General features: G+C 64.2%; 50 protein-coding genes and 1 riboswitch (2 of these 51 running past the window's edge). Of the genes, 15 read left to right on the forward strand and 35 right to left on the reverse strand.

Annotated features, from left to right (window positions below; translation table 11 throughout):
• Positions 1-362 carry the 5' portion of a MarR family winged helix-turn-helix transcriptional regulator gene (locus LNV23_RS21105; RefSeq protein ID WP_263564797.1) on the reverse strand. The gene continues 145 nt to the left of window position 1, outside the view, so the window shows 362 of its 507 coding nt (coding positions 1-362); the start codon lies at positions 360-362; the stop codon falls past the left edge of the window.
• Positions 363-472: 110 nt separating this feature from the next.
• Here LNV23_RS21105 and LNV23_RS21110 point away from each other — a divergent pair, with 110 nt between their 5' ends.
• Positions 473-829, forward strand: coding sequence for a DUF1304 domain-containing protein (locus LNV23_RS21110; protein ID WP_263564858.1), 357 nt, complete (start codon positions 473-475; stop codon positions 827-829).
• Between the two features lie 96 nt (positions 830-925).
• Here LNV23_RS21110 and LNV23_RS21115 read toward each other — a convergent pair whose 3' ends face one another.
• The 9 genes from LNV23_RS21115 to queF all read right to left on the reverse strand — a co-directional run bounded on the left by LNV23_RS21115 (position 926) and on the right by queF (position 11,296).
• Positions 926-2,917, reverse strand: coding sequence for an ABC-F family ATP-binding cassette domain-containing protein (locus LNV23_RS21115; protein WP_263564798.1), 1,992 nt, complete (start codon positions 2,915-2,917; stop codon positions 926-928).
• A complete protein-coding gene (prmB, locus tag LNV23_RS21120) occupies positions 2,914-3,831 on the reverse strand; it encodes a 50S ribosomal protein L3 N(5)-glutamine methyltransferase (RefSeq protein WP_263564799.1) in 918 nt (305 codons plus the stop codon). The genes LNV23_RS21115 and prmB overlap by 4 nt, the downstream gene beginning before the upstream one ends.
• Before the next feature lie 74 nt (positions 3,832-3,905).
• Complete coding sequence (locus LNV23_RS21125) at positions 3,906-5,603, reverse strand: aspartyl protease family protein (protein WP_263564800.1); 1,698 nt, start codon at positions 5,601-5,603, stop codon at positions 3,906-3,908.
• 217 nt (positions 5,604-5,820) lie between these two features.
• Complete coding sequence (gene dapE, locus LNV23_RS21130) at positions 5,821-6,969, reverse strand: succinyl-diaminopimelate desuccinylase (RefSeq protein WP_263564801.1); 1,149 nt, start codon at positions 6,967-6,969, stop codon at positions 5,821-5,823.
• A 63-nt stretch (positions 6,970-7,032) separates the two neighbouring features.
• A complete protein-coding gene (locus tag LNV23_RS21135) occupies positions 7,033-8,187 on the reverse strand; it encodes a PilT/PilU family type 4a pilus ATPase (protein WP_263564802.1) in 1,155 nt (384 codons plus the stop codon).
• Between the two features lie 76 nt (positions 8,188-8,263).
• On the reverse strand, positions 8,264-9,088 hold the full coding sequence (gene dapD / locus LNV23_RS21140; protein WP_263564803.1) for a 2,3,4,5-tetrahydropyridine-2,6-dicarboxylate N-succinyltransferase: 825 nt from the start codon (positions 9,086-9,088) through the stop codon (positions 8,264-8,266).
• A 29-nt stretch (positions 9,089-9,117) separates the two neighbouring features.
• Complete coding sequence (gene dapC, locus LNV23_RS21145) at positions 9,118-10,374, reverse strand: succinyldiaminopimelate transaminase (RefSeq protein WP_263564804.1); 1,257 nt, start codon at positions 10,372-10,374, stop codon at positions 9,118-9,120.
• A 26-nt stretch (positions 10,375-10,400) separates the two neighbouring features.
• A complete protein-coding gene (locus tag LNV23_RS21150; protein ID WP_263564805.1) occupies positions 10,401-10,826 on the reverse strand; it encodes an SET domain-containing protein in 426 nt (141 codons plus the stop codon).
• A gap of 38 nt (positions 10,827-10,864) precedes the next feature.
• Entirely contained in the window at positions 10,865-11,296 is a 432-nt protein-coding gene (gene queF, locus LNV23_RS21155; RefSeq protein WP_263520195.1) for a preQ(1) synthase, read from the reverse strand.
• Between the two features lie 353 nt (positions 11,297-11,649).
• Here queF and smc point away from each other — a divergent pair, with 353 nt between their 5' ends.
• The 4 genes from smc to paeA all read left to right on the forward strand — a co-directional run bounded on the left by smc (position 11,650) and on the right by paeA (position 20,425).
• Complete coding sequence (smc, locus tag LNV23_RS21160; RefSeq protein WP_263564806.1) at positions 11,650-15,162, forward strand: chromosome segregation protein SMC; 3,513 nt, start codon at positions 11,650-11,652, stop codon at positions 15,160-15,162.
• 2 nt (positions 15,163-15,164) lie between these two features.
• A complete protein-coding gene (locus LNV23_RS21165; RefSeq protein WP_263564807.1) occupies positions 15,165-16,214 on the forward strand; it encodes a cell division protein ZipA C-terminal FtsZ-binding domain-containing protein in 1,050 nt (349 codons plus the stop codon).
• Between the two features lie 61 nt (positions 16,215-16,275).
• Entirely contained in the window at positions 16,276-19,080 is a 2,805-nt protein-coding gene (locus tag LNV23_RS21170) for a putative bifunctional diguanylate cyclase/phosphodiesterase (RefSeq protein ID WP_263564808.1), read from the forward strand.
• A 31-nt stretch (positions 19,081-19,111) separates the two neighbouring features.
• A complete protein-coding gene (gene paeA, locus LNV23_RS21175) occupies positions 19,112-20,425 on the forward strand; it encodes a polyamine export protein PaeA (RefSeq protein WP_263564809.1) in 1,314 nt (437 codons plus the stop codon).
• A gap of 15 nt (positions 20,426-20,440) precedes the next feature.
• Here the strand turns inward: paeA and LNV23_RS21180 are convergent, their stop codons facing one another.
• Positions 20,441-21,232: an SDR family NAD(P)-dependent oxidoreductase gene (locus LNV23_RS21180; protein WP_263564810.1), complete on the reverse strand. Its 792-nt coding sequence runs from the start codon at positions 21,230-21,232 to the stop codon at positions 20,441-20,443.
• A 170-nt stretch (positions 21,233-21,402) separates the two neighbouring features.
• Here LNV23_RS21180 and LNV23_RS21185 point away from each other — a divergent pair, with 170 nt between their 5' ends.
• The gene (locus LNV23_RS21185; RefSeq protein ID WP_263564811.1) at positions 21,403-22,368 is read left to right on the forward strand and encodes a LysR family transcriptional regulator; all 966 of its coding nucleotides are present in this window, start codon (positions 21,403-21,405) and stop codon (positions 22,366-22,368) included.
• A complete protein-coding gene (gene ligA, locus LNV23_RS21190) occupies positions 22,365-24,461 on the forward strand; it encodes an NAD-dependent DNA ligase LigA (RefSeq protein ID WP_263564812.1) in 2,097 nt (698 codons plus the stop codon). Before LNV23_RS21185 ends, ligA begins: the two co-directional genes overlap by 4 nt.
• On the opposite strand, the gene LNV23_RS21195 is transcribed toward ligA, so the two are convergent.
• From LNV23_RS21195 to LNV23_RS21205, 3 genes are all read right to left on the reverse strand, one after another.
• The gene (locus tag LNV23_RS21195) at positions 24,450-26,642 is read right to left on the reverse strand and encodes a putative bifunctional diguanylate cyclase/phosphodiesterase (RefSeq protein ID WP_263564813.1); all 2,193 of its coding nucleotides are present in this window, start codon (positions 26,640-26,642) and stop codon (positions 24,450-24,452) included. The genes ligA and LNV23_RS21195 overlap by 12 nt on opposite strands.
• Before the next feature lie 129 nt (positions 26,643-26,771).
• Positions 26,772-28,091 carry a 3-deoxy-D-manno-octulosonic acid transferase gene (locus LNV23_RS21200; RefSeq protein ID WP_263564814.1) on the reverse strand — a complete coding sequence of 440 codons (1,320 nt, stop codon included), beginning with the start codon at positions 28,089-28,091 and terminating at the stop codon, positions 26,772-26,774.
• A 3-nt stretch (positions 28,092-28,094) separates the two neighbouring features.
• Positions 28,095-29,483 carry a phosphomannomutase/phosphoglucomutase gene (locus LNV23_RS21205; RefSeq protein WP_263564815.1) on the reverse strand — a complete coding sequence of 463 codons (1,389 nt, stop codon included), beginning with the start codon at positions 29,481-29,483 and terminating at the stop codon, positions 28,095-28,097.
• A gap of 172 nt (positions 29,484-29,655) precedes the next feature.
• Between LNV23_RS21205 and LNV23_RS21210 the strand changes: the two genes are divergently transcribed.
• The 3 genes from LNV23_RS21210 to LNV23_RS21220 are packed head-to-tail and all read left to right on the forward strand — an operon-like array spanning position 29,656 to position 32,510.
• The gene (locus LNV23_RS21210; protein ID WP_263564816.1) at positions 29,656-30,801 is read left to right on the forward strand and encodes a sensor histidine kinase; all 1,146 of its coding nucleotides are present in this window, start codon (positions 29,656-29,658) and stop codon (positions 30,799-30,801) included.
• Positions 30,802-30,805: 4 nt separating this feature from the next.
• A complete protein-coding gene (locus tag LNV23_RS21215) occupies positions 30,806-31,615 on the forward strand; it encodes a LytR/AlgR family response regulator transcription factor (RefSeq protein ID WP_263564817.1) in 810 nt (269 codons plus the stop codon).
• Between the two features lie 10 nt (positions 31,616-31,625).
• Positions 31,626-32,510, forward strand: coding sequence for a DMT family transporter (locus LNV23_RS21220; RefSeq protein WP_263564818.1), 885 nt, complete (start codon positions 31,626-31,628; stop codon positions 32,508-32,510).
• 48 nt (positions 32,511-32,558) lie between these two features.
• Here LNV23_RS21220 and LNV23_RS21225 read toward each other — a convergent pair whose 3' ends face one another.
• Positions 32,559-33,743: a sigma-54-dependent Fis family transcriptional regulator gene (locus LNV23_RS21225; protein ID WP_263564819.1), complete on the reverse strand. Its 1,185-nt coding sequence runs from the start codon at positions 33,741-33,743 to the stop codon at positions 32,559-32,561.
• Between the two features lie 178 nt (positions 33,744-33,921).
• Complete coding sequence (locus tag LNV23_RS21230) at positions 33,922-36,474, reverse strand: GspE/PulE family protein (protein WP_263564820.1); 2,553 nt, start codon at positions 36,472-36,474, stop codon at positions 33,922-33,924.
• A 255-nt stretch (positions 36,475-36,729) separates the two neighbouring features.
• Between LNV23_RS21230 and pcp the strand changes: the two genes are divergently transcribed.
• The 5 genes from pcp to LNV23_RS21255 all read left to right on the forward strand — a co-directional run bounded on the left by pcp (position 36,730) and on the right by LNV23_RS21255 (position 40,109).
• On the forward strand, positions 36,730-37,392 hold the full coding sequence (pcp, locus tag LNV23_RS21235; RefSeq protein WP_263564821.1) for a pyroglutamyl-peptidase I: 663 nt from the start codon (positions 36,730-36,732) through the stop codon (positions 37,390-37,392).
• Positions 37,393-37,530: 138 nt separating this feature from the next.
• Positions 37,531-37,809 carry a BufA1 family periplasmic bufferin-type metallophore gene (locus LNV23_RS21240; RefSeq protein WP_263564822.1) on the forward strand — a complete coding sequence of 93 codons (279 nt, stop codon included), beginning with the start codon at positions 37,531-37,533 and terminating at the stop codon, positions 37,807-37,809.
• Positions 37,810-37,829: 20 nt separating this feature from the next.
• Positions 37,830-38,705 carry an MbnB/TglH/ChrH family RiPP precursor modification enzyme gene (locus tag LNV23_RS21245; protein WP_263564823.1) on the forward strand — a complete coding sequence of 292 codons (876 nt, stop codon included), beginning with the start codon at positions 37,830-37,832 and terminating at the stop codon, positions 38,703-38,705.
• Positions 38,702-39,502 (forward strand): HvfC/BufC N-terminal domain-containing protein, encoded by an 801-nt coding sequence (locus LNV23_RS21250; RefSeq protein ID WP_263564824.1) that lies wholly within the window; start codon positions 38,702-38,704, stop codon positions 39,500-39,502. Before LNV23_RS21245 ends, LNV23_RS21250 begins: the two co-directional genes overlap by 4 nt.
• A gap of 79 nt (positions 39,503-39,581) precedes the next feature.
• Positions 39,582-40,109, forward strand: coding sequence for a DoxX family protein (locus LNV23_RS21255; RefSeq protein ID WP_263564825.1), 528 nt, complete (start codon positions 39,582-39,584; stop codon positions 40,107-40,109).
• 4 nt (positions 40,110-40,113) lie between these two features.
• Here the strand turns inward: LNV23_RS21255 and tolA are convergent, their stop codons facing one another.
• From tolA to LNV23_RS21350, 19 genes are all read right to left on the reverse strand, one after another.
• Positions 40,114-41,058, reverse strand: a complete 945-nt coding sequence (gene tolA, locus LNV23_RS21260) for a cell envelope integrity protein TolA (RefSeq protein ID WP_263564826.1) — start codon at positions 41,056-41,058, stop codon at positions 40,114-40,116.
• Between the two features lie 7 nt (positions 41,059-41,065).
• Positions 41,066-41,515 (reverse strand): protein TolR, encoded by a 450-nt coding sequence (gene tolR, locus LNV23_RS21265; RefSeq protein WP_263564827.1) that lies wholly within the window; start codon positions 41,513-41,515, stop codon positions 41,066-41,068.
• A 19-nt stretch (positions 41,516-41,534) separates the two neighbouring features.
• Entirely contained in the window at positions 41,535-42,233 is a 699-nt protein-coding gene (gene tolQ, locus LNV23_RS21270; protein WP_263564828.1) for a protein TolQ, read from the reverse strand.
• Entirely contained in the window at positions 42,230-42,712 is a 483-nt protein-coding gene (locus LNV23_RS21275; RefSeq protein ID WP_263564829.1) for a YbgC/FadM family acyl-CoA thioesterase, read from the reverse strand. Before LNV23_RS21275 ends, tolQ begins: the two co-directional genes overlap by 4 nt.
• Complete coding sequence (locus LNV23_RS21280) at positions 42,709-43,920, reverse strand: pyridoxal phosphate-dependent aminotransferase (protein WP_263564830.1); 1,212 nt, start codon at positions 43,918-43,920, stop codon at positions 42,709-42,711. The genes LNV23_RS21275 and LNV23_RS21280 overlap by 4 nt, the downstream gene beginning before the upstream one ends.
• Positions 43,917-44,453, reverse strand: a complete 537-nt coding sequence (nusB, locus tag LNV23_RS21285; protein WP_411910611.1) for a transcription antitermination factor NusB — start codon at positions 44,451-44,453, stop codon at positions 43,917-43,919. Before nusB ends, LNV23_RS21280 begins: the two co-directional genes overlap by 4 nt.
• Positions 44,450-44,923, reverse strand: coding sequence for a 6,7-dimethyl-8-ribityllumazine synthase (gene ribH / locus LNV23_RS21290; protein WP_263564831.1), 474 nt, complete (start codon positions 44,921-44,923; stop codon positions 44,450-44,452). Before ribH ends, nusB begins: the two co-directional genes overlap by 4 nt.
• Before the next feature lie 14 nt (positions 44,924-44,937).
• A complete protein-coding gene (gene ribBA, locus LNV23_RS21295; protein ID WP_263564832.1) occupies positions 44,938-46,038 on the reverse strand; it encodes a bifunctional 3,4-dihydroxy-2-butanone-4-phosphate synthase/GTP cyclohydrolase II in 1,101 nt (366 codons plus the stop codon).
• Between the two features lie 48 nt (positions 46,039-46,086).
• The gene (gene ribD, locus LNV23_RS21300) at positions 46,087-47,226 is read right to left on the reverse strand and encodes a bifunctional diaminohydroxyphosphoribosylaminopyrimidine deaminase/5-amino-6-(5-phosphoribosylamino)uracil reductase RibD (RefSeq protein WP_263564833.1); all 1,140 of its coding nucleotides are present in this window, start codon (positions 47,224-47,226) and stop codon (positions 46,087-46,089) included.
• 15 nt (positions 47,227-47,241) lie between these two features.
• Complete coding sequence (locus LNV23_RS21305) at positions 47,242-48,234, reverse strand: recombination-associated protein RdgC (protein WP_263564834.1); 993 nt, start codon at positions 48,232-48,234, stop codon at positions 47,242-47,244.
• Between the two features lie 100 nt (positions 48,235-48,334).
• Positions 48,335-49,513, reverse strand: a complete 1,179-nt coding sequence (locus LNV23_RS21310) for a type IV pilus modification PilV family protein (protein ID WP_263564835.1) — start codon at positions 49,511-49,513, stop codon at positions 48,335-48,337.
• 73 nt (positions 49,514-49,586) lie between these two features.
• The gene (locus tag LNV23_RS21315) at positions 49,587-50,897 is read right to left on the reverse strand and encodes a pilus assembly PilX family protein (RefSeq protein WP_263564836.1); all 1,311 of its coding nucleotides are present in this window, start codon (positions 50,895-50,897) and stop codon (positions 49,587-49,589) included.
• Entirely contained in the window at positions 50,894-51,622 is a 729-nt protein-coding gene (locus tag LNV23_RS21320) for a PilW family protein (protein ID WP_263564837.1), read from the reverse strand. The genes LNV23_RS21315 and LNV23_RS21320 overlap by 4 nt, the downstream gene beginning before the upstream one ends.
• Positions 51,616-52,200 (reverse strand): prepilin-type N-terminal cleavage/methylation domain-containing protein, encoded by a 585-nt coding sequence (locus LNV23_RS21325; protein ID WP_263564838.1) that lies wholly within the window; start codon positions 52,198-52,200, stop codon positions 51,616-51,618. The genes LNV23_RS21320 and LNV23_RS21325 overlap by 7 nt, the downstream gene beginning before the upstream one ends.
• Positions 52,197-52,688, reverse strand: coding sequence for a type IV pilin protein (locus LNV23_RS21330; protein ID WP_263564839.1), 492 nt, complete (start codon positions 52,686-52,688; stop codon positions 52,197-52,199). Before LNV23_RS21330 ends, LNV23_RS21325 begins: the two co-directional genes overlap by 4 nt.
• Positions 52,689-52,804: 116 nt before the next feature.
• The gene (locus LNV23_RS21335) at positions 52,805-53,347 is read right to left on the reverse strand and encodes a GspH/FimT family pseudopilin (RefSeq protein WP_263564840.1); all 543 of its coding nucleotides are present in this window, start codon (positions 53,345-53,347) and stop codon (positions 52,805-52,807) included.
• A gap of 122 nt (positions 53,348-53,469) precedes the next feature.
• Positions 53,470-53,913 carry a transcriptional regulator NrdR gene (gene nrdR / locus LNV23_RS21340; protein ID WP_263564841.1) on the reverse strand — a complete coding sequence of 148 codons (444 nt, stop codon included), beginning with the start codon at positions 53,911-53,913 and terminating at the stop codon, positions 53,470-53,472.
• A gap of 24 nt (positions 53,914-53,937) precedes the next feature.
• Positions 53,938-55,188 carry a serine hydroxymethyltransferase gene (glyA, locus tag LNV23_RS21345; protein WP_263564842.1) on the reverse strand — a complete coding sequence of 417 codons (1,251 nt, stop codon included), beginning with the start codon at positions 55,186-55,188 and terminating at the stop codon, positions 53,938-53,940.
• 68 nt (positions 55,189-55,256) lie between these two features.
• Positions 55,257-55,395: riboswitch (ZMP/ZTP riboswitch) on the reverse strand.
• A gap of 48 nt (positions 55,396-55,443) precedes the next feature.
• Positions 55,444-56,130, reverse strand: the 3' portion of a protein-coding gene (locus LNV23_RS21350; RefSeq protein ID WP_263564843.1) for a lytic transglycosylase domain-containing protein. The gene runs 165 nt beyond the window's last position; only the last 687 of its 852 coding nucleotides appear in the window; the start codon falls outside the window, past its right edge — the gene reads right to left on this strand; it ends in the stop codon at positions 55,444-55,446.

The following is a 56,130-nucleotide window of genomic DNA, read 5'->3' on the forward strand; positions in this document are numbered from 1 at the left end:
AGGCTGAGGCCGGTCGGTGTCAGCACGATGTCGACGCGACGTTCATCTTGAGCCGCCCGTTGGCGTTTCAGCAGACTCGCGGCTTCCATGCGTTTGAGCAGGGGTGTAAGCGTCCCGGAATCGAGCGACAGGCGCTCGCCCAGGGTGGAAACGCTGATGCCGTCTTGTTCCCAAAGTACCAACATCACCAGGTATTGCGGATAGGTCAGGCCCAGTGGTTCCAGCAGGGGCTTGTAGAGCTTGGTCATGGCCAGCGAGCTGGCGTAAAGCGCGAAGCACAGTTGCCGGTCCAGGCGGAGCCAGTCCACGGGCTTGTCGGCTGATTGCGGTACATCGCTGTTGTGCTTGGTCTTGCTTGGCATGGGTAATAATGTAGTTCGCAATTTAATTGCGCGCAATTTATGTGGGTATTCGCGGCAGCCCTTCGGCGCCGCAGGTCTGAGCTGACGATGAAAGAGAGCACGACATGTCAATGAGCCTTTTGGCCAATGTGTTGGTGGCCCTGGTGGCCGCCTTGCACCTGTACTTCCTGGTGCTGGAGATGTTTTTCTGGACCAAGCCTTTGGGCCGGCGGGTGTTCCGTCTGACGCCCGAGTTTGCCGAGGCAAGCAAGACCTTGGCGGCCAATCAAGGTCTGTACAACGGATTCCTGAGCGCGGGCTTGGTTTGGGGTCTGCTGCAGGGCTCCGACGGTGTGCCCACGCAGTTGTTCTTCCTGGCCTGCGTGGTGGTTGCGGGTGTGTACGGCGCGGCCACAGTAGGCAAGAAGATCCTGTTCGTGCAGGCCGTTCCCGCGGCGGCTGCTGCTGCCTTGGTCATGCTAGCCTGAGCGCCAGAGATGGCAAGAAAAAAGGGCCCGAAGTTCTCGGGCCCTTTTTGCGTCAAGTCGTGCCTGACAGCAGCGCTTTGTTTCGCGTTGTGAGGATCAAGCTGCCGCGTGAATCGCGTCCACCTGGGCACTCAGTTCCAACCATCGAAGCTCGGCGCTTTCAAGCTCATCGTGAATGCCTTTGAGGCGCTTGCCCGCTTCGACGATTTGACTCGGCGTGGCCGAGCCCGCCGCCAACTGCGCCTCCAGGGCCGTGCGCTCGTCGGCGAGTTTGTTCAATTTGGCGTCGATGGCGTCCATCTCTTTGCGCAAGGGCCGGGTCTGGTCGGCTAGCTTCTGCCTCGCCTGGCCACTGAGCTTGCGGTCTTCGCGCGCGGCCGGGGCAGGGGCTGGTGTGACCACGGCCGCCACGGGCGCAGGTGCTGGCGCCACCGTGGATTTGCCGGCCTTGGCCATGGCTTTGGCAGCTTCCTTGGCCGCCTTGGCAGCTTCCTTGGACTGGTCGAGCAGCCAGCGCTGGTAATCGTCCAGGTCGCCGTCGAACGGTGATACCGCGCCCTTGGTGACCAGCCAGAATTCATCGCAGACCTCGCGCAGCAGGGCCCGGTCGTGGCTGACCAGCATGACGGTGCCTTCAAACTCGTTGAGCGCCATGGACAGCGCCTCACGGGTGTTCAGGTCCAGGTGGTTGGTAGGCTCGTCCAGCAGCAGAAGATTGGGGCGCTGCCAGACCAGCATGGCCAGTACCAGGCGTGCTTTCTCGCCGCCCGAGAGGCTGCCCACTTGCTGGTTGACCATGTCGCCGACAAAGCGGAACTGGCCCAGGAAGTCGCGCAGCTCTTGTTCGCGCGCCTGCGGGCTCACTTCCTTGGCCAGGCGCACCATGTGAGAGAGCGGGCCTTCCTCGGGCCGCAGCACGTCCATTTCCTGCTGGGCAAAGTAGCCGATGGTCAGGCCCTTGCCCTCGGTGATCTTGCCGCCCATGGCGCGCTGCATGCGGGCCACGGTCTTGACCACGGTGGACTTGCCCTGGCCGTTGGCGCCCAGGATGCCGATGCGCTGGCCGGCCAGCACCGAGCGGTCGATGCCGCGTACGATGATGTTCTCGACGCCGTCCACTTCGTAGCCGCAAGCCACGTCATCGAACATGAGCATGGGGTTGGGCAGGCTGACCGGCTCCTTGAACTCGAAGTTGAAGTCAGCCGAGGCCAGCACCGGTGCGAGGCGCTCCATGCGCTCCAGCGCCTTGACCCGGCTTTGCGCCTGCTTGGCCTTGCTGGCCTTGGCTTTGAAGCGGTCGATGAACTTCTGCAAGTGGGCGATGCGGTCCTGCTGCTTGCCAAACGCGGCTTGTTGCTGCTCCATGCGTTCGGCGCGCATCGACTCGAAGGCGGTGTAATTTCCGCCATAGCGGTGCAGCTTGGCTTCGTCCAGATGCAAGGTGACTTTGGTGATGGCGTCCAGGAACTCACGATCATGGCTGATGATGATCAGGGTGCCGTCGTAGCGCTGCAGCCAAGCCTCCAGCCAGACCAGGGCGTCCAAGTCCAAGTGGTTGGTCGGCTCGTCCAGCAGCATCAGCTCGGCCGGGCACATCAGGGCGCGGGCCAGTTGCAAGCGCATGCGCCAGCCGCCCGAAAAGCTGTTCACCGGGGCATCCACCTGCTCGCCCTTGAAACCCAGACCCATCAACAGGGCTTGCGCGCGCGGCTTGGCATCGAAGGCGCCGGCGTCCATCAGCAGGGCGTGAGCGTCGGCCATGGCGTGACCGTCTTCGGCAGCTTCCGCGTCGGCCAGGGCCTTGCGTGCTGCCATCAGGCGGACATCGCCTTCGAGCACGAACTCGGTGGCCGGCATGTCGGTCTCCGGCATGTTTTGCGCTACTTCGCCCACGGCCCATTGGCGCGGGATGTCCACTTCGCCTTTGTCGCTTTGCAGGCGGTCAGTCAGCAGGGCAAAGAGGCTGGACTTGCCGGCGCCGTTGCGCCCCACCAGGCCGACTTTCTCGCCCGGCTGCAGGAGAACGCTGGCGTCATCGAGCACGACCTTGGTGCCGCGTCGCAGCGTGATATTGCGCAGCGTGATCATGATGTGGTCAGGCCCTGGTTGTCGTTGTTGTTCTTGTTGGCGTTCATATTCAGTGATTCTTCAGTGATCAGCAGCACCTGGTCGGCTCCCGAGGAGGTTTCCATCCAGGCGGTTTCCAACTCGGGGAAGGCCGCTTCGAAAAACGGCCGCTCATTGCCGATCTCCAGCAAGAGCACGCCATGGGGTTTGAGCACAGCCGGCGCGTCGGCCAGCAGCCGGCGTATGAAGTCCATGCCATCGATGCCGCCGGCCAGGGCCAACTCGGGCTCGGCGCGGTACTCGGCTGGCAGGGTCGACATGGCCTGGCTGTTGACATAGGGCGGGTTGCAAAGAATCAGGTCGTAGCGGCGGCCGGCTGCGATCGCCGGTGCCAGGCCGTCGCCTTGTATCAAGCGGATGCGGGCTTGCAGCCCATGCTTGTCGACATTGATGCGCGCGACTTCCAGGGCTTCAGCGCTCAGGTCCAGTCCGTCCACCTGCACCTCGGGCCAGGCCATGGCGGCCAGCACGGCCAGCGAGCCATTGCCCGTACACAGGTCCAGCACCTCGGTGGTCTGCCCGGAGAGCCAAGAGTCGATGCTGGCGTCGGCGATCAGTTCGGCGATGAAGCTGCGTGGCACGATGGCACGTTCGTCCACGTAGAAGGGCACGCCTTGCAGCCAGGCCTCGCGGGTCAGGTAGGCGGCGGGCTTGCGCGTCGCGATGCGTTGCTCGATCAGCTCGGCAATTCGAGCTTGTTGCTCGGCGCTCAGTTCCTGGGCTTCATGCTCGTCCAGCTGGTCCAGTGGCAGCCCCAAGGCCCAGAGCGCCAGCCAGGCGGCCTCGTCGAAGGCCACGGCCGTGCCGTGGCCAAATGAAACGCCCGCCTCGGAAAGGCGGGCGGCTTGGGCCTCGATGCAGTTCAGTAAATTCATGGGGGCTCGGTGAAGGGCAGGGCGTGATTGTCGCCGATGCCGACTCACTCCCGGCACCCCGCGCACCCCCGGGCCTAGGGCGTCGTGCTGCCGGGCCTTGCGTCGGCCCCTTCAGTGGTTTCCGCCGCCAGTCCGTGGCGAGCTGCCTCTGCATCGATGCTGGGTCTTTGCTTGCGCGCCGCTTCGAGATCGGCCTGGCTGCCGTTGCCGTCGCCGAGCTTGCTGCGTGCAATGCCGCGCCCGTATTTGGACCAGGCGATCTTGGAATCCAGGGACAGTGCGCGATCAAAGTCGGCCTGCGCCTTGCGCCACTCACCTTGCCGCAGGCGCAACCAACCTCGGCTGTCGTGGTAGCTGCCTTGCTCAGAATCGAGATCGATGGCGCGATTGCAGTCCTCGAGCGCACGCTTGAGTTCGCTGTTGAGCAGGGTCCGCGCCCAGCAGCGCTGGTTCAGGGTGCCCGCCAAGGCCAAATCGTGCGGGTTGGCGGCGATCCAGTGGTCCAACTGCGTCAGTACCTCCGGCAGGCGCTGCAGTCGCTCGAAGACCTGAGCCATTTGCAAGCGCTGTGGTGCTTGCGAGGGCAGGCTGCGGTCAAGTTCCTCCAGATCCTGGAGCGCCGCTTCCGGCTTGCCAGGATCGGCGCGCAGCATGGCACGGCGAAGGCGAGCCTCGGCGTGCGTGGGCTTGGCGGCCAGGGCTGCATTGAGGTCCTTCAGGGCCAGTTGGGGCTGGCGCATGCGCTGATGAAGTTCGGCTCGAATCACGAGGTGGTCTGCACCTTGAGGCTCCATCTCGCAGGCGCGGTCCAGGTCGGCCAACGCCGCCTTGAAGTCCTTGCGTGCCATGGAGGCGGCGCCGCGTCGGGCATAGGACGCGGCTGTGGCTTCGGAGCCCAGTTCGGGCAGGCTGTTGGCGCTGGCCTCGGTACTGTCTGGCTTGGGCTCGGGTTTGCTCAGTGCGAACACCTGGCCGCCGTTGTAGGTGAAGTACATGCGTCGCTGCTTCTTGGACACATAAATGCGGTGCGAGAGGAAGAAATCGACTCCCAACAGCATGTCGATCTCGCGCAGGTCAAAGTCGGCCACGCTCAGGCGGACGTTGTGTACCACCTCGCCGCCCAGCTCGAAGCGCTCGATCGCGCCGCTCCAGCCGGCCACTGTGCCTTGGCCGACGCCGCCGACTCGGCCGGTCGGTTTCAGATCCGTCACCCCGACGCTCTTGGCCGCTTTGAGCGACATCACCGTGCGCGCGCCGGTGTCCAGGAGCACGCGCAGGCGTTTGCCGTTGATCAAGGCGATGGTTTCGATGGCGGGGGTTTTCTTCTCACGATCGTTGCGCAGCAGCTCGATCTCCGAGAAGGGCGCCTCGCCGGCCCAGTAGGCCATGGGGCTTTTGGCGCAATCTTCGTTGGGGAACATCAGCCTGACCACACCGTGCGCGAGGTCGTATTCGGTGTCGGCCACCGACAGGATGTTGCGGCCCAGCAAGCCCATTGTTCCGTTGTGATCGTCGTTGCCACCGACCAGGAAGTCGATGTTGGGCAGCTCCCCACCCATCAAGCTGAGGCGTTCGGCGGTGGTGACGCCGGCGTGCTCATCTCGGCCGGCAATTCCGTTGACTTCCATGCCCCAGGGCAGGCTGCGAACCTTCATCTTCAGCTGCTGGGCCGCGGCATGGTTCAGGGAGCTGTAGAAGGCACCACTGTCGACGATGAGCGGAATGTCCTGCCCATTGATGCCCAAGGTGGCCACGGCGCGTGTGCCTTTCATCGTGACCGGCATCTCCAGGCCATTCACCTTGCAGGCGGCCTGAGTTTCATGGACTCCGACAGACCAAAGGCCCAGTGCACACAATGCAGCCGATGCATATCGGCGCCCGCACCGCGCTTGTTGCAATTTACCCATCTTGCAGCTCCTCCCGTTTTTTTGAATCGGGCTGCTGCGCTTCCTTTGTGCGCTCGGCAGCCCGTTGAGGCTGCACTTTATGTCATGTCAGCAGCAGCTCCAGCGTGCGGCGGTAGATGTTCTTCAAGGGATCGAGGTTGTCGGCCGGGAGGTATTCGTCGACTTTGTGAATGCTGGCGTTGATGGGGCCGAACTCGATCACCTGAGGGCAGATCTTGGCGATGAAACGACCATCCGAGGTGCCGCCGGTGGTGGACAGCTGCGTTTGGTAGCCGGTCTCGGCTTCGATGGCGGCACAGACGGCCTCGCTCAGTGTGCCCACCGGGGTCAGGAAAGGTTCGCCGCCCAGGGTCCAATCGAGTGCGTACTCCAGGCCATGGCGGGCAAGCAGCGATTGCACGCGGGCCTTGAGCCCTTCCGGCGTCGACTCGGTCGAGAAGCGGAAGTTGAAATCCACCACCATGTCACCAGGGATGACGTTGGTGGCGCCAGTACCAGCGTGGATGTTGGAGATCTGGAAGGTGGTGGCCGGGAAGTAGTCGTTGCCCTCGTCCCAGCGTGCCGCAGCCAGCTCGGCGATGGCCGCAGCCGCCTGATGCACCGGGTTGCGCGCCAGCTGCGGGTAGGCCACATGACCTTGCACGCCCTTGACCTTGAGCTTGCCCGAGAGCGTGCCCCGGCGGCCGTTCTTGATCATGTCGCCGACCTGCTCCACCGAGGTCGGTTCGCCGACAATGCAGAAGTCCAGGCGCTGCCCCTGTGCCTTGAGTTGCTCGCAGCAGACCTTGGTGCCGTCGACCGAGGGGCCTTCCTCGTCGCTGGTCAGCAAAAAGGCCAGACTGCCGCTGTGTTCGGGCTGGGCGCGCACGAACTCCTCTGCGGCCACCACCATGGCGGCCAGCGAGCCCTTCATATCAGCAACGCCGCGGCCGTAGATTCGGCCCTCGCGATAGCTGGGTACGAAGGGGTCGGAGGTCCAGGCGTCCAGGCGCCCCGGCGGCACCACATCGGTGTGACCGGCGAACATCAAGACGGGGCCTTCGGCATCGCGACCGCGCTTGATGGCCCAGAGGTTGCTGACCCGGAAGGACTCGGGCCCGCTGTCCATGCGTTGCAGTTCGAAGCCCAGGGCGGACAGGCGCGTGCCGATCAATTCCAGGCAACCGGCGTCATCGGGCGTGACGGAGGGGCGGGCGACCAGCGCTTCCAGCAGGGCAAGGGTGTCGGACATGGGACAGTGGATGGGCAACAGGGGGAAATCGGGCCGCGCCAAGGCGCAGCGAAGGGAGGCGTTTCAGTCGCCGCGCACGTCCAAGGTGATTTCGGTGAAGCTGGCCTCGTCACTGGCTGCCTCTTCCTTGATCGCCGCTTGCTTGTTGGCACCCGGCTCGTCGTTTTGCAAACGCCAGAGCAGATTGGTTGGCGAGTCGGCGAAGGCCAGGCCTTCATCGCGGGTGATGACGCCGTCCTTGATCAGCTGGGCGAAATGCTCTTCATAACTCTGAGAGCCCTCGGCAATGGACTTCTCCATGGCCTCCTTGACGCCACCAAAGTCGCCGTTCTCGATGAACTCACCGATCAGTTTGGTGTTCAGCATGATCTCGATCACCGGAATGCGGCCGCCGGCTGTGGCGCGGACCAGGCGTTGCGAGATGATGGATTTCAGGCCAGCGGCCAAGTCGTTCAGCAAGGCCGGGCGTGACTCCGGCGTGTAGAAGGACAAGATGCGGTTCAGCGCGTGATATGTGTTATTTCCGTGCAGCGTGGCCAGCACCAGGTGGCCGGACAGGGCGTAGGAAATCGCCGCGGTCATGGTTTCGCGGTCACGGATTTCGCCGATCAGGATGCAGTCCGGCGACTGACGCAGCGCGTTTTTCAGCGCCACCTGCAGAGATGCAGTGTCGCGGCCGACTTCGCGCTGGTTGACCACCGAGCGCTTGTTGCTGAACAGGTACTCCAGCGGGTCCTCGATGGTCAGGATGTGGCCGGCCATGGTCTGGTTGCGCAGCTCCAGCATGGAGGCGAGAGTCGTGCTCTTGCCGGTGCCGGTGGCGCCCACCATCAGGATCAGGCCGCGCTTTTCCTGCACCAGCTTGCCCAGTATGGGCGGCAGGTTCAGCTGCTCCAGCGAGGGGATGATGTGTGGAATGTGGCGGAACACCGCGGCGATGGTGCCGCGCTGGCGAAAGCCCGAGAGCCGGAAGCTGCCCACGCCGGGAATGGCCACGGCCATGTTCAGCTCGCCGTTCTGGTCCAGCTCGGCCATCTGCGCCGGCTCGACCACCTCGGCAATCAGCTGGCGCGGCTGCATGGGCCCGAGCAATTGATCAGACAGCTGCACGATCTGCCCGTTCAGGCGGATGAGCACCGGCATCTTGGCCGACAGGTAAGCGTCGGACGCACCCTTCTCGGCCATCAGCCGCAGGATGCGTTCCATGTTTCCACTCATCGTGCTGTCTCCCTGTTTTTGGTCTTCAAGCCGCTCGATGCGCCCCAGTTTCAGCCAGGGCGGTGCGGTGCTGCGCTCAGGCGCGCAACAGGTCGTTGATGCTGGTCTTGGCGCGGGTGCCAGCGTCGACTTTCTTGACGATGATGGCGGCGTAGAGGCTGTACTTGCCTTCGTTCTTGGGCAGGCTGCCGCTGATCACGACCGAGCCGGCGGGCACGCGGCCGTAGCTGACGGTGTCGGTTTCGCGGTCATAGATCGGTGTGCTCTGGCCGATGTAGACGCCCATGGAGATGACGGAGTTTTCCTCCACGATCACACCTTCCACCACTTCCGAGCGGGCGCCGATGAAGCAGTTGTCTTCGATGATGGTGGGGTTGGCCTGCAGGGGCTCGAGCACGCCGCCGATGCCGACGCCGCCGCTCAGGTGCACGTTCTTGCCGATCTGGGCGCAGCTGCCGACCGTCGCCCAGGTGTCCACCATGGTGCCTTCATCGACGTAGGCGCCGATGTTGACGTAGCTGGGCATGAGGATCACGTTCTTGGCCAGGAAGCTGCCGCGGCGCGCCACGGCGGGCGGCACCACGCGCACGCCCATGGCGCGAATCGCGTCTTCGCTCAGGCCGCCGAACTTGGTCGGCACCTTGTCGAAGAAGCTCATGTCGCCGGCGCCCATCAGGCGGTTGTCGTTCAGGCGGAAAGACAGCAGCACGGCTTTCTTGACCCACTGGTGCACGGTCCACTGGCCCACGGCTTGGCGCTCGGCCACGCGCAGGCGGCCGGCGTCCAGATCGGCCAGCACATGCTCCACGGCCTCGCGCACTTCGGGGGCGTTGGCGGCCGTGATGTTGGCGCGGTTGTCCCAGGCCAGTTCGATGGTCGATTGCAGATGGGCTTGTGTCATGAGTGAAAGCTCGCGGCAGCGGGTGCCAGTCAGGAGGAAAGGGAAGAAGAGGAGGAGAAGGACTCGATGTAGGCGACGATGCGCTGGGCCGCTTCAAGGCATTCCGCGCTTTCGGCCACCAGGGCCAGCCGGATGCGACCGGCGCCGGGGTTCACGCCGTGGGCCTCCCGCGCCAGCAGGCTGCCCGGCAGCACCGCCACATTGTATTGAGCCAGCAGGCCTTGAGCGAAGGCGATGTCATCGCCGCCGTGGATGTGGCACGGCACGCCGCACCAGAGGTAGAAGCCCGCATCGGGCAGGGCCACGTCCATATGCGCCGCCAGCAGCGGCGTGACGGCGGCGAACTTGGCGCGGTATTGCGCGCGGTTCTCGACCACATGGGCTTCGTCGTTCCAGGCGGCCACGCTGGCGGCTTGCACAATGGGGCTCATGGCGCTGCCGTGGTAGGTACGGTAAAGCAGAAACTTCTTCAGCAAGGCCGCGTCCCCGGCGACAAAGCCCGAGCGCATGCCCGGCACATTGCTGCGTTTTGACAAGCTGGTGAAGGCGATCAGGTTCTTGAAATCCTCGCGACCCAGGCGGGCGGCGGCTTCCAGCCCGCCCAGTGGCGCTGCCTCGCGGAAGTAGATCTCCGAGTAGCACTCGTCCGAGGCGATCACAAAGCCATGGCGATCGCTGAGCTCGAAGAGCATGCGCCATTCGTCCAGTGGCATGACCGCGCCGGTCGGGTTGCCGGGCGAGCAGACGTAGAGCAGCTGGGTGCGGGCCCAGGTGGCCTCGTCGATCTGTGACCAGTCGGCGGCGAAGTTTTTGGCCGGGTCGCTGTTGGCAAAGGCGGTCTGCGCGCCGGCCAGCAGGGCGGCGCCTTCGTAGATTTGGTAGAAGGGATTCGGGCAAACCACGGTGGCGCCGGCGCGGCTGGGGTCGATCACGGTTTGCGCAAGGGCGAACAGCGCTTCGCGCGAGCCATTGACCGGCAGCACCTGGGTGGCCGGATTGAGGCTAAGGCCGTAGCGGCGCTGCAGCCAGGCACAGATGGCTTCGCGCAGCGCCGGCTCGCCGGCCGTGGCCGGGTAGCCCGACAAGCCCTTGAGGCTGGCCATCAGCGCGTCTTCGATCAGCTTGGGCGCCGGATGCTTGGGCTCGCCGATGCCGAGGCTGATGGGCCGGTAGGCCGCACTTGGCGTGATGCCCGCGTTCAGGGCCCGCAGACGCTCGAAAGGATAGGGGTGCAGCTTGTCCAGCAGCGGGTTGTGGGGCACGGAAGAGGCGGCAACAGCGTTCATGACAGCGGGTGGGGGAATCGCCGGCATCATAGCCAGCCCAGGCACCCTGGCTGGCTACAGCGACAGGCAAGCCTGCCTTCGTGGTGGGTGGCGCCGTAGGCCACGGTGATTTCTTCGCCCACGGCAATCTCCTGCAGGGCGAAGAACTCGATGGCGTCGTCTTCCACCGCGATCCGGGCATTGGGCCGGCAGCTGTGGTTGGTGAAGCGCATGGGGTCGCTGGAGCGGGTGGCGTCCACCGCGCGGCTGCTGGACAACTCCACCAGCATGATGCGCTGGCGGCCCTGGGCGCGCCGCCGGGCCTCGGTCACGCTGATGGCCTCGCCGGTGAGCGCGCCAATCTTGGCGCCCGTGGGCACAGGCTCGGCCGCAAACACGCCAAAGCCATCGATGCGGCTGCGCCGCACCGTGACTTCGATCAGTTGGTAGGCCGGGTGCGAGGCGAGGGCCAAGGCGGCGAGACGCTCAAGCAGGCGGGATCACGCGCGCTTCAGCGCAGCAGGCCGGATTCGAAGCCGTGGGCCGGCAGGTCCACGCGCGGCTCTTGCTTCCAGCCCTTTTTGCGGTGCTCGACCACCACATTGGTGTAGATGCCGCCGCGCACATACCACTTGGCGGTGATGCGGATGAAGCGTGGGTTGGTGACCTTGACGATGTCTTCCAAAATGGTGTTGGTCACCTTCTCGTGGAAGGCGCCCTCGTCGCGGTAGCTCCAGAAGTACATCTTCAGGCTCTTCAGCTCGACGCAGTACTGGTCCGCGATCATGTCGATGGTGAAGTGCGCGAAGTCAGGCTGGCCGGTCAGCGGGCAGTGGCAGGTGAACTCCGGCACCTGGAACTGGATCACATAGTCACGCTCGGGGGCCGGGTTGGGGAAGACGTGCAGCTCTTTGCTCGGTGCCGAGGGCGGGTTGGGCGGCATTTCGCGCATTTTGGGCGTCGCCTTGGGGGCAGCCTTGCTGACCTTGGCGGCCGATTTGATCGGGGCCTTGTAGGCCTCGGCGGGGAGGACAGCGGGCGCGGCAGTCTTTCGACGGGTGGCGGGGGCAGTGGCAGACGTGGTGGGGGTGGACTTGGCCATGGAGTCAATGCGGGGCGATCACCGCGTCGGAAAGACGCGACGACATGCCAAAAGATGGGGAGGGCCCGATGGTATCATCCAGGCCCGCTCAAGCCCCCGATTTATGGGCTTTTGTTCAAATAAATCAACAGCTTAGGAGGCTCGGTGGCAGGCGCCTTGGGTGCCGCCCGCCGGGTGAGAATGGTCTTGCGCCCATGCGTCTGAACTCGATCAAGCTCTCGGGCTTCAAGTCCTTCGCCGATCCGACGGTGTTCCAGCTGCCCGGGCAGCTGGTCGGCGTGGTCGGGCCCAATGGCTGCGGCAAGTCCAACATCATGGACGCGGTCCGCTGGGTGCTGGGCGAGAGCAAGGCCTCCGAGCTGCGCGGCGAGTCCATGCAGGACGTGATCTTCAACGGCTCGGGCAACCGCAAGCCGGCCAGTCGTGCCAGCGTGGAGTTGGTCTTCAGCAACGAGGACGGTCGCGCCGGTGGCCAGTGGAACCAGTTCGCCGAGATCGCTGTCAAGCGCGTGCTGACCCGTGATGGCACCTCCAGCTACTTCATCAACAACCAGCCGGTGCGCCGCCGCGATGTGCAGGACGTGTTTCTGGGCACGGGCTTGGGGCCGCGTGCCTACGCCATCATCGGCCAGGGCACCATCAGCCGCATCATCGAATCCAAGCCGGAAGAGATGCGCATGTTCCTGGAGGAGGCGGCCGGCGTCTCCAAGTACAAGGAACGCCGCCGTGAGACCGAAAACCGGCTCAAGGACACACGCGAAAACCTGACTCGTGTCGACGACATCCTGCGCGAGCTCAACAACAACCTCGAGAAGCTCGAAAAGCAGGCCGAGGTGGCGGCCAGCTACCGCGCCTTGCAAGATGCCGGCACGCTCAAGCTGCACCAGCTTTGGTTTCTCAAGCACCGCGACGCCACCTCCGAGCAAGGCCGGGTCAAGACCGAGCATTTGGAGGCCGTCAACGCCTTGGAATCGCGCATGGCGGAACTGCGCCAGGTCGAGGCGGAGCTGGAGACCGTGCGCCAAGCCCATTACGCCGCTGGCGACGAACTGCACGCTTCACAAGGCCGTTATGCCGAGGCGCAGCTGGAAGTCAGCCGCCTGGAAGAGCGCATCCGCTATGTGGTCGAGGGCCGCCAGCGGGTCGAGGCCCGCCTGATCGAGCTGCAGGCCCAGAACACCCAGTGGCAGGAGCGTTCGGTCCAAGCTCAGGACGAGCTGGAGACCATTGCCGAGCAGATCGCCACGGCCGAGGAGCAAAGCGAGATCCTGGCCGCCCAGGCCGAGGAGCAGGCCGCCAATCTGCCCAATGGCGAAGACGCAGTGCGCGCCGCCCAGGGCCGGGCCAATGAGCAGCGCGCCCTGGTCGTGCAGGTGCAGCAGCAAATCCAGGTGTTGGCGGCCGAGAGCCGCAGCATCGAAGAGCAAGCCCGCCAGCTGCGCACCCGCCGCGAGCGCCTGGCTGCCGAACGCCAAGGCCTGACGGTGCCCGATGCCGAGCGCCTGGGCGAGCTCAAGCAACAGAGCGAAGCGGCCGACGAGACCCGCGACATGGCCGATGCCCGTCTGCATGAGCTGCAGGAGCAGGTGCCACTGCTGGACGAGCAGCGCCGCCACGCCCAGGCCGACGCCAATGCGCAGGGCCGCCGCCAGTCCGAGCTCTCGGCCCGACTCGATGCCTTGCGCGCTCTTCAAGAGAAGGTGCAGACCGAGGGCAAGCTCAAGCCCTGGCTGGTCAAGCATGGCCTGGACGGCCTGCAAGGACTGTGGACCAAACTCCATATTCAAGCGGGTTGGGAGAATGCCCTGGAGGCGGCGCTGCGCGAGCGCATGAGCGCGCTGCAGGTCGGCCGCCTTGAGACCGTGCAGGCCTTTGCGGCCGATGCGCCGCCGGCCCGTCTGGCGTTTTATTCACCGCCGCCCTCGGCCATTGCCAACACCCATGAAACCCTGGCGCGGCTCAGCGATCTGCTGCGCTTGGACGATGCCGGCCTGAAAGCCCTGCTCAATGACTGGCTGGAAGGCGTCTACACGGCAGCCAGCTTGGAAGAAGCCCTGGCCCAGCGCGCCCGCTTGAGCCATGGCGAGCTGATCATGACGCCGGCCGGCCACGCAGTGAGCCAGTTCGCAGTCAGCTTTTACGCGCCCGATTCCGAGCAGGCCGGCATGCTGGCCCGTGCACAGGAAATCGAACACCTGCAGCTGGAGCTGCGCGCCCAGACCCTGATTGCCGAAGAGGCCAAGAGCGCCCTGGTGCGCGCTGAGGCTGGCTACACCGAAGGCTCGCAGCGCTTGCTGAACCTGCGCCGTGAGGCCGGCGAGGCGCAGAACCGCGCCCATCAGCTGCATGTCGAGTTCTTGCGCCTGAGCCAGCAGAGCGAAGCGGCCAGCGCACGCCGAGGCCAGCTCGAGGGCGAGCTGGGCGAGATCGACGCCCAGGCCGAAGAGTTGCAGGAGCGCCGCGTCACCGGCGAGGCTCGCTTCGAAGAGCTGGACATGCAATTGGCCACCACGCAAGAGCGCCATGCCGAACTCGACGATGCGGTGATACTGGCCGAGCGCCGCATGGGCGAGGCGCGAGAGCAGCTGCGCGCGCTGGAGCGGCGTGCGCAGGAAGCGCAGTACAGCGCCCGCGCCCTGGCCTCGCGCCGGGGCGAGTTGCAGCGTGCCATCGAGACCGCGCAGCAGCAGGTGCAGACCAACAGCGCTTCGGCCGAGAGCCTGCAGCGCGAGATGGACACGCTCAACGATGCCGCCGCGCAAGCCGGCCTGCAGGATGCACTGGCCCTCAAGATGGAGCGCGAGCAAGCCCTGGCCGCCGTGCGCAGCAGCTACGACGACCTCAGCCTGCGCCTGCGCAAGGCCGACGAGCAGCGCCTGACCTTCGAGCGCAGCCTGGACCCGCTGCGCGACCGCATCACCAAGCTTCAGCTGGAAGAGCAGGCAGCCCAGCTCGGCGGCGCGCAATACATGGAGCAGTTGCTTGCCGGCGCGGTCGACCTGGAGGCTCTGGCACTGAGCATCGAGCAAGGTCAGGTCAAGCTTTACGGTCTGCAGGGCGAGATCGACCGCATCAACCGGGAGATCGCTGCCCTGGGCGCCGTCAACCTGGCCGCCCTGGAGGAGCTGACTTCGGCGCGCGAACGCAAGACCTTCCTCGATTCCCAATGCGCCGATCTGATGTCCGCCATGAAGACCTTGGAAGATGCGATCCACAAGATCGATCTGGAAACCCGCGATCTGCTAGGCGCCACCTTCGACCAGGTCAATCTGCATTTCGGCCGCATGTTCCCGACCCTGTTCGGCGGCGGCCAAGCCAAGCTGGTGATGACGGGCGATGAAATCCTCGACGCCGGCGTGCAGGTCATGGCCCAGCCGCCGGGCAAGAAGAACAGCACCATCCACCTGCTCTCGGGCGGTGAGAAGGCGCTGACGGCGATTGCCTTGGTGTTCGCGATCTTCCAGCTCAACCCGGCGCCGTTCTGCCTGCTGGACGAGGTCGATGCGCCGCTGGACGACGCCAATACCGAACGCTACGCCAAACTGGTGGCCGAGATGAGCAGCGGGACGCAGTTCCTCTTCATCTCGCACAACAAGATTGCAATGGAAATGGCTGAACAACTGATTGGGGTGACGATGCAGGAGCAGGGCGTGTCGCGCATCGTGGCGGTGGACATGGACAAGGCGCTTGCGCTGGCGGAAGCATGAGCATGAGCCTGACCGAAATGCTGGCCGTGCTCGGTGGCCTGGTGCTGGCCGGCGTGGTCGGCCATGGTGCCTGGAGCGCCCGCAAGGCTGGGCCGCGCCGCGCGGACCCGCAGATGGAGCCGGTGATGGACGGCCAGCGCCTGGAGCCCGGTCTGGACGGCGACGCCGGCGGCCCGCCGGCTTCGCTTGACGAAACCATGCCCGCGGTCGGCCGCGTCGCGCGCAAGCCCTCGGCCCGCATCGACGCGCTGATCGACGCCATCGCCACCATCACCCTGGACACACCGATCAGCGGCGAGATGGCGAGTTCGCAGCTGCCCGGTAGCCGGCGTGCCGGCACCAAGCCTTTTCATATCGAGGGCTTGAATGCCGAGAGCGGCGAATGGGAGCTGCCCCTGGCCGGCCAGCGCTACGGCGAATTCCAGGCCGGTGTGCAGATGGCCAACCGCAACGGCGCCATGAATGAGATCGAGTATTCGGAGTTCGTGCAGAAGGTGCAAGGCTTTGCCGATGGTGTCGGTGCTTTTGTCCAGTTCCCCGACATGCTCGACGTGGTCGGCCGGGCCCGCGAGCTGGACCAGTTTGCCAGCGCCCATGACGCCCAGCTGGCCGTGGTCCTGCGTGCCCGCAATGCCGCCTGGACCCTTGGTTATGTACAGCAGATGGCCTTGCGCCACGGTTTTGTACCGGGCGCCATGCCCGGGCGCCTGGTGCTACCGGCGGCCGAGGAGGGCGCGCCGCCGATTTTGTCCTTGAGTTTCGATCCTCAGGCCGCCTTGGCCGAAGATCCGCAGCAGTCCTCCTTGCGTGAGCTGTCTCTGTCGCTGGATGTGCCGCAAACGCCCGAGGCCCTGGAGCCCTTCGCCAGCTGGCAGGAGGCCGCCCGCGGCCTGGCCCGCGATATCGAGGCCGATGTTTGCGACGACCGCGCCCAGATCCTCAACCTGCATGCTTTCGCCAGCATCGGCCAGGAGCTCAGCACCCTGTACCGTGCCCTGGCCTCGCGCGATCTGGCGGCCGGCAGCCTGGCTGCGCGACGCCTTTTCAGCTGAGGGCAGCGCGCAGGCGCAGGCCGAGCTCAAGTCGCGGGCGCCCGCGCCGAAGAAGGGGGCTATGCCCCGCGCGCGACTTGTTCCCACGGTGCGCCGTTGGCTGCGCCGATGCCTGCTGCTCTGCCCCCTGCTTTTTGCGGGCGGCTCCGCCCTGTCTCTCGACCCAGCAGGCGCCAAGCCGGCCTCAGCCGCCATCGCTGACGGGCCGATTGCCCAGCAGGTCAACAACATCGAAGCTCGTTTCGGCGACGACATGCCGGAGCTGCTGCGGCGGTTGACGCCTGTGGAAGCGGCAGCGCGGGCCTCGGGCGGAGACGATTTGCGCGTGTTCTTGGCCGCCTGGGGCTATGTGCACGCTGCTCTCGACAAAGTGACCGTGGCCGAGGCCGCGATCGCTGAATTGCTGATCTTGGGCGAGCGTGAGCGCCTGCCACTGGCTCTGGCTTCGGCGTACGCACTGCGCGCAACCATGCTGCAGTTCAGCGGCCGCATTGACGCCGCCTACGGCTGGATCGACGCCACTCTGCCGCTGATCGAGACCAGTGATGATGCTGCACTGCGTTACTGGGTCTTCATGACGGCCGGCGACCTGGCGTCTTTCCTGGGGCGCTTGGACCTTGGACGCGCCCATTTCGAGGCCGCCGATGCCGCTGCGGCGGCACAGGGCAATCGTCGCCGCCGAGCCCAGGCTTTTGTAGCCCTTGCCCCTGTGAAGCTGGCCATGGGTGATGTGGTCGGCGCGCGCTTGGACGCAGCTCGGGCTTTCGGCCTCGCCGCAGCCGCCGAGGTGCCCTCGCTGATGCTTGCTGCCAGCCTGATCGAGGCTCAGGCAGCCTTGCATGCGGGAGATGCGGCCGCAGCAAGCAAGGCGGCGCAGCGCGGCCAAGAGCTTGCCTACATCGCGCAGCGCCATGTCAAGGGCGAAGACCCCGAAGTCAACCCGCAAGCTGGTGGCCCACGCTGGCTCGGCTCCCAGCTCCGCGTGCTGCAGCAACTCAGTGGCCTCTATCTGAGCGCGGGCAACTTCGAGCAAGCCAGTCGAGCGGCCGCGCGTGGCCTGCAACTGGCCGCGCTGCAGCGCGACTCCGAGGCCTCGGCGCTCGCATCCATCAACCAAGGCATGGCCTGGCACGGGTTACGGCGGCATGCCCAAGGTCGTAAATCGGCCGAACAGGGGTTGGCCTGGCTGCGCCAGCGTGGCAAGAACGTGGAGCTCCTGCAAGAGCTCAATCGCTACGGCCAGCTGCTGGAACGTGTCGGCGATCCGTCAGGCGCATTGCGCCACTTGCGCGAAGCCCTGGCCTTGGAATCCGAACTGGTGCGCAAGGACAAGCTCGGCACGGTGCTCGACCTGCAACAGCAGTTCAGCCAGGCCGCGCAGCAGCGCGAACGCGAGCAGCTGGCGCATCAGACGGCCTTGCTCCGCAGCGGCATGGAGCGCCAGCGCAGTGAACGTCTATTGAGCTTGGGGCTGGCCGGCACCCTGGGCCTGGGCGTGGTCTTGACGGCGTGGCTCTATCTGCGCGTGCGCCGCGCCAACACCGACCTGCGCAGCAAGAATGCCGAACTCGAGTTCGTCAGTCTGCATGACCGAGTCACCGGGCTGCCGAACCGCCGTGCCATCGAACGGGATACGGAAGCACTCCAGGACAGCAGTTTTGTCGGGCTGGGCATCGGCATCAAGCGCTTTGGTCTGATCATGGGCAGCCTCGGCCATGTGCTCGGCGACGCATTGCTCTGTCAGGTCGGCGAGCGTTTGGAGGCGGTGGTCTTGCGCCGCGGTGGCACCCTGTACCGCCTAGACGGCCTGTCCTTCGGTGTGATCTGCCGGGGCAACAGCGAGCAGGTCGGGCTTGAGTCATTCTTGCTAGAGTTGACTGAAGCGATCGCACCGAGTTTTTGCATCAACCAGCAGCAATTGACCGTCACGCTCAGCATCGGCGCTGCCGAGTACCCCAAGGACGGCCGCACGCCGGCCGATATCGCCCGGGCCATCCAGTTCGCCAGCCACCGGGCCCGTGAACAAGCGGGCACCCGCGCGGTGGTGTTCTCGGAGGGCCTGATGTCGCACCAGCACGAACGCCTGCTGATGGAGACTCGCCTATCGCAGGCTTTGGAGAGGGGAGAGTTCGAGTTGCACTATCAGGCCCAGTGCCGGCTCAGCGACCGGCGCCTGAGCGGCTTCGAGGCCTTGCTGCGCTGGCGCAGCGTCGATGGCCTGATTCCACCCGACCGCTTCATCCCCTTGGCCGAGGCCTCGGGTCTGATCGTGCCCATAGGCCGCTGGGTGCTACAGCAAGCCTGCGCCCAAGCCCGCGCCTGGCAGGAGGCCGGCCTGGGCGAGCCCATGGTGGCGGTCAACATCTCGCCGCGCCAATTCCAGCACCCCGAGTTCATGGACATGGTCCGCCAGACCTTGCAAAGCAGCGGCGTCAACCCGGGGCAGATGGAGTTGGAGATCACCGAGGGCGCCGTCATGGATGAAGCCGATGGGTCGACTGCACAGCTCCATGCCCTGCGCGCGCTCGGCCTGCACCTGGCCATCGACGATTTCGGCACCGGCTACTCGAGCTTGGCCTATCTGCGCCGATTTCCGATCAACCGGCTGAAGATCGACCGCTCTTTCATCACCGACCTGATGCGTCGCAGCGAGGATGCTGCCATCGTTCAGGCCTTGATCCAGCTCAGCCACAGCCTGGGCTTGACCGTGGTGGCTGAAGGCGTGGAGGACCTGTCGCAGGAGGCCTGCCTGCGCGACTGGGGTTGCGACCTGATGCAAGGTTATGTCTATGCACGCCCAGTGCCAGCGGCGCAGGCCAGCGAGATGCTGCGTCAGGCCCAGACCTCATTGGTAGTCAGCGGCTAGACTTGCAGGCCGAGACCGAACGAGACCCGCCTTGTCCTCCAGCCTGCTTTTGATTGCGGCCCTGATTGCCGCGAGCGCCTTCTTCTCCGTGGCTGAGCTGTCGCTGGCCGCTTCGCGCCGCTTGAAGTTGCGCCAATGGGCCGACGAAGGCGACGCCCGCGCCGAGCGAGTACTCGCCGTGCAGGAGCAGCCGGGTCACTATTTCACCGTGGTGCAGATCGGTGTCAACACCGTGGCCATTCTGGGCGGCATCGTCGGTGAAGGCGCGCTGACGCCGTATTTCGAGACGCTTCTGCAGGTGGTGATGGGCGCGCAGCAGGCGCAGACCGCAGCCTTTGCGCTGTCCTTTGCCACCATCACGGCGCTCTTCATCGTGCTGGCCGATCTGGTTCCCAAGCGCTTGTCGATGAACGAGCCCGAGCGCATGGCGGTGGTCGTGATCGGGCCGATGCTGGGCTTGATCACCTTGATGAAGCCCCTGGCCTGGGCATTCAGTGCGCTGACCGCCAGCCTGATCAAGCTGATGGGCTTGCCGGCCGAGCGCGACAACACCATCACCCATTACGACATCCTGGCGCTGGCCGAGGCCGGTAACCAGGCCGGCGTGGTGGCCGACGCCGAGCAGCAGATGATCGCCAATGTGTTCGAGCTCGACACCCGCACGGTCGAGAGCGCGATGACCAACCGCGAGCGCATCGTCTTCTTTGCCCTGGCCGATGACGATGCGCTGATCCGCACCCGCATTGCCGATGACCCGCATTCCACCTACTTGGTTTGCGATGGTGAGATCGACAGCATCGTCGGCTATGTCGACGCCACCGATCTGTTTCAGCGCGTGCTGCGCGACGAGCCGATCGCTTTGCGTGCCGAAGGTCTGGTCAAAAAGGTGTTGATCGTGCCGGACCGGCTGACCTTGTCCGAGGTGCTGACCCAGTTCCGGCAAGTGCATGAGGACTTCGCCGTCATCGTCAATGAGTACAGCCTGGTGGTTGGGGTGATCACGCTGAACGACGTCATGAGCACGGTCATGGGCAGTCTGGTCACGTCCTACGATGAAGAGCAGATCGTGCGCCGCGAGGATGGCTCCTTCCTGGCCGATGGCATCACCCCGATCAGCGATGTGCAGCGTTCGCTGGAACTCGACAGTCTGCCCCACGCCGGTCAGTACGACACCTTGGCTGGCTTCCTAATGGTGATGCTGCGCCGCATCCCGAAGCGGACCGACCATGTGATCTGGGAGGGCTGGCGTTTCGAGGTGGTGGACGTGGACAGCCATCGGGTTGATCAGGTGATGATCACGCGCGTGCCTGCGGCTTCAGCGGCCGACACGGCGGACACTGCCTGAGTCAAAGTTACCGGTTCACAGAAACATGCCACCCGAGGCCTCGATGCGCTGGCCGTTGATCCAGCCGGTACCGGGGCTGAGCAAGGTGGCGATGGCGCCGCCGATGTCGTCGGGCAGGCCGACCCTGCCGAGCGCAGTTTGGCTGGCGATGAAGCCGTTGACACCGGCGTTGTCACGCACCACGCCGCCGCCGAAGTCGGTTTCGATGGCGCCCGGTGCCACCACATTGACGGCAATGCCGCGCGGGCCCAGCTCCTTGGCCATATAGCGGCTCAGCACCTCGACTGCACCCTTCATGGCCGCGTAGGCGCCGTAGCCGGGCAGGGCGAAGCGTGTCAGGCCGGTCGAGACATTGATGATGCGGCCACCGTCGTTCATCAGCGGCAGCAGCTTCTGGCTGAGGAAGAACACGCCCTTCAGGTGCACGCGGAACAGCTCGTCGAACTGAGCTTCCGTGGTGTCCATCAGGCCGGCATGGATGCCCAAGCCGGCGTTGTTGACCAGGTGATCGAAGCGCTCGCGCTGCCAAGTGTGGGCCAGCGTGGCCTGCACGGCAGCGGCGAACTCGGCAAAGCTTTCGCTGTGACCCGTGTCGAGTTGCAGGGCTACGGCGTGGCGGCCCAGGGCCTGGATCTCGGCCACGGCGCTGGCGGCCTCGGCCGCCTGGCTGCGGTAGCTGAGGATGATGTCATGCCCCTGGGCGGCCAGATGCAGGGCGGTGTTGCGGCCCAGGCCACGGCTGCCGCCGGTGACCAGGGTGATGGGGTGCTGCAGAGCCTGGGCTGGCTTGCTGGCGATGGCGTTCATAAGGGTCTCTCCGTGATCTGAGTACTGAACTTGGGCGGGTGTTGGTGGCTGCTGAGGCTGACGTGGCCACCTCAGTGAACTCAGTCTATTGATCAATCTGGATTGGATAAACTGGCCAAATATGGATGAACTGTTCTCTAAATGAAGACAATTCAGCAGGGAGCCGAGTGATGAACCCCATGGAGCAGATGCAGGTCTTCAGCCGCGTTGTGGAAACTGGCAGCTTCACCCAGGCCGCCGCCAGCCTGGGCCTGGCCAAAGCCAGCGTGTCGGCGGCGGTGCAAAAACTCGAAGCCCGCCTGGGCACCCGGCTGCTCCATCGCACCACGCGGCGCCTGCAGCTGAGCCAGGACGGCCAGCTTTTTTACGAGCGGGCCAAAGACGTGCTGGCCGAGCTGGACGAGCTGCACGGCCTGTTCCGCCAAGCGGATACTCAATCGCTGCGCGGCCGCTTGCGCCTTGACATGTCGACCGGTGTGGCGCGCCAGATCGTGATGCCGCGCCTGCCCGAATTGTTGGAGCGCCACCCTGAGCTGGAGATCGAGTTCAGCAGCACCGAACGCCGCGTCGATCTGGTGCGCGAAGGTTTCGATTGCGTGCTGCGCATCGGCCCCCTGGGCAGCGCAGAGGCTGGGCTGCAGGCGCGCCCGCTGGGCCTGCAGCCGGTGGTCAATTGCCTGAGCCCGGCCTATCTGGCCCGCCACGGCGAGCCGCGTGATCTCGAAGATTTGCGCCAGCATCGCATGGTCCATTACGTTTCGGTGCTGGGCGCCCGCAGCGGCGGTTTCGAATACCTAGATGCCGGCGGACAGCTGCAGCGCTTGATCATGGCGGGCGCGCTCACCGTCAACAATGCCGAGGCCTACCAGGCCGCCTGCCTGGCCGGCTTGGGGCTGATCCAGGCGCCGCGCGTGGGCGTGCAGGCCTTGTTGGCGCAGCGGCTGTTGCAAGAAGTCCTGCCCGACTTCCGCCCACCCGACATGCCGCTGACCCTGCTCTATGCCCATCGCCGCCAGTTGCCGGCACGTGTGCGCTACGTGATGGACTGGCTGGCGGGCGTGGTGATCGATCATTTCCAAGCTGACGCACGTCCAGCCGACGAGGGGTTCGCCGCTCAGCCACAATCCGGGCCATGAGTTCCACGCCCCATGACTTGTTTTCCTCCGCTCCTGATGGAGCCTCCAGCCCGGCCGAACGTGCCGCCCAGCTTCGCGAGAGCCTGAACCACCACGCCCATCTCTACTATGTGCTCGATACCCCGGCCTTGCCCGATGCCGAGTACGACAAGATGTTTCAGGAACTGCAGGCCCTGGAAGCGGCCCACCCGGAGCTGTTGAGCGCTGACTCCCCGACCCAGCGTGTGATCGGCCAGGTGCTGGATGGCTTTGCGCCGGTGCGTCATGTCGTGCCCATGCTGAGCATCCAGACCGAAACCGACACCGAGGCCAGTGGGGCGCTGAATTTTGACGCCCGCGTGCGCCGGGAGCTGGGTCTGAGCGAGGAGGCGCCGGCCATCGAGTACGCCGCCGAGCTGAAGTTCGATGGCCTGGCCATCAATCTGCGCTACGAGCAGGGCTTGTTGGTGCAGGCCGCCACACGCGGTGACGGCGAGAGTGGCGAAGACGTGACCCAGAACATCCGCACCATCGGCCAAATTCCGCTGCGTTTGCGAGGCCCGAGCCCGGCGGTGCTGGAGGTGCGTGGCGAGGTCTATATGCGACGCGATGATTTCGAGGCACTCAACGATCGCCAGCGTGCGGTCCACGAGAAGACCTTCGTCAACCCGCGCAACACCGCGGCCGGCGCGGTGCGCCAGCTTGATCCGGCGCTGGCGCGGCAGCGGCCTTTGAGTTTCTTTGCCTATGGCCTCGGTGAAGTCCAAGGCTGGGACTTGCCGGCTAGTCACAGCGGTTTGCTGGACGCCCTGGCTGCCCTTGGCCTGCCAGTTTGCGCCGACCGCGCAGTGGTGCAGGGCGCCCAGGGCTTGGTCGAGTTCCATCGGGCCATGGGTGCCAAGCGCGACCAGCTGCCTTTCGACATCGACGGCATCGTCTACAAGGTCAACAGCCTCGAGCTACAGCGCCAGCTTGGCTTCAAGACGCGAGAGCCGCGCTGGGCGGTCGCCCACAAATACCCGGCCCAGGAGCAGGTGACGCGCCTCAACGGCATCGAGGTCCAGGTGGGCCGAACCGGCAAGCTGACGCCCGTGGCCAAGCTGGAGCCCGTCTTCGTGGGCGGCACGACGGTGTCGAATGCGACCCTGCATAACGTCTTCGAGCTGCGGCGCAAGGGCGTGCGCATCGGCGACCAGGTGATCGTGCGGCGCGCCGGCGATGTCATCCCTGAGGTGGTCGGTCGCGTGCCTGGTGAGCGCGCGGCCTATGTGCCCAATTTCCGCTTGCCGCGCGCCTGCCCGGTTTGCGGCAGCGCGGCTTTGCGTGAGCGTGGCGGCATGGACTACCGCTGCAGCGGTGGCATCTCTTGCCCGGCCCAGCGCAAACAAGCCCTGCTGCATTTCGCCGGCCGGCGTGCCGTGGACATTGAGGGCCTGGGCGACAAGCTGGTCGACCAGCTGGTCGACGCCGGCATCGTGCAGAGTCTGCCGGGCCTGTACAAGCTCGGCGTCGCCAAGCTCGCTGCGCTGGAGCGCATGGCCGAGAAGAGTGCGCAGAATATTGTCGACGCGCTGGAAAAGAGCAAACGCACCACGCTGGCGCGCTTTCTCTTCGGCTTGGGCATCCGCCAGGTCGGCGAGACCACGGCCAAGGACCTGGCACGCCATTTCGGCAGCATCGATGCCTTGATGGACGCCAGCCCCGAGCAACTGCTCAGCGTGCCTGACGTCGGCCCCATCGTGGCGCAAAGCATTCACACCTTCTTCGCCCAGCCGCACAACCGCGAGGTGGTCGAGCAGCTGCGCGCCTCCGGCCTGCACTGGGAGGAGGGCGGCGGCACCCTGGCCGAACAGGGCCCTCAGCCTTTGCTGGGCAAAATCCTGGTGCTGACCGGCAGCTTGCCGACGCTTTCGCGCGACGCCGCCAAGGACTTGATCGAGGCTGCCGGCGGCAAGGTCAGCGGTTCCGTGTCCAAGAAAACGCACTATGTTGTGGCCGGCGAGGAGGCGGGCTCCAAGCTGGACAAGGCGCGTGAACTGGGTATTGTCGTGCTCGATGAAGCGGGCCTCCAGGCCTTGCTGCAGGGCGAAGGCACCGGCGACTCAAACGGCTGACGAAGTAGCTTCCTGCACGCAGTCGAGCTGAACCTGTTCGGCCGGCACCGGGCGGCTGAACAGAAAACCCTGCACCTGGGCGCAGTCCAGCGTTTGCAAGACCGCCAGCTGCTCGGGGCTTTCGACGCCTTCGGCCACGGTGTTGAGGCCGAGGCTGCGCGCCAAACCGATCACCGCCTCGATGATGGCCCGGTCTCCCGTATCGCGTCCTGCGGCACCGATACCGGCCACGAAGGAGCGGTCGATCTTCAGCGTTTGGATTGGCAGCAGCTTGAGGTAGGCGAGCGAGGAATAGCCGGTGCCGAAGTCGTCGATGGACAGCTGCACACCCAGGCCATGCAAGGCGTTCAAGGTGGCCAGGGCATTGTCGGCATTCATGATGACCGACTCGGTGATTTCCAACTCCAGGGCCGAGGCCGGCAGGCCGGTCGCGGCCAGGGTGGCTTGCACCAAGTCGACAAAGTCGCCTCGCTCAAGCTGCCGCACTGAGACATTGACCGAGACATGGTCCAGCGCCAGGCCGGCACTGCGCCAGGCCATCATGTCCTCGCAGGCGCGCCGCAGCATCCAGGCACCCAGCTCGTTGATGAAGCCACTCTCCTCGGCCAGTGCAATAAAACGGGCCGGTGGCACGGCGCCGAGCTCTGCGCTGTGCCACCGGGCCAGGGCCTCGACGCCACAGCAGGGGCCGACACCGCCAGTCGGAACGCCTGGCGCACGAGCCAGGAACTTGCTCTGGTAGTGCACGCTGATTTCAGCGCATTCCAGGCTGCGGCGCAGCAGGCGGTCCATATGGGCACGCGCCAGCGCCGCCTGAGTCATTTCGGGGCGATAGAAATGGAAGCGGTTGCGGCCGGCGCGCTTGGCCTCATACATGGCGGTGTCGGCCGCCCGCGCCAGCTCGTCGGCGCTGCCGCCGTCACCCGGGTAGAGCGCAATGCCGATGCTGGCCGAGATCTGTACCTCGTGCCCTTGCAGCTCCATGGTACGGCTCAAGGCCTGGATCAGCTTGTCAGCCACCAGCGGAGACTCCAGCGCCGCGTTCTCGCACTCGAGCACGCAGACGAACTCGTCGCCGCCCAGGCGAGCCAGCAGATCGCTGCCGCGCAGATGCGCTGCCAGGCGACGCGCCACTTCGATCAGCAGATCGTCACCGACCGAGTGGCCGAGCATGTCGTTGACTTCTTTGAACTGATCGAGGTCCAGGAACAGGACGGCCAGCTGCCTCTGCTGGCGTTGCGCCTTGGCAATGGCATAACGCAGATGGTCATTGCACAGCAGACGGTTGGGCAGGCCGGTCAAAGGGTCGTGATGGGCCAGGTGCTCAAGCCGGGCCAAGGCGGCGCGCAACTCTTCGGTGCGAGACTGAACTCGCTGATCAAGCACACGGTTGACCTCCTGCAATGCAGCTTCCTGGCGGCGCAAAATGCCCTGGGCGCGCTGCACCAGCAGCAGCTGCAGGCCGTACAGGCCCAGCATCAAGGCGAAGCCGGCCAGCACCGTGCGGCGATGCAGCGCGGCCAGGCGCTGAACGAAGGGTGTGACATCCTGGTAGAGCTCGATCACGCCTGGCGCTTCGAGCTGGCCAGGTCCGGCGGGTAACGGCAGGTAGCTGCTGATCAGGTCGACCATGGCGCGCTGCCCCTCAAAGGCATCGAAATTGTCGCGGTGTACCAGGGCGCTTGTCGTGCGTCCGGCCAGGGCGGCCTGGAAACCGGGGTTGTCACGCTTGTCCTCGCCGATCTGTGCGGCGCTGCTGGAATAGACCGTCAGGCCTTGGCGGTTGTAGAGTTTGATCTTGATGATGTCGGCCCCGAACATCAGGGCACGTGCTCGCGCATGCAAGCCCTGGGCCTCGCTCTGAGCCAGTAGCTGTGCGGGTTCAGGGCCGGAATTGTTCTGAAGGAGAGGCGCAAGGCGCTCCCCGAGCGCATGGATGAAGACCGCCGTCATGGCCTCGTTGCGGCGCTCGGCCATATGGATCATCTCGCGCTCCATCTGCGCGCGCATGCTCAGGGTCAGCAACAGACCGACCGCCGCGATCAGACCCAAGGACACCCAGGAAAAATAGCGAGTCAATCGGAAATGTCCGGACGCGATAGGCGAGCCCGCCTCAGGCAAGGCGTCCGCAGGCACCTTCAGTGCTTCGGCCACATCCTGCTGCCTCGGACTTGATCGCATTTCGCTCCCTCGCCACCCTGAGTTTGACACCGACTCCGATGACAAATGTAGGACATTGCGAGCTTCATGGGCTGCGCTACCGAGCAGCAGACATCCGCAGCATTGTGCTGAGCATCAGGTTCAGGTTGATCAGTGTGGCGCCAATGCCAGGATGGCCGTTGCCATGCGTGCCGCCGCCCCTCGGTGGCGCTCCGCGAAGGCGCGGGCTTGGGCCTGCATGACGCTGCGGCGCACTGGTTCCGCTGACAGGCGCAAGGCTTGCTCCAGGCCGAAATTCAGATCCGGAACGCGCAGGGCAGCGCCGGCCTCTTCGGCCAGCTCCGCCGCCTGGGCGAAGTTGAAGGTATGCGGCCCCATGATCAAGGGGCAGCCACAAGCGGCGGCTTCGATCAGATTCTGCCCGCCCAAGGGCGCAAAACTGCCGCCGAGCAAGGCGACATCGGCCAAGCCGTAATAGAGGTGCATCTCGCGCATGGAGTCGCCCAACCAAGCATCGGCTTGCAGGGCTTGCATGTCGGGCTGCGCCTGCCAGCGGCTGCGTCGGGCCACGGTCAAGCCCGCCGCCAGCAGCAGGGCTTCGACCTCGCCAAAACGCTGGGGGTGGCGTGGCACGATCAGCAGCAGGGGCCGGGGCTTACCGGGGGGCAGACCTTGCCAGGCCTTGAGCAGCACGGCTTCTTCGCCTTCGCGGCTCACGGCGGCTAGCAGCACGGGCCGGCCCAACTGGGCACGCCAGGCATGGCCTTGGCAAAGCAACTGCTCATCGACTTTCATGTCGAACTTCAGATTGCCTTGCACTTGCACCTCGGTGGCGCCGCTGGCACGCAGCCGGTCGGCATCGGCTTCGGTCTGTGCCAACACCAGGCGCAGGCGCCTGGCGGCCGGGCGAAGCAGGGCGGCGAAGCGTTGGCCGCGCCGCTGGCTGCGTGCGGACAATCGGGCGTTGGCCAACACCATGGGCAGGCCGACCGCCTCGGCGCGAGCTTGCAAGCTGGGCCAGATCTCGGTTTCCATCAGCACGCCGACTCCAGGCCGCCAGTGCTGCAAAAAGCGGCGCACGGCGCCCGGGCTGTCATAGGGAAGCCAGGCCTGTGCGTCGCCCGCCTGCAGCAGTTCGCGCCCGGCCTCGCGGCCGGTGGCTGTGCTGTGGGTCAGCAGCAGGCGTACGTCCGGCCGAGCTTGGCGCAGCGCTGCCACCAGGGCCGCGGCAGCGCGGGTCTCGCCCAGGGAGACCGCATGAAGCCAGAGCCGGCCACCTGTCGTCTCTGGCTGCGCATAGAAGCCAAAGCGCTCGCCGAGCCACTCTCGGTACAGCGGTTCGGCCGCACCGCGCCGCCACAGGCGCAGCAGATAGAGCGGGCTCAGCAGCTGCAATAGCAGTCCGTAGAGCCCGAGTGCCAGGGACTGGCCCAGGGTACCGCTTCGGCCGGCGGTGTCAGCCTTGCTCAAGAATCAATGCCCGGCGGCAAAGGTCGCGTCGGGCTTGACGCGCTTGAGTTGGGCCAGCACGTCGTGTTCGATGCGCGCCAGGGCCTCCGGTGTCTGGCCTTCGAAGCGCAGCACCAGCACCGGCGTGGTGTTGCTGGGTCGGACCAGGCCGAAGCCGTCTTCGTACTCCACCCGCAGGCCGTCGATGGTGATGATCTCCTTGGCGCCCGGAAATTCGGCCACCTCCAGCAGCTTCTTGACCACCTCGTGGTGCTCGCCCTCGGCGCAGGGCACGTTGATCTCGGGGGTGTTGTAGCTGTTGGGCAGGCCGTTCAGCACGGCGCTCGGGTCGGCCACCTTGGACAGGATTTCCAGCAGGCGGGCGGCCGTGTACATGGCGTCGTCGAAGCCGTACCAGCGGTCCTTGAAGAAGATGTGGCCTGAGAGCTCGCCGGCCAGCGGCGCGCCGGTTTCCTTGAGCTTGGCTTTTGCCAGCGAGTGACCGGTCATCCACATCAGCGGGCGGCCGCCGTGCTCTCGGATCCAAGGCGCCAGGCGCTGGGTGCATTTGACGTCAAAGATGATCTCGGAGCCGGGCTTGCGCTTGAGGATCTCAGCGGCAAACAGCATGATCTGGCGGTCCGGCATGATCATGGTGCCGTCCTTGGTGACCACGCCCAGGCGGTCGCCGTCACCATCGAAGGCCAGGCCCAGCTCCGCGTCGGTCGCGTGGACGATGCGCTTCAGGTCTTCCAGGTTTTCCGGGCGCGAAGGATCGGGGTGGTGGTTCGGGAAGTCACCGTCGACCTTGGAGTAGATGTCGATCACCTCGCAACCGAGAGCGCGCAGGATGGCCGGGGCAGAGGCGCCGGGGATGCCATTACCGGAGTCGACGACGATCTTCATCGGCCGCTTGAGCTTGGCATCGCGCACGATGCGGGCGCTGTACTCGGCAATGATGTCCATGGATCCGACGCGGCCCTGGCCGCTCGTGTAGTCCTCGGCCTCGATGCGGCGGCGCAGACCCTGGATCTGCTCGCCATAGACGGCAGCGCCCTTGAGCACCATCTTGAAGCCGTTGTAATCCTTGGGGTTGTGGCTGCCGGTGACCATGATGCCGGAGCGGCAGCCTTCTTTGCTGCGCGTGGCGGCCACGTAGTACAGCATTGGCGTTGTCACAGCGCCGAGATCGACGACGTCCAGGCCGGTTGACTGCAGGCCACGGATCAGGGCTGCCACCAGGCTGGGGCCGGAGATGCGACCGTCGCGGCCCACGGCCACGGCTTTCTCGCCGAGCTTGCGAGCCTCGGTGCCGAAGGCCCGGCCCAGATGTTCGGCCAGTTCTTCGTTCAAGGAGGTGCCGACGACGCCGCGGATGTCGTAAGCCTTGAAGATGGACGCCTGAACTTGCATGGATACCCCTGTGAGTGGAATTTGAGGGCGGATTGTAGGCAGACCGGGCGCTGCCTTTCGGCTTGGGTCGCTTGCCATTCGTCGCTGCCCCTGTCCATCTGTCGCGTCCAGCTGGGTTTGGCCTGGGTGGCAGCGCTAGGCTGAAGCCTCATCACCTTTATGCTGAACGCCCATGAAGCACAGCCCTTGGCAGACCCTGCATCAGACCTGGCGGCGCTACTGGCGCCTGCACAAGCGGCGCGACGAGCCCTTCTGGGCGCGCGCGCTCATCACCATTGGCATCGGCCTGGCTTTCCCGACCGGCTTCATCCTGATCGATGTGGCTTTGCGTGGGCGCTGGCCGAGTCAGGCTTGGTGGCCGTCCTGGCTGCTGGGCCTCATGATCGCCTTCATCATTCATGCCATGTATCGGGCGGCGGAGCTGCTGTTGCCGCAGGAACGCATCGACCGTCTACAGAACCAGCCCAGCTGGCGCACCGGACTGCTGTTCGCAGGCATTCCCATCGTCGGCACGGCATTGGGCATGTTGCTCGCACAGCGCCTGTTGTCCTGGATGCTGCAACAGACGGTGCGCATTGAAGCGTTCGAGAGTCTGCAGGGCATCAGCAAGTTCCTGCTGATTTCGCTGGCCGTGTCAGTGATTTGGGGCTTCTGGGCGCAGATCCGCTGGCAGCGCAACCGCTTGCAACTGCAGGCCACCGAGGCGCAGCTGCGCCTGCTGCAGGCTCAGATCGAGCCGCATTTTCTGTTCAACACCCTGGCCAATGTGCAGAGCTTGATGCAGGTTGACGCGCCTCGCGCTCGCCAGATGCTCGAGGCCTTCACCGACTACTTGCGCGCGAGCCTGGGCCAGCTCCGAGGCGCCGACAGCACTTTGGCTCTGGAGCTGGATATGGCGCAGTGCTATTTGCAGCTGCTGCAAATCCGCATGGGTGAGCGCTTGAGTTTCGAGATCGAGGCCGACAACGCGGCCCGCGCGGCCGTGCTGCCGCCTCTGTTGCTGCAGCCTCTGATCGAGAATGCCATCCACCATGGTCTCGAACCCAAGGTCGAGGGCGGGCAGGTGAGGGTACGCGCTTCTGTGCACGGGGCCCGATTGGAGATTCAGGTCTTCGACGATGGCCTCGGCCTGGAGGCGCCGCGCCGGCCTCGCCGGGCTGCCCAGGCCGGCCACGGGCTTGCCTTGGTCAATATCCGCGCCCGCCTGCATTCCCGCTATCCTGAGGAGTCCAGCCTGACTCTGAGCACCGGCCCGCAAGGCCTGGGCACGGTGGCCACGCTCAGCCTTCCTTTCATCACCACCGCCAGCCCGACCTGACACCATGACCCGTGCCCTGATTGCCGACGACGAAGCGCATCTCGCCCTCTATCTGAAGAACCAGCTGCAGCAGCTTTGGCCCGAACTCGAAATCGTGGCCATCGCTCGCAACGGCATCGAAGCCGCCGAGCAGATCGCCGAGTTGCAACCCGAGCTTGCATTTCTTGACATCCAGATGCCCGGTTTGACGGGGCTGGAGGTGGCGCAGGGCATCGAGGGTGCGACCCGTGTGATCTTTGTGACAGCCTATGACGACTATGCGGTGGCCGCCTTTGAGCATGCCGCCCTAGACTACCTGCTCAAGCCGCTGAAGACCGAGCGCCTGGCGCGCACGCTGGAGCGTGTACGCGCCAGTCTGCTGCCGGCTACGGCCGATGCAGCGCCTGCGGCCGTGCTGGAAGGCGGCTTGGCTGCCGCCTTGCAGACCTTGCTTCGAGGGAGCGCCGGTACTGGTTCGGGTGTCGTCTTGGGCGCGGAATCTGGCGCTGGAAATTTGCGTTATGTTCGCGCTGCCCAAGGCGATCTGACGCACCAGATCCCGGTGGAGGAGGTTCTCTACTTCCATGCCGACGACAAATACACGGTGGTGCAAACGGCCCGCGGTGAGCATCTGATCCGCACCCCCATCGTCGACTTGGTGGCCCAGCTGGAGCCCGCGCAGTTCTGGCAGGTTCATCGGTCCACGGTGATCAACCTGAGCCACCTGGCCGGGACGCGGCGCGATGAGCTAAGCAGGCTGTTTGTCCGCTTCAAGGGTCACGAGCGCGAGCTGCCGGTCAGCCGCGCCTATGTCCATCTCTTCAAGGCCATGTGAGGTGGGCGCCATGAAGCCCTTCGATCTGGGCGAACTCTTGCTGCTGGCGGCCATCTGGGGCGCCTCCTTTTTGTTCATGCGCTTGGGAGCCCACGAATTCGGCCCCGTGGCCATGGCGGCCCTGCGCGTCAGCGGCGCCAGCCTCTTGCTCCTGCCTTTGTTGATCGGCCGATTTGGTGTCCTGGGCTGGCAGGAGCTGCGGCGGGAATGGCGAGTGTTGCTGGGGATTGCCCTGCTCAACAGCGCCTTGCCATTCACCCTGTTCAGCTTCGCGGCGCTGTCGATCACGGCCGGTCTGTCTAGCATCCTCAATGCCACGACCCCGCTCTGGGGCGCCTTGGTGGCTTGGGTCTGGCTGGGTCAGGCCTTGAGCCTGTCACGCGTGCTGGGTTTGTCGATTGGCTTTGGCGGTGTGTTTTTTCTGGCCTGGGGGCAGGCTGACTTCAAACCCGGCGGCAGTGGTTGGGCCTTGCTGGCCTGTTTGGCGGCAACGCTGTGCTACGGGCTTGCGGCCAGCTTCACCAAACGCTTTGCCGCGCATATCCGGCCATTGACGGTGGCAACTGGGAGCCAGGTCTATGCCGCTTTGCTGCTGGCCGCGCCGGCGCTGCAGGCTTGGCCGGTCGTGGCGCCGAGCCGTTCGGCTTGGCTGGGTGTGGTGATGCTGGCGCTTTTGTGTTCCGGCGTGGCTTACATCCTGTACTTTCGCTTGATGCAACGCATCGGTCCCAGCAACACCCTGGCCGTGACCTTTTTGATCCCGGTCTTTGCCGTGCTGTGGGGTTGGCTGTTTCTAACCGAGGCCTTCACAGGTCAGATGGCGCTGGGCTGCGCCATCGTGCTGGCCGGCACAGCCATGGCCTTGGGTCTGATCGGCTGGGGCAAGACCCGCTGAATTTGCGGGTCAGCCGGTCGGGCACCGCGCGGCTTAGCCCAGCGTCCTTCAGGAATGCGCGTCCGGGCTCTTGAGCTTGCGGTACAGGGTGCTGCGGCCTATACCCAGCTGACGTGCGGCCAGGGCAAGGTTGCCCTGACAGGCGTGCACGGTCTGTCGGATCATGCGCATCTCCGAAGCACGCAAGGTCAATGCATCGGCTGTGGGCGCAGCAGGCTCAGGCAGCAGTGGGCTGAATGAAGTGTCAGCCACAGGTGCGAGTTCGATCAGCGTGTCCTCTGTAGAGAGAATTAGGGCCGGCGCGCCCCCAGAATCCACCGGTGTTGACGCGTCAGCCTTCCGTGTCGCAAGCGGCCATTGCGGGTGGCTGCTAGGGCTCAAGCGACCGTAAAGCATGGGCGCGGTGTCGGGGTGGCCACGCGCCACTGTGCCATGCAGCAGCAAGCTCATCGCCGTGTCGGGCTGGCTGCGGCTGAGTGCTTGCAGCTCGTCCATGTTCAGGCCGAAGATCTCTGTCAGATCGAGTCGGCGCAGTGCCGTGGCAGGCAGGTTCAGCAAATCCAGAGCACGTCGGTTGGCGCCCAAGAGCTGGCCGTCTTCGCCCAGAGCCAGCACGCCTTCATTGAGTGTGCCCAGACGCTGTGGGCTGGCATGCAGATGCAGACGGGTGTTGCTGCTGAAACGGTCGTTGAACCACTGGTTCTCGATCATGCGGGCCGAGATGCGGGCCAGCGCCAGAGTGTGGGGGTGGTAGCTGCGACGGTCACTGGAGACATCGATCACGCCCAGCAAGGCGCCCTTGTGGTCGAAGATTGGCGCCGCGGAGCAGGTCAGAAATTGCAGTGATCGGAGATAGTGTTCGGCGCCATTGACGACGGTCGGGCGCTCGGTCATCAAAGTGGTGCCTACAGCATTGGTGCCCTGCGTGGCCTCGGCCCATTGTGCGCCCGGTGCCAGCGCAATCTGCTGGGCCCGGGCCAGAAAACCGGCGTCACCCAGCGAGTGCAGGACCACGCCGCTGGCATCGGTCAGCAGCACCATGCTCTGGGCATGACTCAGCTGCTCGTAGAGCATTTCCATCAAGGGCAGGGCTTGAGCGCACAAGCGCGCATTGCGCAGTTGCAACTCAGCCAGCCGGCTGCCTTCGATGCGGTGGAGATCCGGCGCCTGATGCGGTTGCAGCCCGAACATCTGGCAGCGCTCGTGCGAACTTTGGATGGTGCTTTGGTGCATGGCCTGGCTGTGCGCAGATGCGGCCGGCCTCACGATTTGGGATGAAAACAATACCTGCCCCTGATTGCTTTATTTGAAGAACCACTATCGGGCAAGCGCCCGAGACTGGCAAGCGGGGAAGGTCGTGTTGGCAGGGCTAGCCCCCCAATTTGAAGCTTGGATATTTGAAAAACAGATGTCAGGCGTTGCTGGTTGCGCGCACTTCGCCCATTGTGGTGACTCCTTGCAACACTTTGACAATGCCATCCTGTCGCAGTGAACGCAGGCCTTCGTTGAGCGCGGCCTGGAACAGCTCTTCGGCTCGGGCACCGGTCTGGATCAGACGCCGGATCGGCTTGCTGACGACCAGCAGTTCATGCAAGCCGGCACGGCCCCTGAATCCGCTGAACTCGCATTTCTCGCAACCGGGGCTGTGAAAGTGCAGCAGCTCGCCATTGATGCCGTGCTGGGCCTGCCAGCTGGCCAGCAGCGCTGGGCGCGAGGGTCGGTGCTCAGCACTGAATACGTGCAAGTAATCATCCAGCCATTCGTCCTGGTCGCTCAGGCTCAAGGGCTCGCCAACTCGGCAGGCCGGGCACAGACGGCGCACCAAGCGCTGCGCCAGCACAGCGAGCAGGGAATCGGCAAAGTTGAAGGGGTCCATGCCCATGTCCAGCAGGCGGGTGATGGTTTCCGCAGCGCTGTTGGTGTGCAAGGTGGACATCACCATATGGCCGGTCAGCGAGGCCTCGACGGCGATCTCAGCGGTTTCCTGGTCGCGGATTTCGCCGACCATGATGACGTCCGGGTCAGCTCGCAGGAAGGCGCGCAAGGCCTTGGCGAAGGTCCAGTCGATGCGCGGGTTGACCTGCACCTGGCGCAGGCCGGCCTGGGTGATTTCGATCGGGTCTTCGGCCGTCCAGATCTTGCGGTCGGGTGTGTTGATATGAGCCAGGGCGGAGTGCAGGGTGGTGGTCTTGCCCGAGCCTGTGGGACCGACACAGAGCACCATGCCGTAAGGGCGGGCCACAGCCGTCTGCAGATTGCTCAAATTGTCCGGGCTGAGGCCGAGCTTTTCTAGCGGAATCGGCCGCGAGGAAGACAGCAGGCGCATCACCACATCTTCCAAACCGTTGTTGGTCGGGATGGTGGCTACGCGCAGTTCCAGTTTGGACTGCGGCACATAGCGTGAGAAATTGATCTTGCCGTCCTGCGGCTTGCGGCGTTCGGAAATGTCGAGCTCGCACATGATCTTGATGCGCGCGATCATGGCATTGCGATAAGTGTGAGGCAGCTCCAGATAGGGATGCATGACGCCATCGCGGCGAAAGCGGATTTTGACTTTCTCACTGCCCGGGTGGGTTTCGATATGGATGTCGGACACGCCTTGATTGCTGGCGTCGATGATCATGGTGTTGATCAGGCGGACCAGTGAGTTGTCGCTTTGCTCGATCGGCTGCTCATCCTCACGAACGTTGCGCTCCTGGCCTTCGCGCTCCAGGGTCTCGATCAGCTTGTCGGCCTTGTCGAGGCTGAAGTCAACCTGGAAGGCACCCAGGTTCAGTTCGCTGCTGCGCCCCACGGATTCACTGCCGTAGCGTTCATAGGCTTGGTGAATGGCAAAACTCAGTGAGCCAATCTTGGCCAACGTGGGCGTGACCTTGAGCTGGGAGATGAACTCGACCTCGTCCAGCGCATCGCGTCGCGTTGGGTCCTCCATGGCCACGATCAAGCGGCCATCACGCAAGAGCAGGGGCAAAACTTCCAGTCGCTTGGCCACCGCATAGGGTAGCTTGACGATGGCCTCGGGTTCGAAGGCAAAATTACTGACGTCCACCAACGGGTAGCCCATCTTGCGAGCCAGAGCCGACTGCAGGGCTTGCCGGGTCACCACACCCTTGCGCACCAGCAGTTCGCCCAGCGGCACCGAGCGGTCATCGCGCTGCTGGATCAGGGCTTGTTCCAGCTGCTCCTGCGTGATCAGGTCCAAGGCCAGCAGGGCCTCGCCGATGCGTACCATGGGCATGCGGGCTTGCTGGTCGATGGCCTGCACGAGCTGGTCGGCGGTGACGATCTGCTGTGCCACCAGAATGTCACCCACGCGGCGTGAGCGCAGATGCAATTGCTCCGAGGCAGCTTCCTCGACCTGATCGGAGGTGACGAGTTGCTCCTTGATCAAAAGGTCGCCGATGCGTTCGCCGATCTCGAAATGTTCCAAGGCCTCGCGCGGGATGAAGACCCGAAGGACCGAGTCGTCGCTGTCGCTCAAGGGTGGGAACAGAAACAAGCCGAGGTCGTCATGGCAGTGGCCGACGGTGATGCCGCGCAGCTCACCGCCGCCGACAAAGTGCAGCTTGAACTCACTGCGCGGACGGTGGTCCAGGCGCAGGACGTCATCTCCGGTCGTGGCTCGTGCAGGCACCACGATGGGCCGCAGCAACTTGAGCGCTCGAAACTGGCTGAACTTCAACGGCATGGCACTGCGCGCCGGCGGCACATTGATTTGCGCCAGGCGTTCGTGCGGAGCCATCAGGATCACATGTCCCGCGCTGCGGCTGTTGTTGAGCCCGAGGATCTCGCAGGGCTCAGGGGACACCTGCGTCGTGGCCTGGGGATAGGCTGCATAGGGCGGCATGGGCCAGGCAAAGCCATCGGGGGCTCGGCTCTGCGCTCGCATGGTGGTGGCGGCCTCGCCCGCACTGGAGCCGGCCTTCTCGTGGGGCCAGGGCAGTGGGGTGGACAGATCGGTCATGCAGAAATTCTCCAATGAGGGCAAGGCGCAAGCCAGCTTCAGCCGTAGCTGCGCAAACGGGCCGCAAGGCACCGCCATGAATGCTAAGCCCGGCGGCGGTGTCGGCAAACCGCGAATAGATCGGCGTGCCACATTCTCTTTGTTTTTTCATGGGCAGGCTTGGGCGAGGCTGAGCAGCTCGCTGGGCGGCTCGGCGTGCAGGATGCTTGCCTGCACAATCCAATCATTCATCGCCATCAACACCGCGGAAACTCCATGCCTCAGCTGTCGTCGACTCAGCCCACTGTTCTTTTGACCGGGTTTGAAGCCTTTGGCGGTGAGTCCGTCAACCCGTCTTGGCTGCTGGCCCAAGCCTTGGACGGACAGGTGATCGAAGGGCACCGAGTGGTGGCCCGATTGCTGCCTTGTGTCTTCGGGGAAGCGCTGCAGGTGCTGGATCGCGCCTTGCACGAGGTTCGGCCAAGTCTGGTGCTGGCCTTGGGTCAGGCTGCGGGCCGCAGTGAGTTGTCGCTGGAACGGGTGGCCATCAATGTCGACGACGCGCGCATTGCAGACAACGCTGGCGCCCGGCCCGTCGATACCCCGGTGGTGCGCGGTGCGCCGGCGGCCTATTTCTCAACCCTGCCGATCAAGGCCATGACGGCCGCTGTGCGTGCAGCCGGACTGCCTGCGGCCGTGTCCCAGACGGCCGGCACCTTTGTCTGCAACCATGTGTTTTTCGGTTTGCAACATGCGCTGGCAGGCAGCCCTGTGCGCAGCGGTTTCATGCACATTCCCATGTTGCCCGAGCAGGCAGCGCGGCACGCCCACATGGCCAGCATGAGCCTCGTGTGCATGAGCCAAGGCCTGCGCCTGGCACTGCAGGTGGCACTGCGGGTGACGCAGGACCTGCAGGTCGCAGATGGCGCCATTGCCTGAGTTCAATTTTTTTTGCACGAACGCTGTAAGACCTAGGCCTTGCCTTGCGACTGAAGCTAGCCCGCGGCATCATGCCGCCGGGACCTCGTCTCTCAATAGGTCTCCATCCTCTCCCTTCTCATTCATCAGGAGTAGTTCATGCAAAGCAAGCAAATGGTTTCTGCCGCACTGGCCGCTGTGTTCGCCATGGGCCTGGTCGGGCAAGCCGCCGCCCAGGACAAGACAGCCAAGGAAAAATGCTTCGGTATTGCCAAGGCCGGTGAGAACGATTGCTCCAACCTGAGCGGCAGCCATTCCTGCGCGGGTCAGGCCAAGACGGACATGGCCGTCGAGGAATGGAAGTACGTGGCCAAAGGCAGCTGCAAGGCCCAGAACGGCCTGAGCGCCGAAGAAGCCAAAGCCAAGCTGAAGAAGTAAGGCCAGACGGCTTCATCATCATGGCAGGCGGCCTGGTGGGTATGGGTTGGCGCCAAGCGCATTACGACGATGTGTTGGCCGCAGAGCGCAGCGAACCGGGCTGTGATTTTCTCGAAGTCCATTCAGAAAACTTCTTTGCCGGAGGTGGGGCCAGCTTGCAGGTCTTGATGGCCGGGCGCGAGCGCCTGCCTGTCAGTCTGCACGGCGTTGGCCTTGGCCTTGGATCGGCTTGCGGCCTGGATCCATGGCATCTGGATCGCTTGGCCGCTTTGGTCGAGCGGGTGGAGCCCATGCTGGTCTCGGACCATGCGGCCTTCACCCACGCGCCTTGGTCCGGCGCGCAGCAGAGTTTGATGCATGCCGGCGATTTGCTGCCCATCCCGTTTGAACGCAGCAGTCTGGACTTGATGGTCCATCATGTGCAGCAAGTGCAGGAGCGTCTGCGCCGACCGCTGCTGGTGGAGAACCTCAGTGCTTATCTTGGCTGGCAGGTCGAGTGCGGTGAGGCCATGTCCGAGCCCGAGTTCTTTAATGCACTGACGCTGCGCAGTGGTTGCCGTGTGCTGCTGGATGTCAACAACCTCGTGGTCAATGCCCGCAATGGCGGTGCTGCCGCGGATGCTGCGGCACAGCAGGCCGTCAACTGGCTGCAAGCGCTTCGGCCCGACGCCGTGGGCGAGATCCACCTGGCCGGGCATCGCGAGTTGCCCGGTCTGGTGATCGATGACCATGGCAGTCGTGTGTCCGAGCCCGTCTGGCAGGTGTATCGGGCTGCGATTGCCCGTTTCGGCTCCGTACCGAGCCTGGTTGAGTGGGACAGCGAGATTCCCGAGCTCCCGGTCTTGCTCGCCGAAGTGGCGAGGGCCCGAGTGGAGATGCAGGCGGTGCCAGCATGAGCCATTCAATCCTGTTGCAGCGTCAGCAGGCCTTGCTGCAGGCCTTGACTGCTTCGGCTAAAGAAGCCGTCGGGCTCATGCCACCCGGTCTTCAGGCTGTGCGCGGTGGCGATGCAGCCGCTGGTGAGGCCGAGCTGGCGCGTGGTTTGCAGGCCTACCGCCTCAATGCGCAGGTGCTGGCAGATAAGGTGCTGGCCCAGGCTTTTCCTCGCCTTCGGCACGTACTGGGTGAAGCCGACTTTGCGGCCATGGCATGGGCTTGCTGGCGCCTTCGTCCACCGCAATGCGGCGATATGGGCGAATGGGGCGCAGCCATGCCCGCCTTTCTGGCCGAGCAGCCGGGAATGGAGCCCTGGCTGCCGGAATTGGCTCAATTGGAGTGGGCGATTCACAGCCTGGAACGCGGGCCTGACGATGCGCTTGACTCTGACTCCTTGGGCCTGATGGCGACGGCTGCGCCGCCGGAATACACCCTGGTTCTGCGCGCGGGTTCGCAGCTCTTGGAGCTCAGCGTAACGGCCTGGAATGCTTGGCAGGGCGAGCAGAGTCCACACGAAGATGCAGGCACCGTGCAGCTTGTGCTCTGGCGCCCACTTTGGCGGGCTGTGCTGCAGCGGCTCGGTCCGAACGAAGCTGCGTTCATGCGGGCCTTGTTGCAGGGGCAGAGCCTCGAGTTGGCCTTGGATGCGGCACAGCCAAGCGCAGCGTCCGGCGACGCGTTTGATTTTGGGGCCTGGCTGCAGTCAGCGCTTCAGCAGGGCTGGCTGGGTTCCGCACGCTTGCTGGCAATGGGCTGAACGATTCGCGTGCTCGCCCTGCTGACTGTTGGGTTCCTTCCGTTTCTTTTCTTTTTTCCACCATTCAAGGAGCTGCCCCATGGCGACCCCATTGATCGGCAGCCTGCGGGCGGCCCTTTTGTTCCTGATGGATGCCGGCCCGCGCCGAGCGCCGAGCGCGCCCGATGCGCAGGACCCCCTGACACCTCATTTACACGTCATTGAGCGCTATGCCCAAGCACTGGCCTGTTTGCTGGCTCGGCTCTACCTGGCTCAGGTCTTCCTGCTGTCGGGGCTGACCAAATTGCGCGACTGGTCCAGCACCTTGGCCTTGTTCGAGGATGAATACCACGTGCCCCTGTTGCCGCCTGAGCTGGCGGCCTATCTCGGCACGGCGGGCGAACTGGTGTTGCCGGTGCTTCTGGCCCTGGGTCTGGGCGGACGTTTCTCGGCGCTGGGGCTGAGCGTGGTCAATGTCATCGCCGTACTCAGCCTCAGTGAGATTGCGCCAGCGGCGCTCTTGGGCCATCAGCTTTGGGGCGTTTTGCTGATGATGCTGGCACTTTGGGGTGCCGGCCCCTGGTCGCTGGATGCCTTGTGGGCCGGCCGCAGGGCGAGGCGCGCCTGAACACTCACTCGCGTGGTTGGAAGCTGATCACCAGCACCGGCGGTACACGGCCGTCGGTGTCGCGCGGCAGGGTCTCGGTCTTGTCAATGGCGCGCAGCACCGCCTTGTCCCATTCGGCATCTCCGCTTGACTTGAGCAGTTTGCTGGCCACGATCTGGCCACTCGGCAGGGTGCGCACCTCCACCTCAGCCACCGGATTGCCGGCCGGCATGTCGGTGTAGATGATGTTGGGGCGTATGCGAGCCTTGATGCGGCCTCCATAACTGGCTGAAGGGCCGGAGCTCTTGAGCGCCGTGCCCGTGGCTCCGGGCCCACCGCTGGCGCCGGCCATGCCTTGGATGCGGCGCAGGTTCTCCTGGCGCTGCGCCTCCAGCTTGGCTTCGCGTTTGGCCTCCTCGGCTTTGGCCTGCTTTTCTTTCAGCTGCTTGTCGAGCTTCTCTTTCTTGAGCTTGTCTTCGGCTTCGCGCTTGGCCTGCAACTGCTTCTCGCGCTCGCGTTCGAGCTTTTCCTTCTCCTTCAGGGCCAGCTGCTTTTTGCGCTCGGCTTCGAGCTCGGCCAGGCGCTGCCGCTCGGCCTCCAGCTTCTTTTTCTCCTTCGCCTTGGCGATGGCGATCTCGGCATCTCGCTCGGCCTGGAGTTCTTCTGGGCTGGGTTGCTGGACCTTGGGCTCTGGCTTGGGCTCAGGCTTGGGCGGTTCGGGTTTCGGTTCAGGTTCAGGTTCGGGTTCGGGCTCGACCAGCTTGGGCGCGGCTGCTTGCGGCACGGCGGACCAGAGCTCAGCTTCGAAAGCCGGTGGGTCTTGCGTGCGCCAGCTGACGCCGGCGCTCAGCGCGGCCAGCAAGGCCGCATGGGCGACCAAGGCAAACGCGAAACCGCGGCCCATGCCGGGCGGAGCCGGTGGGCGCAAGGGATCATGCAGGTGACGGACACCCAGGGGCAGGCTGCTCATGTCCGGATCAAGGGTTCCCGCCGCCGTTGCCATTGCCACCATTGCGCACGGCCAAGCCGACGCGCTGGATGCCGGCACTTTGCAGCACGTCCATCACCCTGACCACGGCTTCGTACTTGACGTTCTTGTCGGCCGAGATCACGACTGGCGTACTGCTCTGGCTGCCCTGTGCCTGGCGCGCACGCTCGGGCAATTGCTTGAGCGTCAGAGCCTGCGGCTCTTCCTGATCCAACTTGAGCTTGAGCTTTTCGTCCGGACCGACGATGACATGGATCACATGCTCGGGTTGCTGGCGGCTCTTGCCCACGCTCGGCAAGTCAACCACACCGGTGGTGATCAGCGGGGCACTGACCATGAAGATGATCAACAGCACCAGCATCACGTCGATGAAGGGCACCATATTGATTTCATTGATGGTTCGGCGGCGGGATCCGCTGCGCGAGGAGACGGCGGCCATGGCGGCGTGCTCCGCGCTCTCAGCGCGCCGGGCCTGCCGGCTGGGCGGGCAGGGTGGCGTTGCGCTGCAGGATGTTGGAGAACTCTTCGATGAAGGATTCCAGGGTGATAGCGCTGCGGTCGATCTGGCGCGCAAAGCGGTTGTAGGCCAGCACGGCGGGGATGGCAGCGAACAGGCCGATGGCCGTGGCCACCAGGGCTTCGGCAATGCCGGGCGCCACTGTGGCCAGGGTCACCTGCTGCACATTGGACAGGCCGACGAAGGCGTGCATGATGCCCCAGATGGTGCCGAACAGACCAACGTAGGGCGAGACCGATCCGACCGAGGCCAGGAAGGAGAGGTTGCTCTCCATGGTGTCCATCTCGCGCTGGAAGCTGGCGCGCATGGCGCGACGCGAGCCGTCCAGCAGGGCCGTGGGCTCGACGACGCGACGCTCACGCAGCTTTAAAAATTCGCGCATGCCCGAAGCAAAGATGCGTTCCAGCGGTGCGCCACCGGTCTTGCCGTTGACCGCGGTGTAGAGCTCGTTGAGGTTCTTGCCCGACCAGAACTCCTGCTCGAAATCCTCATTGCCCTGTTTGATGCGCGATAGCGAGATCAGCTTGCTGAAGATCACACTCCAGCTGGCCAGCGACACGGTCAGCAAGGCAGCAATCACCAGCTGCACCGCCAGGCTGGCGTGCATGATCAGGGCGACGATGGAAAGGTCTTGGTTCATAGAGCCACAACAGGTTTTTGGAGCGCCCCGATCACCGAGGCAGGAATACGGCAGGGTTTGAATTCGGCGGTGCCGCCCTCGGCGGACAGCTGAGAGGCCACGCAGCCAATGCGGATCTCGCCTTCGGCAAGTAGGCGGCGGCCTTGAGGCCCCTCGATGAAGGCCTGCTGAAAGACCAGCATGCTCGCACGGCCGAGTTCGCGCGGCTCGACGGTGACGAACAGCCAGTCATCCAGCCGCGCCGGGCGAAGATAACGCACCGAGGTCTGGCCGACCACGAACATCACGCCCGCTTCATGGCGCATGGCTTCCTGGCCAAAGCCCAGGCGGCGCAGCCATTCGGTGCGGGCGCGTTCGAAAAACTTCAGGTAGTTGGCATAGAAGACCACGCCTCCGGCGTCGGTGTCTTCCCAATACACGCGCAGGCCATGTTCAAAAACGGGTGCGACGGCGCCAGGATTCATGTCCTTCGAGCTCATGCGGATGCGATCCGGTAACGCGGCAGTTGCTCGGTCAACCGGGTCACGGCCTCGCGCAGATCGTCCATGCTGCTGGCGTAGGAGAGGCGCAGCCAGTGTTCGCTGCCGCTGCGGCCGAAGTCTCGGCCCGGCGTCAGGGCGATCTGGGCGCTGCGCATCAGATCAAAGGCCAGCTCCCAGCTGCTGCGGCCTTCGGAGCAAAAGTCCGAGGCATCCATCCAGACGTAAAAGGCACCGTCCGGCAACACCGGTACGTGCAGGCCCAGGGCTTGCAACGCCGGCACGATGTAATCGCGCCGCTCGCGGAAGGCCGCGCGGCGTTGTTCGTAGATGGCCAGGCTGTCGGGTTCGAAGCAGGCCAGGGCCGCATGCTGGGCAATGCTGCTGGGGCAGATGAAGAGGTTTTGCGCCAGCTTCTCGATCGGTGCCACCAGTTCGGGCGGCAACACCAGCCAGCCCAGGCGCCAGCCGGTCATGCTGAAGTATTTGGAGAAGCTGTTGACTGAAATCACGTCCTCGCCCAGCGCCAATGCGCTGTGCTCGAAGCGAGCGTCCTGGCTCAGGCCGAGATAGATCTCATCGACGATGGTCACGCCGCCGTGCGCGCGCACAGTGGCCACGATCTCGCGCAAGGCCTCGGGTTCGACCGAAGTGCCGGTCGGGTTGCTGGGTGAGGCCAGCAGCACGCCTCGGGTCTGCGCGGTCCAGGCGTCTCGCACCTGGGCCGGGCTGGGCTGAAAACGCTGCTCGGGCCCGGCGGGCAGCAGCACCGCCTCAGCGTCCACCGCAGCGACGAAATGCCGGTTGCAGGGGTAGCAGGGGTCGGGCATCAGCACCTGATCGCCGGCTTCGAACAAGGCTTGGCAGACCAGCTGCAAGCCCGCCGAAGCGCCGGCAGTGATGACGATGCGCTCGGGCGCGATCGTCAGACCCCATCGCTGGCCATACCAATCGGACAGGGCCTGACGCAGCGCGGGCAGGCCGGTGGCCGGGGTGTATTGGGTGCGGCCGGCGTTGATGCAGGCCTGCGCAGCCGCTTGCACGGCCGCGGGCGCGCCGAAATCCGGCTCGCCGATGTTCAGAAAGACCATGGGGCGGCCGCCCTGCGCCGGGTCGCAGATGGGGCTGCGCGCCAGCTCGGCGGCAGCCTTGCTGCACTCCATCACATAGAAAGGCTCGATGTGGTCGAGTCGGCCGGCCAGCTTCATTTCGAAGCGGAACTCCCGGCGGCGCCGGCCTTGCCGCGCGCGCTCACTTCCAGAGGGCGCAGGTCGCCCGCCGCACGGTCGAGCACGCCGTTGACGTATTTGTGCCCATCCGTGCCGCCGAAAGACTTTGCCAGCTCGACGGCTTCGTTGATGGCGACCTTGTAGGGAATGTCGACGCAGTGCTTGAGTTCGTAGGCACCGATCATCAGCACCGCGTGCTCGATGGGCGAGAGCTCGGTGGTCTTGCGGTCCACATGGCGTGCCAGCACGCCGTCGAGGTCGGAAGCCTCCAGAATGCAGCCATTGAGCAGGGCGTCGAAATGGGCGCGATCGGCCTTGTCGAAGTCCTGCTGCTCGCGCATGTGGGCGTCGATGGTGGCCACGTCATCGCCCGTGATCAGCCATTGATAGAGGCCTTGCAGCGCCGCTTCGCGCGAGCGACGGCGGGCCGATTTGGGCTGCACGCGCTTGCGCGGGGCGCTGCCAGTGGCGCTTTTTGCTTGGGGTGTGGCGCTCTTGTCGTTCGTGTTCACTGCAGGTCTTCCATCAAATTGGCCATCTCGACCGCCACACGGGCCGCGTCACGGCCTTTTTCCTCGGCGCGAGCCCAGGCTTGTTCTTCGTTCTCGACCGTCAGGATCGCGTTGGCGATGGCGATCTGGTTGTCCAGGCCCACCCGCGTGATGGCCGCACCGCTCTCGTTGGCGACCAGCTCGAAGTGGTAGGTCTCGCCGCGAATGATGCAGCCCAGGGCCACCAAGGCGCTGTAGTCTTGGCTGTCGGCCATGGCGTTGAGGGCAATCGGCACTTCCAGTGCGCCGGGCACGGTGACATGGCGGATGTGGTGTTCGCTCACGCCCAGGGTCTTCAGCTCCGCCACGCAGGCTTCGGCCAGGCGGCTGGTGATGGCGTGGTTGAAGCGGGCTTGCACGATGCCGATGCGCAAGTCTTGCCCGTTCAGCGAGGCTTGAGCCGCGGCGTGGCCTTTGTCCGATCCTTGCATGGTGTGCGCTTCTCTCAGGAGTTAGGGGTGGTGGCCTTGAAGCCGGTGACTTCCAGGCCGTAGCCGGTCATGCTGGGCATGCGGCGCGGGCTGCCGAGCAGGCGCATCTTGTGCACACCCAGTTCGCGCAGGATTTGCGCCCCGACACCGTAGGTGCGCAGGTCCATCACTGTGCGCGGCGGCTGGGCGGGTTCGCTGGCTTGCAGTCGTGTCAGCAGGCTGCCGGCTTCTTCGCCGCAGTTCAGCAGCACGGCCACGCCGCAGGGGGCGGCGTGCAGCTCGGCCAGGGCGGCGGGCAGCGGCCAGGAGTGGGCGCTAGAGCCGGTGTCCAGCAGGTCGAGCACGGACAGGGGCTCATGCACACGCACCAGTACCTCGTCACTGGCCGACCACTGACCCTTGCTCAAGGCCAAGTGGGTGGCACCGGTGCGGTCGGTGTAGACGCTGCAGTCGAATTCACCCTGGGCGGTTTGCAGCTTGCGTTGGGCCACGCGGCTGATCAGGGTTTCGTTGCGGCTGCGATGTTCGATCAGGTCGGCAATGGTGCCGATCTTGAGCCCATGCTCCTTGGCGAACTCGATCAGATCGGGCAGACGGGCCATGGTGCCGTCGTCTTTCATGATCTCGCAGATCACCGCGGCGGGCGTCAGGCCGGCCATCTGGGCAAAGTCGCAACCGGCTTCGGTATGACCGGCGCGCATCAGCACGCCGCCGTCCTGGGCTTGCAGCGGAAAGATGTGGCCGGGCTGCACCAGATCGCGCGCCTCGGCACCGCGGGCCACGGCGGCCTGCACCGTGCGCGCACGATCGGCGGCCGAGATGCCGGTGGTGACGCCAGTGGCGGCCTCGATGGAGACGGTGAAGGCGGTGGCGTGCTTGGTGCCGTTGCGGCTGGCCATGGGCGGCAGCTGCAGGCGCTCGCAGCGCTCGCGAGTGAGGGTCAGGCAGATCAAGCCACGGCCGTACTTGGCCATGAAGTTGATTGCTTCTGGCGTGACATGGTCGGCCGCCAGCACGAGGTCACCCTCGTTTTCGCGGTCTTCTTCATCAACCAGGATCACCATACGGCCGGCAGCAAGCTCGGCCACCAACTCGGGGACGGGAGATATGGGCATAAACCCGATTGTAGGCGGGGCAGGGCCGCTCCAACTGGAGCGGGGTCATCAATCGCGCAGCGGCCGGGCCCGCAGGCGCAGATCCTCGCCGATCAGCGTGCATTCTTGCCACTGCCAGCGCTGGGCTTGATCGAGCTGGCTCAGGGCGGGGAGGGCAGCCAGCTCGCGCCCCGGGCCGAGCAGCAGCGGGGCCAGGTAGACCAGGAGTTCGTCCACCAAGCCAGCGCGCAGCAGGGAGCCGTTGAGCTTGTGCCCGGCTTCGACATGCAGCTCGTTGATGCCGCGCCGGCCCAGTTCGTCGAGCAAGGCTGGCAGATTGACCTTGCCACCTGGGCCCGGCAGGCTGATTAACTCGGCGCCCATTTCGCGCAATGTGGCGGTCGTTGCATGCCCTTCCAGTGACTCAAGCGCGTGGCAGAGCAAGACCTGACCCGGTGGCGCCAGCAATCGGGCTGCGGGCGATATCTCCATCCGGGAATCAACGATGACGCGCAGCGGTTGCAGCACGGTGTCGACCAGGCGCACATCGAGCCGCGGGTCGTCATCGCGCACGGTCCCGATGCCGCTGAGCACGGCGCCCGCGCGCTTGCGCCAGGCATGGCCGTCCCGGCGGGCTGTCGGGCCGGTGATCCATTGGCTGAGACCGTTTTCCAGCGCCGTGCGGCCGTCCAAGGACGCCGCCAATTTCAAGCGCACAAAGGGCCGGCCGCGCTGCATGCGCGAGAGAAAACCGATGTTCAGCTCGCGTGCTGCTGCGCTCAGGGGCGTGTCACCGAACCACTCGGCTTCCACCCCAGCGGCGCGGAGGCGTGCCATGCCTTGGCCGGCGACTTGCGGATTGCTGTCCTCAAGCGCCGCGACCACGCGAGCCAGGCCGGCCGCGATCAATGCATCACAGCAAGGCGGCGTGCGGCCTTGGTGGGCGCAAGGCTCCAAGGTGACGTAGGCGGTGGCGCCCTGGACCGATTCACCGAATGCTTGCGCGTCGCGCAGTGCCATCACCTCGGCGTGGGCCTGGCCCGCCGCCTGGGTGTGACCTTGGCCCAGCAAGCGCCCATCGGGCGCAACGATGACGCAACCCACACGCGGATTGGGGTCGGTCAAGCCAATGGCCAGCTCAGCAAGACGAAGGGCATGGCCCATGGCCTCCTGCGGCGAAGCCAAGCTGGCCGGGCGGGGCAGGGCCATGGTGACGCTCACCGTTCAGTCCCAGGGCGCGGTTTCAAGGGCAGGGGCCTGGCTGCTGCTCAGGCTGGCGCTCTCCGACGGCGGCAGGGCCGCCAGGGCTGCGCCAGCAGCGAAGAAGTCATGTTCACCGCCCAAGCCCTCGATCAACTCGGGAATGAGCTTGCACAGCTCGCCGGTGGCGAGGGCCGCGTCAGCATCGAAGGCTTCATCCTTCTCTGGCGTGTCGCGGCCTTCGAAAGCGAGATCCAGAAAGCTGATCTTCTTGATTTGCAAGGTGTCAGTGAGCATGAAGGACACGCGGTCTTTCCAGCTCATGGCCAAGCGTGTCGGTGCCTTGCCACTTTGCAGATGTTGGCGGACTTCTTCGATGTCCAGCGAATGACGGGCGTAGCGCACGACCGACTTCATCTCGTCGCCGCTCTTGAGTTCGCACTCTCGGTCGATCGTGAAGCCCTCGGGCGGCACGCCATCCATCAACCAGGCGGCCATGCAAACGGCTGGGGACTCGGCCGTCTGCACCAGGTGCAGGTTGAGGCCATCGAGCGCCTTGACCAGCAGGGTGACGACTTCCTCGGCGCGATTGGCGCTGCCGGCGTCGATCATCAGGAGTTGCTGTGCTGGCGCGATCCAGACACGGATCGACGACTGCTTGGTGAAGGCCTGGGGCAGCAACTCCAGCGTGGCTTGTTCCTTCAGGTCCTTGATCTGCTTCTTGCCCGGCTTGCGACCGGTTTCCTGCTCGATCCGAGCCGCCAACTCATCGGTTCGCTTGCGGACCACCGATCCGGGCAGCACGCGCTGCTCCAGCATCAGCTTGAGCAGCCAGTGGCCACCAATGTCTTCCACCAGGGGGGCATGGGGAATGCCTCGTGGTGAGGTCCAACCCAGCGACTGCGCCTGAGTGGCGCCGCATTCGACGAAGACCGACTTCGCTAGGCTTTCTTCAATCTGCTCAACTGTGGCCTGCCATTCCGCAGCAATGCGGTACACCATCAAATTCTTGAACACTGCAGTCCTTGCTTTTTCACTGGAGCCCGCTCGCTTGGGGCGCGAACGGCAAAGCTTGGATTGTCACTCAGCTCGCGGTGTCTGGCGCTGACCGGTCCACTTAACGAGGCTGCTGTTGGACGGTGCTGTTGTTGACGAAAACGCCGTTGGCTGGGTTGATGGCTGCGCCCGCAGGGCAGCTGGCTGCAGCGTTGATGACCAAGAAGTTCTGCCGCGCCAAAGATCCGGACACTGCGTTGTAATTCTCTGGGTGCTCGGTGTTGCTGATACTGCCATTGCCGTCATAGTCGGCGCTGTAGCGACAAACCTTCTTGGCATCGGCGCCGCCGCCCAAATTCAAGCCTGACAGTTCGAGTCGTCCTGACCAGATGCGCGGCGTGGCGCTGTTGGGCTCGACAAAGCAGTTGAAACTGACAAAAGCCATGGTGTTCGCTGCGCTGGTCGGCGCGTCATCGAAACACTGGTGGACCGGGGCACTGATTGCGCCGTTCAGCCTGCTGTTGACGATGCCGACATCGAGTGGCCAGGCGGTGCCGCCGGGTTGGGCCGGATCCGGCATCGCCGCCGAGGAAAATTTGACCACGCCGCTGAGCAAATAGCCCACTGTGTTGTTCGAACAGCCTGCGACATCCGCCGCCGTCAGGCTGCTATTCAATGTTCCCATGGCCACCGTACAGACGCCCGTGATCGTGCCGGTCATGTTGTTGAACACCCAAGCGACGGTGGCAGTTGGGGCCGGCACGAACACACTTTTGCCGTTTCCGAGATCCTTGGCCAGGACAGGGATGCTGACGTCGCGCTCAGCCGGTCGCCGAGTTGCTGAAGTGCTTGCTGGTAGGCCAAGAGAGGCGCCCAAGGCGGGGTCCGCTCGGGCAATGAAACTGTCCAGCATGACAAACTGGTCATTGCCAGCCCGGTCCTGCCATTGCACGCGCAGCCGGACTTCCCGCAATGGAGATTGGTCCTGTTCCTGTCCTACAACTGGATCGGCCCAGTCGGTGACGGTGCGGGTCACACTGAAGTCAGTGTTGCCGCCGGCTGCACTCGCAGCTGCCGAAACGACTCCGGCATAGGCGCGAGTTCCGGCCGGGCCGGAAGCTGCGGCTTCGGCGCTGAGCACGGAGTAGTCGCGCAAAGTTTCCATCTCACCTTGTGCCAGACGTAAAGCTTCTCCACGCTGCAAGGCCTGATCGCTCCCGCGGCGCATGGTGCTTTGAATGCCCGCCAAGGCCACCATGCCGAAAGCCATGATCAGCAGCGCCACCAGCGCCTCGATCAAGGCAACACCACGCCCTTCCGTCATGTGTGCTCTGGACATGGCCAGTCTCGGGCTCTGATTCTTCGTCTTCATGTCAGTTCCACCAGCTTCCAGGCACGCGCACAAAGCTGCCGGTCTGGTTTTTTAGGGCGTCGATGATGGCGCTTCGGTACCACAAGTCCACTCGGCCAGACGCATCCATATTGCCTTCCACCAGCAGGGCGCCCTTGAGTAGGGATACATCCGCGCCGGCATTGCCCCATTGCAAATCGCCGCGCGCATAAAGCAGCCCTGAAATGGTCATGGGGCCATCAATGGCGACATCGCCATTGGCAATGATCACCATCGGGCTGGCGTCGGTGCCAAGGGTGTTGTTGGCTTGCAGGACCAAAGGCCCCTCAATCCAGGCCATGCGTACGCCGCGGTTGTAGGCGGCCAAGAGAGTCCCGCTGCAATCGGCGCCAGCGGGGCAATTGACCCTGCGCATGGCTGGCTGATCTCGGTACTGGGGTGCCGTCATGCCGAAGTACATGGAGAACATACGCGCTGCGCTGCTGCCACTCAGGTTCGAATCATTCTCGATGACGGCCGTCAAGCCAGGCGTGCCTGGTAGGCTGCCCAAACGGTCGGCATAGGGGTTGAGCGTGGCAAGGGCAGGCTGTCCGCTCACCAGGAGAATTCCAGAGCTGCGCGGGTCGCTGTTGTGCAGGCCAAGCCCTGTGGCACCGACGGTCAAAGCCCCCTTGACTGTGAGTGGCGATGCAGGTGGGTTCTTGAGTGCACTGATCAGCGCGACATCCACTTCTGCGACCGTCAAACTCAGCAACTGCGAGGCCACGGCGGAAGGATTTCTGCAATCGACGTAATTACCACTGCTACACCCCTCGACTCTCAGTCGAACTGCGCCGGGTCGATTCTTCAAGGTAGGGCTGGTGATGGGCGGGGGAATGATCGATACAGCAAAACCCGGCTGCATGTTGTCTCCCGCAGCCACCGCAGGTGGGGCTGGCAAGCCGGCTGCACTCGGGTTTGGGCAGCGGCAGGCCCAACTGCCCCCTGCATTGGAACGCACGCAATTGCTGATGTATCCGGCAGCGAGCTTTTCGGTGATTGCCCGGTCGCTGGCGATACTCAGATATCTGTCCCGAAACCGTTCACTGGCGCCAGCAGCCTCTCTGCAGCTTGCGTTTACATTCGAACCATTGAGCATGGCAACTGTCCATTCAAGACCAGCCTCGGCGGCCTCGCTTGATACGCCCATACGGTAATAGTTGCTGGCGATACGCTGTTCGAAAATCATATTGCGATTGGCATAGGCCGCCATCATCGCCATGATGAGGAACAGAACCATGACGACCACCAAAGTGGCTGCACCGGCCTGCTTTCCCTTTGCTTGCGGGCTCATGAGCAGGCTCCGGCGAGTTCGTCATTTCGCACGCGAGCAGATACTTGCAGTACCCGAGCAACGTTAGCGTCATGAGCGGATCGGCCAGCAATTCGGATGGTTACACGTCTTTGCTGCAATTTGGGGCAAGTGCCAGTCGCTGGTGAACAAGCGTTCTCGCAGCTGTCTGCCAAGCTACTTTCCTGCGTGTTCAAGGTGATCCGCAAGCCGGTCACTACAAGTACGCTGGGGTCCGTCATGGGCTGCCAAGTCTCGCCTAATAAGAACTTGATCGTGCCCTGGTCCAGCTTGAAGCCAAAAACTTCGGTACTCTCGTTCACCTCGTTGTCTTCTAGCGGACTGGCATCATTGAATCGTTCTTTTTGCTTCGAATAGCTGTATTGAAGTTCGTCTCCGCCTTCACTTGGAGTGACCAATAGACGCCTGATGTAGGGATTGGCCACAGGTGCGACAAAGGGGCTGCCTGCCGCTGCAGGCGCCCAAAGCCCATTTTGCGGCACGGCCCAAGAGCCAGCCCGCCTGACTTCTTTGAGCATCAGATCTGCGGTTGCCCGCAAATCTTGTTGAATCTGGGTTTCCAGTGTGAGGCGGCGATGTTCTGCAACCTGGTTGGTCATCATCAAGCTGGCGCCGGCGACAACAATCATGCCGACGGTGATTCCCACCATCAACTCGATCAAACTCAAGCCCGTTTGACCTCGTTTCGATGAAGTTGAATTCAGCATGCTGGCGCTCCCGGCATCGAGCCATCGGGCGTGCACTGGATAGCGCGACCCATGGCGTTCAGCTGTACTTTCAAGGTGAATCCACGGATCCCGCTCACGGTGATGGCGAAATCGGGCACCGTTGGCGTCATCTGGGGGTACAGGAATCGCACACGGTTGACCGACGATGCATCCCAACTTCCCGTGGTCTGGAGGCTGACTCCGGTAGCACGCAGCACTTGTGTCGTTCGGATCTCCTTGAAATTGGTGTATCCGGGCCCCAGAACGTTGATACAAGAGTTGCCGGCGCCGCGCGTGCACTCGCAGCCGCCGATGGTTCCGAAATAAAGAATGGAATAGCAGCTCTGGTTCGCATCACTCATGAAGCGCAAGCTCACCGACTCCAATGCGATGCCGCTTTCAGAACGCGCGTACGCAAGGTCAGTGGTCAGCTGGTCTGCGACCATTTGGACACGACGCCGGTTCAGCAGGTCAGCAAGTGACGGCAATGCCAAGCTGAGCAGTACGCCTACAACTACCAGCACGACCATCAATTCGACCAGCGTCACACCTCGATACTGACGAGTTGAATCGTTCATTTGGGCCAGCATTCTTGTTGGCTATCAGTGGCTGTCTGGGTCTGGGCGATGTAGCGCAAACTTCCGCCTTCCATGCGCATGATCATGACCGCGCAACGAACATCGTTGGACTGGCTGCCCGTACTCTTGGCCTCTGCCTTGATTTGGTAGCCTGAAACATACTGCGCTGGGTCCCCCAGCCCGCTCAAGCTCAGCTCGTAGTTGCCGTCGGATGTGGTGCTTGAGGTGAAACCAAGGTTGGACAGTGAGTTGGAGTAGCTTGCGCGATTGCTGCGCCATCGTTCTTGGGCCTGCGTAACCGCGGTCAGAGCCGCAATTGCGGAAGACCGCCGACTCTTCATTGTGTACTCGCGGTAGGTGGGCAGTGCGACTGCCGCCAGGATGGCGATGATGACGAGCGCGATCAGCAGCTCTATCAGGGTGAACCCTCGATCCCCCGTACAAGGGTGGTGACGCGCTTTGGAGCTGATTCTGAGCGATGCTTGCATGCGCGATTATGTGGATACAGCTTCGCACGTTGTCGCCGTTCAATCGCCGCTTGTCCTGAGCGTTTGACCGCTAGTCGGCGAGGCCTTCACTTAGGGGGGGGCGCTCTTTTTCGGCTCTAGGCGCATGCGGGCAGGTTGCCTATACCGGATGACAGCGCGCAACTACGCACGCGTCCGGCAATGCTGACGATGTGTCGGATGCCAAGCCCGGAAGCTTCGGTGATATCGATGCTGCCCGTACTTGTGACAGCGCCTTGCCTAGCATTGAAACTCATAGTGCCCACGTTGGCGCGAATGCTGATCCTTGTGCTGCTCGGCAACCACTCGTGGCGAAGCACTTGTGCCTCTCCGCTGCACACAGCTTGGCCACTGTCATCGCAGCTGCAGTCGTTGGGGCGGCCTGAGTGGAGCACATAGCAGCTCCCGCCGGGCATTTGGCGGAAACGGATGTGGTACTGAGCAGCGGTCATCACCGACTCGCTGCGAGCCTGTTTCAAGTCAGTCATCAGGGTCTGAGCCCGCAGCTCCACTGCCTTCCGTTGCTTCAGCTGCTGCATGGCAGGCAGGGCTTGCGCCGCCAACAGGGCAGAAACGACAAGTGCTAGCAGGCTTTCGACGCCAGAAAGACCGCGTTGCGAGACAGACTTGCTGTGACTCATGACCGACTCCATTTGCTGCGGGGACTGCAGCAAATTTAGTAGCTGGTGCGATGGCTTTCTGTCACCCTAAGGGGGCAAATGGCCCCCTCCGAAGGGGGGGGCTCAGCGGGGACGGGGGGCGGTTAGATTTCGCCGATCAACTGACGGAATTCATCCACATCTTCAAAGCTTCGGTAGACCGAAGCGAAGCGCACATAAGCCACCTTGTCGATGCGCTTGAGTTCGCGCATCACCAACTCGCCCAATTTGTTCGAGGGCAGCTCTCGGGCGCCGCTGGTCAGTAGGGCTTCCTCGATGCGCAGCAGGGCTGCGTCGATTTGCTCAATGCTGACTGGGCGCTTGCGCAAGGCCAGTTGCATGGATGCGCGGACTTTGCGGGAGTCAAAGTCCGCGCGCGTGCCGTCTTTCTTGACGACCACGGGCAGGGCGATTTCGGCCCGTTCGTAGGTGGTGAAGCGCTTGTCACAGCCGAGGCAGCGCCGCCGACGGCGCACCACATCGCCCTCATCGGATTCCCGGGTTTCGGCGACCTGGGTTTCTCCATGACTGCAAAAGGGGCAGCGCATCGGCGGTCCTTGCTTGGTTCAGGCTCAGCGGTAGACCGGGAAGTCGCGCGTCAACGCAGCGACCTTCTCGCGCACCACCGCCAGATTCGCCTCGTCATGTGGCTTGTCCAGCACGTCGGCGATCAGATGTGCAGTGATACGCACTTGCTCCTCCTTGAAGCCGCGTGTGGTCATGGCTGGAGTACCCAGACGGATGCCGCTGGTCACCATTGGCTTCTGCGGGTCGTTGGGGATACCATTTTTGTTGCAAGTCATGTGGGCTGCGCCCAGGATGGCTTCGGCTTCCTTGCCCGTCAGGTTTTTCGGGCGCAGGTCCACCAGCATCACATGGCTCTCGGTGCCGCCAGAGACAATGCGTAGGCCTCGTTCAATGAGCGTATCTGCCAAGACCTTGGCATTTTTGACCACCTGGGTTTGGTAAGCCTTGAATTCCGGCGTCAGTGCTTCCTTGAAAGCCACGGCCTTTCCGGCGATGACATGCATCAGCGGGCCGCCCTGGATGCCGGGGAAGATGGCCGAGTTGATTTTCTTGGCAATGGCTTCGTCATTGCACAGGATGATGCCGCCACGCGGGCCGCGCAAGCTCTTGTGGGTGGTCGATGTCACGACATCGGCGTGCGGCACCGGGTTGGGGTACACGCCAGCAGCAATCAGGCCTGCATAGTGGGCCATGTCCACCATGAAATAGGCACCGATCTCTTTGGCGATCTTGCCGAAGCGCTCGAAATCGATGCCCAGGGAATAGGCGGAGGCGCCGGCGATGATCAGCTTGGGCTTCTTTTCACGAGCCAGGGCTTCCATGGCGTCGTAGTCGATTTCTTCCTTGGCATTGAGGCCATAGGAAATGACGTTGAACCACTTGCCGCTCATGTTCAGTGCCATGCCGTGGGTCAGGTGACCGCCTTCGGCCAGGCTCATGCCCATGATCGTGTCGCCTGGTTGCAGCAAAGCGAAGAACACGCCTTGATTGGCTTGCGAGCCAGAATTCGGCTGCACGTTGGCAAAGTTCGCGCCAAACAGCTCTTTCAGGCGGTCGATGGCCAATTGTTCGACCACATCAACGTACTCGCAACCGCCGTAATAACGCTTGCCCGGATAGCCCTCAGCGTACTTGTTGGTCAGTTGGCTGCCCTGCGCTTCCATGACGGCGGGCGAGGTGTAGTTTTCCGAGGCGATCAACTCGATGTGATCTTCCTGGCGACGGTTTTCGTTCTGGACGGCAGCCCAGAGATCCGGGTCGACTTGGGCGAGGGTGGAAGTGCTACGGTCAAACATAGGGTGGCAGTGCTCTAGAAGTGGAGTGCCCGTCTTGCCAGGCATCGATTGAAAAAGATGCAGGCCGAGGAGGCTGCCCAGGCGAACGGCTGAAGGCGGCGTGAGCATTCGCCCATCACCGTTCGCGCTCCCCGGTGGTCCACCACCTCAGGCGGCCCGCAACGCTCGATCGTTCGGCCCCCTTGATCGCCAGTCGCGCGAAGCTTGGAGTGTAGCCTCAGCATGCGGTGCCGCTCGCGGGCCCGAGGCAGCGGTTCAGCGCAGCTGTGCCACCTTTTCGTCGTCCAGCGACGTCTGCTCGATCAGCTTGGGCGCAGCCATGGGCGTGCTGGCCGGGCGGGCGGGTAAGGCTCGACCCGAGGCAACCGCCTTGAGTTGCTCTTGCATGGCCAGGACACGGCCGGTGTAGCTGCCTTCGTCGGGCAAATTGGCTGCACCCACGTAAAAACGAAGGCCTTCCTCGACGCTCCCCGCGCGTTGAATGCACTCCTTCAGCACCTGGACGCCCACCCGCAAATTGGTGATCGGGTCAAAAGCGGCCAGATTGCCGCCGAACGCCTCATATTTGTCGTTGTGGACCTGAGTCATCACCTGCATCAGGCCCTGAGCGCCGACAGTGCTTTGCGCAAAGGGGTTGAATGCCGATTCGATCGCCATGATGGCCAGAATCAGAGTGGGCTCTACGCGAGCACGCTGACCCACGGTGTAGGCTTCCTGGACCAGCCGGCTGATCGGTTCCGGGGCGACCTTGTAGCGCCGAGCCACCCATTGGGCGATGGCGGCTTGCTGGCGTGGCAGGTCTTTAGGGTCGACGGCCGTGGCGCGTGCCATGGCATCCGGCTCCTCATTGCCGGTCAAGGTGTTGCCGCCGGCGATGTCACGGGCTTCCTGGCGAGCATGCAGCCAGCCACGGACTTGGCCTTCCAGCTGCTGGCGCAATTC

The sequence above is a fragment of the Kinneretia sp. DJ1R-11 genome (assembly GCF_025717595.1).
Taxonomy (GTDB): Bacteria; Pseudomonadota; Gammaproteobacteria; order Burkholderiales; family Burkholderiaceae_C; genus Paucibacter_A.

What these genes read in the sequence shown, in the direction of transcription:
- LNV23_RS21110 (WP_263564858.1), top strand. Translation starts at nt 473, where the DNA reads ATGAGCCTTTTGGCCAATGTGTTGGTGGCCCTGGTGGCCGCCTTGCAC.
- LNV23_RS21115 (WP_263564798.1), bottom strand. Translation starts at nt 2,917, where the DNA reads ATGATCACGCTGCGCAATATCACGCTGCGACGCGGCACCAAGGTCGTG.
- prmB (WP_263564799.1), bottom strand. Translation starts at nt 3,831, where the DNA reads ATGAATTTACTGAACTGCATCGAGGCCCAAGCCGCCCGCCTTTCCGAG.
- LNV23_RS21125 (WP_263564800.1), bottom strand. Translation starts at nt 5,603, where the DNA reads ATGAAAGGCACACGCGCCGTGGCCACCTTGGGCATCAATGGGCAGGAC.
- dapE (WP_263564801.1), bottom strand. Translation starts at nt 6,969, where the DNA reads ATGTCCGACACCCTTGCCCTGCTGGAAGCGCTGGTCGCCCGCCCCTCC.
- LNV23_RS21135 (WP_263564802.1), bottom strand. Translation starts at nt 8,187, where the DNA reads ATGAGTGGAAACATGGAACGCATCCTGCGGCTGATGGCCGAGAAGGGT.
- dapD (WP_263564803.1), bottom strand. Translation starts at nt 9,088, where the DNA reads ATGACACAAGCCCATCTGCAATCGACCATCGAACTGGCCTGGGACAAC.
- dapC (WP_263564804.1), bottom strand. Translation starts at nt 10,374, where the DNA reads ATGAACGCTGTTGCCGCCTCTTCCGTGCCCCACAACCCGCTGCTGGAC.
- queF (WP_263520195.1), bottom strand. Translation starts at nt 11,296, where the DNA reads ATGCCGCCCAACCCGCCCTCGGCACCGAGCAAAGAGCTGCACGTCTTC.
- smc (WP_263564806.1), top strand. Translation starts at nt 11,650, where the DNA reads ATGCGTCTGAACTCGATCAAGCTCTCGGGCTTCAAGTCCTTCGCCGAT.
- LNV23_RS21165 (WP_263564807.1), top strand. Translation starts at nt 15,165, where the DNA reads ATGAGCCTGACCGAAATGCTGGCCGTGCTCGGTGGCCTGGTGCTGGCC.
- LNV23_RS21170 (WP_263564808.1), top strand. Translation starts at nt 16,276, where the DNA reads ATGCCCCGCGCGCGACTTGTTCCCACGGTGCGCCGTTGGCTGCGCCGA.
- LNV23_RS21180 (WP_263564810.1), bottom strand. Translation starts at nt 21,232, where the DNA reads ATGAACGCCATCGCCAGCAAGCCAGCCCAGGCTCTGCAGCACCCCATC.
- LNV23_RS21185 (WP_263564811.1), top strand. Translation starts at nt 21,403, where the DNA reads ATGAACCCCATGGAGCAGATGCAGGTCTTCAGCCGCGTTGTGGAAACT.
- ligA (WP_263564812.1), top strand. Translation starts at nt 22,365, where the DNA reads ATGAGTTCCACGCCCCATGACTTGTTTTCCTCCGCTCCTGATGGAGCC.
- LNV23_RS21195 (WP_263564813.1), bottom strand. Translation starts at nt 26,642, where the DNA reads ATGCGATCAAGTCCGAGGCAGCAGGATGTGGCCGAAGCACTGAAGGTG.
- LNV23_RS21205 (WP_263564815.1), bottom strand. Translation starts at nt 29,483, where the DNA reads ATGCAAGTTCAGGCGTCCATCTTCAAGGCTTACGACATCCGCGGCGTC.
- LNV23_RS21210 (WP_263564816.1), top strand. Translation starts at nt 29,656, where the DNA reads ATGAAGCACAGCCCTTGGCAGACCCTGCATCAGACCTGGCGGCGCTAC.
- LNV23_RS21215 (WP_263564817.1), top strand. Translation starts at nt 30,806, where the DNA reads ATGACCCGTGCCCTGATTGCCGACGACGAAGCGCATCTCGCCCTCTAT.
- LNV23_RS21220 (WP_263564818.1), top strand. Translation starts at nt 31,626, where the DNA reads ATGAAGCCCTTCGATCTGGGCGAACTCTTGCTGCTGGCGGCCATCTGG.
- LNV23_RS21225 (WP_263564819.1), bottom strand. Translation starts at nt 33,743, where the DNA reads ATGCACCAAAGCACCATCCAAAGTTCGCACGAGCGCTGCCAGATGTTC.
- LNV23_RS21230 (WP_263564820.1), bottom strand. Translation starts at nt 36,474, where the DNA reads ATGACCGATCTGTCCACCCCACTGCCCTGGCCCCACGAGAAGGCCGGC.
- pcp (WP_263564821.1), top strand. Translation starts at nt 36,730, where the DNA reads ATGCCTCAGCTGTCGTCGACTCAGCCCACTGTTCTTTTGACCGGGTTT.
- LNV23_RS21240 (WP_263564822.1), top strand. Translation starts at nt 37,531, where the DNA reads ATGCAAAGCAAGCAAATGGTTTCTGCCGCACTGGCCGCTGTGTTCGCC.
- LNV23_RS21245 (WP_263564823.1), top strand. Translation starts at nt 37,830, where the DNA reads ATGGCAGGCGGCCTGGTGGGTATGGGTTGGCGCCAAGCGCATTACGAC.
- LNV23_RS21250 (WP_263564824.1), top strand. Translation starts at nt 38,702, where the DNA reads ATGAGCCATTCAATCCTGTTGCAGCGTCAGCAGGCCTTGCTGCAGGCC.
- LNV23_RS21255 (WP_263564825.1), top strand. Translation starts at nt 39,582, where the DNA reads ATGGCGACCCCATTGATCGGCAGCCTGCGGGCGGCCCTTTTGTTCCTG.
- tolA (WP_263564826.1), bottom strand. Translation starts at nt 41,058, where the DNA reads ATGAGCAGCCTGCCCCTGGGTGTCCGTCACCTGCATGATCCCTTGCGC.
- tolR (WP_263564827.1), bottom strand. Translation starts at nt 41,515, where the DNA reads ATGGCCGCCGTCTCCTCGCGCAGCGGATCCCGCCGCCGAACCATCAAT.
- tolQ (WP_263564828.1), bottom strand. Translation starts at nt 42,233, where the DNA reads ATGAACCAAGACCTTTCCATCGTCGCCCTGATCATGCACGCCAGCCTG.
- LNV23_RS21275 (WP_263564829.1), bottom strand. Translation starts at nt 42,712, where the DNA reads ATGAGCTCGAAGGACATGAATCCTGGCGCCGTCGCACCCGTTTTTGAA.
- LNV23_RS21280 (WP_263564830.1), bottom strand. Translation starts at nt 43,920, where the DNA reads ATGAAGCTGGCCGGCCGACTCGACCACATCGAGCCTTTCTATGTGATG.
- ribH (WP_263564831.1), bottom strand. Translation starts at nt 44,923, where the DNA reads ATGCAAGGATCGGACAAAGGCCACGCCGCGGCTCAAGCCTCGCTGAAC.
- ribBA (WP_263564832.1), bottom strand. Translation starts at nt 46,038, where the DNA reads ATGCCCATATCTCCCGTCCCCGAGTTGGTGGCCGAGCTTGCTGCCGGC.
- ribD (WP_263564833.1), bottom strand. Translation starts at nt 47,226, where the DNA reads ATGGCCCTGCCCCGCCCGGCCAGCTTGGCTTCGCCGCAGGAGGCCATG.
- LNV23_RS21315 (WP_263564836.1), bottom strand. Translation starts at nt 50,897, where the DNA reads ATGAGCCCGCAAGCAAAGGGAAAGCAGGCCGGTGCAGCCACTTTGGTG.
- LNV23_RS21320 (WP_263564837.1), bottom strand. Translation starts at nt 51,622, where the DNA reads ATGCTGAATTCAACTTCATCGAAACGAGGTCAAACGGGCTTGAGTTTG.
- LNV23_RS21325 (WP_263564838.1), bottom strand. Translation starts at nt 52,200, where the DNA reads ATGAACGATTCAACTCGTCAGTATCGAGGTGTGACGCTGGTCGAATTG.
- LNV23_RS21330 (WP_263564839.1), bottom strand. Translation starts at nt 52,688, where the DNA reads ATGCAAGCATCGCTCAGAATCAGCTCCAAAGCGCGTCACCACCCTTGT.
- LNV23_RS21335 (WP_263564840.1), bottom strand. Translation starts at nt 53,347, where the DNA reads ATGAGTCACAGCAAGTCTGTCTCGCAACGCGGTCTTTCTGGCGTCGAA.
- nrdR (WP_263564841.1), bottom strand. Translation starts at nt 53,913, where the DNA reads ATGCGCTGCCCCTTTTGCAGTCATGGAGAAACCCAGGTCGCCGAAACC.
- glyA (WP_263564842.1), bottom strand. Translation starts at nt 55,188, where the DNA reads ATGTTTGACCGTAGCACTTCCACCCTCGCCCAAGTCGACCCGGATCTC.